This is a genomic window from Bacillus sp. SH5-2 (assembly GCF_008368905.1).
Taxonomy (GTDB): domain Bacteria; phylum Bacillota; class Bacilli; order Bacillales; family Bacillaceae_G; genus Bacillus_A; species Bacillus_A luti.
Genome location: NZ_QOSD01000020.1, coordinates 343,219 through 400,889 on the forward strand (window position 1 = coordinate 343,219; position 57,671 = coordinate 400,889).

The 57,671-nt window shown below is 34.9% G+C and carries 62 protein-coding genes, 1 pseudogene and 1 riboswitch (2 of these 64 only partly in view); of the genes and pseudogenes, 41 read left to right on the plus strand and 22 right to left on the minus strand.

What is annotated here, in order from left to right:
• Positions 1–150, minus strand: partial view of an ABC transporter ATP-binding protein gene (locus DN410_RS17005; protein ID WP_149177359.1) — the 5' end (the start) only. 951 nt of this gene lie to the left of the window's left edge; 150 of the gene's 1,101 nt are visible here — the first part of the coding sequence; it begins with the start codon at positions 148–150; the stop codon falls past the left edge of the window.
• A gap of 263 nt (positions 151–413) precedes the next feature.
• Between DN410_RS17005 and DN410_RS17010 the strand changes: the two genes are divergently transcribed.
• Positions 414–2,090, plus strand: coding sequence for a glycoside hydrolase family 13 protein (locus DN410_RS17010; RefSeq protein WP_149177360.1), 1,677 nt, complete (start codon positions 414–416; stop codon positions 2,088–2,090).
• 41 nt (positions 2,091–2,131) lie between these two features.
• On the opposite strand, the gene DN410_RS17015 is transcribed toward DN410_RS17010, so the two are convergent.
• Positions 2,132–3,892, minus strand: coding sequence for an alpha-glycosidase (locus DN410_RS17015; protein ID WP_149177361.1), 1,761 nt, complete (start codon positions 3,890–3,892; stop codon positions 2,132–2,134).
• A 323-nt stretch (positions 3,893–4,215) separates the two neighbouring features.
• Here DN410_RS17015 and DN410_RS17020 point away from each other — a divergent pair, with 323 nt between their 5' ends.
• From DN410_RS17020 to malR, 4 genes are all read left to right on the plus strand, one after another.
• Positions 4,216–5,475, plus strand: coding sequence for an extracellular solute-binding protein (locus tag DN410_RS17020; protein ID WP_000709918.1), 1,260 nt, complete (start codon positions 4,216–4,218; stop codon positions 5,473–5,475).
• A 65-nt stretch (positions 5,476–5,540) separates the two neighbouring features.
• Positions 5,541–6,842 carry a maltosaccharide ABC transporter permease MalC gene (malC, locus tag DN410_RS17025; protein ID WP_071713149.1) on the plus strand — a complete coding sequence of 434 codons (1,302 nt, stop codon included), beginning with the start codon at positions 5,541–5,543 and terminating at the stop codon, positions 6,840–6,842.
• Positions 6,843–7,685, plus strand: coding sequence for a maltosaccharide ABC transporter permease MalD (gene malD, locus DN410_RS17030; protein WP_149177362.1), 843 nt, complete (start codon positions 6,843–6,845; stop codon positions 7,683–7,685).
• A gap of 281 nt (positions 7,686–7,966) precedes the next feature.
• Positions 7,967–8,989: a maltose operon transcriptional repressor MalR gene (malR, locus tag DN410_RS17035; RefSeq protein WP_149177363.1), complete on the plus strand. Its 1,023-nt coding sequence runs from the start codon at positions 7,967–7,969 to the stop codon at positions 8,987–8,989.
• 13 nt (positions 8,990–9,002) lie between these two features.
• Here malR and DN410_RS17040 read toward each other — a convergent pair whose 3' ends face one another.
• Together DN410_RS17040 and DN410_RS17045 are read right to left on the minus strand one after the other, a co-directional pair.
• Positions 9,003–10,166 carry an aminotransferase A gene (locus DN410_RS17040; RefSeq protein ID WP_149177364.1) on the minus strand — a complete coding sequence of 388 codons (1,164 nt, stop codon included), beginning with the start codon at positions 10,164–10,166 and terminating at the stop codon, positions 9,003–9,005.
• A gap of 121 nt (positions 10,167–10,287) precedes the next feature.
• Complete coding sequence (locus DN410_RS17045; RefSeq protein ID WP_000929277.1) at positions 10,288–10,488, minus strand: hypothetical protein; 201 nt, start codon at positions 10,486–10,488, stop codon at positions 10,288–10,290.
• A 310-nt stretch (positions 10,489–10,798) separates the two neighbouring features.
• Here DN410_RS17045 and kinB point away from each other — a divergent pair, with 310 nt between their 5' ends.
• Entirely contained in the window at positions 10,799–12,073 is a 1,275-nt protein-coding gene (kinB, locus tag DN410_RS17050) for a sporulation sensor histidine kinase KinB (protein ID WP_149177365.1), read from the plus strand.
• Positions 12,074–12,116: 43 nt separating this feature from the next.
• On the opposite strand, the gene DN410_RS17055 is transcribed toward kinB, so the two are convergent.
• Positions 12,117–12,866 (minus strand): DUF3967 domain-containing protein, encoded by a 750-nt coding sequence (locus DN410_RS17055; protein WP_149177366.1) that lies wholly within the window; start codon positions 12,864–12,866, stop codon positions 12,117–12,119.
• Positions 12,867–13,102: 236 nt separating this feature from the next.
• Here DN410_RS17055 and nucA point away from each other — a divergent pair, with 236 nt between their 5' ends.
• Positions 13,103–13,537, plus strand: coding sequence for a DNA-entry nuclease (gene nucA / locus DN410_RS17060; RefSeq protein ID WP_071713153.1), 435 nt, complete (start codon positions 13,103–13,105; stop codon positions 13,535–13,537).
• Between the two features lie 36 nt (positions 13,538–13,573).
• Entirely contained in the window at positions 13,574–13,963 is a 390-nt protein-coding gene (locus tag DN410_RS17065; RefSeq protein WP_149177367.1) for a competence protein ComJ, read from the plus strand.
• A gap of 38 nt (positions 13,964–14,001) precedes the next feature.
• Here the strand turns inward: DN410_RS17065 and metE are convergent, their stop codons facing one another.
• The 3 genes from metE to DN410_RS17080 form a co-directional block, all read right to left on the minus strand.
• Positions 14,002–16,290: a 5-methyltetrahydropteroyltriglutamate--homocysteine S-methyltransferase gene (metE, locus tag DN410_RS17070; protein ID WP_149177368.1), complete on the minus strand. Its 2,289-nt coding sequence runs from the start codon at positions 16,288–16,290 to the stop codon at positions 14,002–14,004.
• A 132-nt stretch (positions 16,291–16,422) separates the two neighbouring features.
• Positions 16,423–16,610: riboswitch (cobalamin riboswitch) on the minus strand.
• A gap of 203 nt (positions 16,611–16,813) precedes the next feature.
• Entirely contained in the window at positions 16,814–17,371 is a 558-nt protein-coding gene (locus DN410_RS17075; RefSeq protein ID WP_149177369.1) for a PadR family transcriptional regulator, read from the minus strand.
• 153 nt (positions 17,372–17,524) lie between these two features.
• The gene (locus DN410_RS17080; RefSeq protein WP_149177370.1) at positions 17,525–19,072 is read right to left on the minus strand and encodes an MDR family MFS transporter; all 1,548 of its coding nucleotides are present in this window, start codon (positions 19,070–19,072) and stop codon (positions 17,525–17,527) included.
• 433 nt (positions 19,073–19,505) lie between these two features.
• On the opposite strand from DN410_RS17080, the gene DN410_RS17085 reads away from it, so the two are divergent.
• Positions 19,506–20,006: a hypothetical protein gene (locus DN410_RS17085; protein WP_149177371.1), complete on the plus strand. Its 501-nt coding sequence runs from the start codon at positions 19,506–19,508 to the stop codon at positions 20,004–20,006.
• A gap of 31 nt (positions 20,007–20,037) precedes the next feature.
• Here DN410_RS17085 and DN410_RS17090 read toward each other — a convergent pair.
• A pseudogene (locus tag DN410_RS17090) lies at positions 20,038–20,270 on the minus strand (SPP1 phage holin family protein).
• Positions 20,271–20,434: 164 nt separating this feature from the next.
• Between DN410_RS17090 and DN410_RS17095 the strand changes: the two are divergent.
• Entirely contained in the window at positions 20,435–21,088 is a 654-nt protein-coding gene (locus tag DN410_RS17095) for a diguanylate cyclase domain-containing protein (RefSeq protein ID WP_149177372.1), read from the plus strand.
• A gap of 653 nt (positions 21,089–21,741) precedes the next feature.
• Positions 21,742–22,455: a YkyA family protein gene (locus DN410_RS17100; RefSeq protein ID WP_149177373.1), complete on the plus strand. Its 714-nt coding sequence runs from the start codon at positions 21,742–21,744 to the stop codon at positions 22,453–22,455.
• Here DN410_RS17100 and DN410_RS17105 read toward each other — a convergent pair.
• Positions 22,408–22,866 (minus strand): YkyB family protein, encoded by a 459-nt coding sequence (locus DN410_RS17105; protein ID WP_000804868.1) that lies wholly within the window; start codon positions 22,864–22,866, stop codon positions 22,408–22,410. The two genes, DN410_RS17100 and DN410_RS17105, sit on opposite strands and share 48 nt — an antisense overlap.
• A 176-nt stretch (positions 22,867–23,042) precedes the next feature.
• Between DN410_RS17105 and DN410_RS17110 the strand changes: the two genes are divergently transcribed.
• Together DN410_RS17110 and DN410_RS17115 are read left to right on the plus strand one after the other, a co-directional pair.
• On the plus strand, positions 23,043–24,581 hold the full coding sequence (locus tag DN410_RS17110) for a Ppx/GppA family phosphatase (protein ID WP_149177374.1): 1,539 nt from the start codon (positions 23,043–23,045) through the stop codon (positions 24,579–24,581).
• Positions 24,582–24,686: 105 nt separating this feature from the next.
• The gene (locus DN410_RS17115) at positions 24,687–26,795 is read left to right on the plus strand and encodes a polyphosphate kinase (protein ID WP_149177375.1); all 2,109 of its coding nucleotides are present in this window, start codon (positions 24,687–24,689) and stop codon (positions 26,793–26,795) included.
• 166 nt (positions 26,796–26,961) lie between these two features.
• On the opposite strand, the gene DN410_RS17120 is transcribed toward DN410_RS17115, so the two are convergent.
• Entirely contained in the window at positions 26,962–27,186 is a 225-nt protein-coding gene (locus DN410_RS17120; protein WP_149177376.1) for a hypothetical protein, read from the minus strand.
• 97 nt (positions 27,187–27,283) lie between these two features.
• Complete coding sequence (locus DN410_RS17125; protein ID WP_149177377.1) at positions 27,284–28,141, minus strand: metallophosphoesterase; 858 nt, start codon at positions 28,139–28,141, stop codon at positions 27,284–27,286.
• A gap of 245 nt (positions 28,142–28,386) precedes the next feature.
• Between DN410_RS17125 and fadH the strand changes: the two genes are divergently transcribed.
• The 4 genes from fadH (at position 28,387) to DN410_RS17140 (ending at position 31,296) form a co-directional block, all read left to right on the plus strand.
• Positions 28,387–29,151 carry a 2,4-dienoyl-CoA reductase gene (gene fadH, locus DN410_RS17130; RefSeq protein ID WP_149177378.1) on the plus strand — a complete coding sequence of 255 codons (765 nt, stop codon included), beginning with the start codon at positions 28,387–28,389 and terminating at the stop codon, positions 29,149–29,151.
• 255 nt (positions 29,152–29,406) lie between these two features.
• Positions 29,407–30,624: an EAL domain-containing protein gene (locus DN410_RS17135; protein ID WP_149177379.1), complete on the plus strand. Its 1,218-nt coding sequence runs from the start codon at positions 29,407–29,409 to the stop codon at positions 30,622–30,624.
• A complete protein-coding gene (locus DN410_RS28005; protein WP_000544074.1) occupies positions 30,624–30,752 on the plus strand; it encodes a hypothetical protein in 129 nt (42 codons plus the stop codon). The genes DN410_RS17135 and DN410_RS28005 overlap by 1 nt, the downstream gene beginning before the upstream one ends.
• A 55-nt stretch (positions 30,753–30,807) precedes the next feature.
• Positions 30,808–31,296, plus strand: coding sequence for a DUF3993 domain-containing protein (locus tag DN410_RS17140; RefSeq protein WP_149177380.1), 489 nt, complete (start codon positions 30,808–30,810; stop codon positions 31,294–31,296).
• 26 nt (positions 31,297–31,322) lie between these two features.
• On the opposite strand, the gene DN410_RS17145 is transcribed toward DN410_RS17140, so the two are convergent.
• Positions 31,323–31,559 (minus strand): glutaredoxin family protein, encoded by a 237-nt coding sequence (locus tag DN410_RS17145; RefSeq protein WP_000717876.1) that lies wholly within the window; start codon positions 31,557–31,559, stop codon positions 31,323–31,325.
• A gap of 233 nt (positions 31,560–31,792) precedes the next feature.
• Between DN410_RS17145 and DN410_RS17150 the strand changes: the two genes are divergently transcribed.
• From DN410_RS17150 to DN410_RS17190, 10 genes are all read left to right on the plus strand, one after another.
• Positions 31,793–32,029, plus strand: coding sequence for a YkuJ family protein (locus DN410_RS17150; protein ID WP_000055151.1), 237 nt, complete (start codon positions 31,793–31,795; stop codon positions 32,027–32,029).
• Positions 32,030–32,244: 215 nt separating this feature from the next.
• Positions 32,245–32,394: a hypothetical protein gene (locus tag DN410_RS28010; RefSeq protein ID WP_000440535.1), complete on the plus strand. Its 150-nt coding sequence runs from the start codon at positions 32,245–32,247 to the stop codon at positions 32,392–32,394.
• A 74-nt stretch (positions 32,395–32,468) separates the two neighbouring features.
• Positions 32,469–32,987, plus strand: a complete 519-nt coding sequence (locus DN410_RS17155; RefSeq protein ID WP_000348523.1) for a ribonuclease H-like YkuK family protein — start codon at positions 32,469–32,471, stop codon at positions 32,985–32,987.
• A gap of 118 nt (positions 32,988–33,105) precedes the next feature.
• The gene (abbA, locus tag DN410_RS17160) at positions 33,106–33,297 is read left to right on the plus strand and encodes an antirepressor AbbA (protein ID WP_149177381.1); all 192 of its coding nucleotides are present in this window, start codon (positions 33,106–33,108) and stop codon (positions 33,295–33,297) included.
• Between the two features lie 170 nt (positions 33,298–33,467).
• On the plus strand, positions 33,468–33,911 hold the full coding sequence (gene cbpB / locus DN410_RS17165; protein WP_000623569.1) for a cyclic-di-AMP-binding protein CbpB: 444 nt from the start codon (positions 33,468–33,470) through the stop codon (positions 33,909–33,911).
• A 177-nt stretch (positions 33,912–34,088) separates the two neighbouring features.
• Complete coding sequence (locus tag DN410_RS17170; RefSeq protein ID WP_149177382.1) at positions 34,089–34,973, plus strand: LysR family transcriptional regulator; 885 nt, start codon at positions 34,089–34,091, stop codon at positions 34,971–34,973.
• 71 nt (positions 34,974–35,044) lie between these two features.
• A complete protein-coding gene (gene dapD, locus DN410_RS17175; RefSeq protein ID WP_000783241.1) occupies positions 35,045–35,767 on the plus strand; it encodes a 2,3,4,5-tetrahydropyridine-2,6-dicarboxylate N-acetyltransferase in 723 nt (240 codons plus the stop codon).
• Between the two features lie 61 nt (positions 35,768–35,828).
• The gene (locus tag DN410_RS17180; RefSeq protein ID WP_149177383.1) at positions 35,829–36,959 is read left to right on the plus strand and encodes an N-acetyldiaminopimelate deacetylase; all 1,131 of its coding nucleotides are present in this window, start codon (positions 35,829–35,831) and stop codon (positions 36,957–36,959) included.
• A gap of 278 nt (positions 36,960–37,237) precedes the next feature.
• Positions 37,238–38,104 carry a cytochrome C oxidase assembly protein gene (locus DN410_RS17185; RefSeq protein WP_149177384.1) on the plus strand — a complete coding sequence of 289 codons (867 nt, stop codon included), beginning with the start codon at positions 37,238–37,240 and terminating at the stop codon, positions 38,102–38,104.
• An 83-nt stretch (positions 38,105–38,187) separates the two neighbouring features.
• A complete protein-coding gene (locus tag DN410_RS17190; RefSeq protein ID WP_001290442.1) occupies positions 38,188–38,853 on the plus strand; it encodes a potassium channel family protein in 666 nt (221 codons plus the stop codon).
• A 38-nt stretch (positions 38,854–38,891) separates the two neighbouring features.
• Here the strand turns inward: DN410_RS17190 and rnjA are convergent, their stop codons facing one another.
• Complete coding sequence (rnjA, locus tag DN410_RS17195; protein WP_000670370.1) at positions 38,892–40,559, minus strand: ribonuclease J1; 1,668 nt, start codon at positions 40,557–40,559, stop codon at positions 38,892–38,894.
• Positions 40,560–40,563: 4 nt separating this feature from the next.
• Positions 40,564–40,776: a DNA-dependent RNA polymerase subunit epsilon gene (locus DN410_RS17200; protein ID WP_000576441.1), complete on the minus strand. Its 213-nt coding sequence runs from the start codon at positions 40,774–40,776 to the stop codon at positions 40,564–40,566.
• Positions 40,777–41,321: 545 nt separating this feature from the next.
• On the opposite strand from DN410_RS17200, the gene DN410_RS17210 reads away from it, so the two are divergent.
• A complete protein-coding gene (locus tag DN410_RS17210; protein WP_149177385.1) occupies positions 41,322–42,095 on the plus strand; it encodes a Cof-type HAD-IIB family hydrolase in 774 nt (257 codons plus the stop codon).
• A 206-nt stretch (positions 42,096–42,301) separates the two neighbouring features.
• Here the strand turns inward: DN410_RS17210 and def are convergent, their stop codons facing one another.
• Both def and DN410_RS17220 read right to left on the minus strand, forming a co-directional pair.
• Positions 42,302–42,856, minus strand: a complete 555-nt coding sequence (def, locus tag DN410_RS17215; protein WP_149177386.1) for a peptide deformylase — start codon at positions 42,854–42,856, stop codon at positions 42,302–42,304.
• Between the two features lie 167 nt (positions 42,857–43,023).
• Entirely contained in the window at positions 43,024–43,170 is a 147-nt protein-coding gene (locus tag DN410_RS17220) for a YjcZ family sporulation protein (RefSeq protein ID WP_000274562.1), read from the minus strand.
• Between the two features lie 513 nt (positions 43,171–43,683).
• Here DN410_RS17220 and pdhA point away from each other — a divergent pair.
• From pdhA to DN410_RS17245, 5 genes are all read left to right on the plus strand, one after another.
• Positions 43,684–44,799, plus strand: coding sequence for a pyruvate dehydrogenase E1 component subunit alpha (gene pdhA / locus DN410_RS17225; protein WP_000536893.1), 1,116 nt, complete (start codon positions 43,684–43,686; stop codon positions 44,797–44,799).
• A 3-nt stretch (positions 44,800–44,802) separates the two neighbouring features.
• Positions 44,803–45,780, plus strand: a complete 978-nt coding sequence (gene pdhB, locus DN410_RS17230; RefSeq protein WP_000068165.1) for a pyruvate dehydrogenase complex E1 component subunit beta — start codon at positions 44,803–44,805, stop codon at positions 45,778–45,780.
• Between the two features lie 92 nt (positions 45,781–45,872).
• Entirely contained in the window at positions 45,873–47,162 is a 1,290-nt protein-coding gene (gene pdhC, locus DN410_RS17235; RefSeq protein ID WP_149177387.1) for a pyruvate dehydrogenase complex dihydrolipoyllysine-residue acetyltransferase, read from the plus strand.
• A gap of 5 nt (positions 47,163–47,167) precedes the next feature.
• Positions 47,168–48,580, plus strand: coding sequence for a dihydrolipoyl dehydrogenase (gene lpdA / locus DN410_RS17240; RefSeq protein WP_149177388.1), 1,413 nt, complete (start codon positions 47,168–47,170; stop codon positions 48,578–48,580).
• Positions 48,581–48,991: 411 nt separating this feature from the next.
• Positions 48,992–49,219, plus strand: coding sequence for a hypothetical protein (locus DN410_RS17245; RefSeq protein ID WP_149177389.1), 228 nt, complete (start codon positions 48,992–48,994; stop codon positions 49,217–49,219).
• Between the two features lies 1 nt (position 49,220).
• Here the strand turns inward: DN410_RS17245 and DN410_RS17250 are convergent, their stop codons facing one another.
• Entirely contained in the window at positions 49,221–49,613 is a 393-nt protein-coding gene (locus DN410_RS17250) for a DUF1885 family protein (RefSeq protein ID WP_149177390.1), read from the minus strand.
• Positions 49,614–49,745: 132 nt separating this feature from the next.
• Between DN410_RS17250 and DN410_RS17255 the strand changes: the two genes are divergently transcribed.
• The 4 genes from DN410_RS17255 to DN410_RS17270 all read left to right on the plus strand — a co-directional run bounded on the left by DN410_RS17255 (position 49,746) and on the right by DN410_RS17270 (position 50,728).
• Positions 49,746–50,042: a DUF3055 domain-containing protein gene (locus DN410_RS17255; protein WP_149177391.1), complete on the plus strand. Its 297-nt coding sequence runs from the start codon at positions 49,746–49,748 to the stop codon at positions 50,040–50,042.
• Positions 50,043–50,237: 195 nt separating this feature from the next.
• Positions 50,238–50,366, plus strand: a complete 129-nt coding sequence (locus tag DN410_RS17260; protein WP_000536778.1) for a GapA-binding peptide SR1P — start codon at positions 50,238–50,240, stop codon at positions 50,364–50,366.
• Positions 50,367–50,425: 59 nt separating this feature from the next.
• Positions 50,426–50,554: a GapA-binding peptide SR1P gene (locus DN410_RS17265; protein WP_000536789.1), complete on the plus strand. Its 129-nt coding sequence runs from the start codon at positions 50,426–50,428 to the stop codon at positions 50,552–50,554.
• Between the two features lie 45 nt (positions 50,555–50,599).
• Positions 50,600–50,728 carry a GapA-binding peptide SR1P gene (locus DN410_RS17270; RefSeq protein WP_000536786.1) on the plus strand — a complete coding sequence of 43 codons (129 nt, stop codon included), beginning with the start codon at positions 50,600–50,602 and terminating at the stop codon, positions 50,726–50,728.
• Positions 50,729–50,765: 37 nt separating this feature from the next.
• Here the strand turns inward: DN410_RS17270 and DN410_RS17275 are convergent, their stop codons facing one another.
• Both DN410_RS17275 and speA read right to left on the minus strand, forming a co-directional pair.
• Positions 50,766–51,596 (minus strand): protein-glutamine gamma-glutamyltransferase, encoded by an 831-nt coding sequence (locus DN410_RS17275; protein ID WP_149177392.1) that lies wholly within the window; start codon positions 51,594–51,596, stop codon positions 50,766–50,768.
• A gap of 502 nt (positions 51,597–52,098) precedes the next feature.
• Positions 52,099–53,571, minus strand: a complete 1,473-nt coding sequence (gene speA / locus DN410_RS17280) for an arginine decarboxylase (RefSeq protein WP_149177393.1) — start codon at positions 53,569–53,571, stop codon at positions 52,099–52,101.
• A gap of 368 nt (positions 53,572–53,939) precedes the next feature.
• Between speA and DN410_RS17285 the strand changes: the two genes are divergently transcribed.
• Positions 53,940–54,209, plus strand: coding sequence for a UPF0223 family protein (locus DN410_RS17285; protein WP_000456542.1), 270 nt, complete (start codon positions 53,940–53,942; stop codon positions 54,207–54,209).
• Positions 54,210–54,290: 81 nt separating this feature from the next.
• Here the strand turns inward: DN410_RS17285 and DN410_RS17290 are convergent, their stop codons facing one another.
• Positions 54,291–54,917 (minus strand): YktB family protein, encoded by a 627-nt coding sequence (locus tag DN410_RS17290; protein WP_000175086.1) that lies wholly within the window; start codon positions 54,915–54,917, stop codon positions 54,291–54,293.
• A gap of 205 nt (positions 54,918–55,122) precedes the next feature.
• Here DN410_RS17290 and DN410_RS17295 point away from each other — a divergent pair, with 205 nt between their 5' ends.
• Both DN410_RS17295 and DN410_RS17300 read left to right on the plus strand, forming a co-directional pair.
• Positions 55,123–55,311, plus strand: a complete 189-nt coding sequence (locus DN410_RS17295; RefSeq protein ID WP_001250165.1) for a hypothetical protein — start codon at positions 55,123–55,125, stop codon at positions 55,309–55,311.
• An 88-nt stretch (positions 55,312–55,399) separates the two neighbouring features.
• A complete protein-coding gene (locus tag DN410_RS17300) occupies positions 55,400–56,191 on the plus strand; it encodes an inositol monophosphatase family protein (RefSeq protein WP_149177394.1) in 792 nt (263 codons plus the stop codon).
• Positions 56,192–56,236: 45 nt separating this feature from the next.
• Here the strand turns inward: DN410_RS17300 and DN410_RS17305 are convergent, their stop codons facing one another.
• On the minus strand, positions 56,237–56,416 hold the full coding sequence (locus DN410_RS17305) for a DUF5325 family protein (RefSeq protein ID WP_000400127.1): 180 nt from the start codon (positions 56,414–56,416) through the stop codon (positions 56,237–56,239).
• 140 nt (positions 56,417–56,556) lie between these two features.
• Between DN410_RS17305 and typA the strand changes: the two genes are divergently transcribed.
• On the plus strand, positions 56,557–57,671 hold the 5' portion of the coding sequence (gene typA / locus DN410_RS17310) for a translational GTPase TypA (protein WP_149177395.1). The gene runs 730 nt beyond the window's last position; only the first 1,115 of its 1,845 coding nucleotides appear in the window; it begins with the start codon at positions 56,557–56,559; its stop codon lies beyond the right edge, outside the window.

The window sequence follows — 57,671 nt, forward strand, 5'->3', positions numbered from 1 at the left end:
TACCATTCGTAAAGTAGTAGATTTTCCGCATCCAGAAGGACCAACAAATACGATAAACTCTTTATCTTGAATGTGTAAATTAAAATCTGTTACAGCTGTTACATTATTATCATATATTTTATAAATGTTTTCTAATTTCAGTTCTGCCATGGTATTTCCCCCTAGAAATAATTATGCAAACGTTTTCTTTGAATTCATTATAAACTAATAGATTCAAAAAATAAATAAAAAAATAAAACGTTTTCATTTATTCGATTAATATTAGTGATTTTCTCATTCTTTCTTAGAAAAAGAAGAATAAAAATTGTAAGCGCTATTTTAAATTAGGATAGAATCTGTTATCATTCATTAATGAAAACGTTTGCGCCTTGAGAGAAATAAAAATTATAGTATAGATGAAATGGGGTAGCATAATGGAAAAGCAATGGTGGAAAGAAAGTGTAGTATATCAAATTTATCCTCGCAGCTTTATGGATAGTAACGGTGATGGTATAGGTGATCTTCGTGGTATTATTTCAAAGCTAGATTATTTAAAAGAATTAGGAATTAATGTAATTTGGCTATCGCCGGTTTATGAATCTCCAAATGATGATAATGGTTATGATATAAGTGATTACTGTAAAATAATGAATGAGTTCGGAACAATGGAAGATTGGGACGAGCTATTACATGAAATGCATGAACGTAATATGAAACTTATGATGGACTTAGTTGTTAATCATACTTCTGATGAACATAATTGGTTTATTGAATCACGTAAATCAAAAGATAATAAATATAGAGATTACTATATATGGCGTCCTGGAAAAGATGGGAAAGAGCCGAATAACTGGGGAGCAGCTTTTAGTGGATCTGCATGGCAGTATGATGAACTAACAGATGAATATTATTTACATCTGTTTTCTAAAAAACAGCCAGATTTAAATTGGGATAATGAAGAAGTAAGACAAGATGTTTATGAAATGATGAAGTTTTGGTTAGAAAAAGGAATTGATGGATTCCGTATGGATGTTATTAATTTCATTTCTAAAGAAGAAGGTTTACCAACTGTTGAAACGGATGAAGAAGGGTATGTTTCAGGGCATAAGCATTTTATGAACGGCCCAAATATTCATAAATATTTGCATGAAATGCATGAAGAAGTATTGTCTCATTATGATATTATGACAGTTGGTGAGATGCCAGGTGTAACAATGGAAGAAGCTAAATTGTATACAGGGGAAGACCGTAAAGAATTACAAATGGTATTCCAATTTGAACATATGGATTTAGATTCAGGAGAAGGCGGGAAATGGGATGTAAAACCATGTTCACTTCTTACTTTAAAAGAGAATTTAACAAAGTGGCAAAAAGCATTAGAGCATACAGGATGGAATAGCCTTTATTGGAATAACCATGATCAACCTCGCGTTGTATCCCGTTTTGGTAATGATGGAATATACCGTACTGAATCGGCAAAAATGTTAGCGACGGTGCTTCATATGATGAAGGGAACACCATATATTTATCAAGGAGAAGAAATCGGAATGACTAACGTTCGATTTGAATCAATTGATGAATATCGAGATATTGAAACGTTAAATATGTACAATGAAAAAGTGATAGACCGTGGTGAAGATAAAGAAAAAGTAATGGAATCTATTTATATAAAAGGCCGAGATAACGCTAGAACTCCAATGCAGTGGGATGGTAAGAAACATGCTGGATTTACAACAGGTGAACCATGGCTTGCGGTAAACCCTAATTACAAAGAGATTAATGTGGAGCATGCAATACAAGATGAAAACTCGATTTTTTATTACTATAAAAAATTAATTGAGCTACGTAAAAATAATGAGATTATTGTGTATGGATCATATGATTTAATATTAGAAAATAATCCATCTATTTTTGCGTATGTAAGAACATATGGAGCCGAAAAACTTCTTGTTATTGCAAACTTTACTGCGGATGAAAGTGTATTTAAATTGCCTGAGGATATTAGTTATAGTGAAGTAGAGTTATTAATACACAATTATGACGCGAGAAGCGAATCGATAGATAATATTATATTACGTCCGTATGAAGCGATGGTATTTAAATTAAAATAAGAAAAATCCTTATGCCACACCTTGGCATAAGGATTTTTTTATTACCACTTTAATATTGAGAATCCATATGGAGGAAGTGTGACTTGTAATACACTTGCTTCCGCTGAAAATTCTTCTTTTGTATATATATTGACTATTTTCTTCCCTGTAATATGAATAGGGAGTGAAGTTGTAACTTCATCATTAGTAGGATTTAAAACGAAGAAGATAGTCTCATCTTCATATGTTTTCGTATAGGAAATATAATTATGTTCATTATTTGCTTCGATGAATTGGAAAGTACCATGTCCACCAAATGCTTTATATTGCTTTCGTAATGAAATTAATGTTTGTATATGTGTAAATAATAGATGATCTTGTTCTTTCGTATCCCAAATCATACATTTGCGGCAATCTGGATCCATACCGCCGTCCATACCAATTTCGTCTCCATAATAAATACAAGGGGAGCCGATGAAAGAAAGGTGGAATACATAAAGTAACTTTAACTTATTTTTATCTCCGTTACATGTTGTCAATATTCTTGGTGTATCATGGCTGTCTAATAAATGAAATGCTGCTTCATTTACATTCATAGAGTAGGAATGTAGAGATTCTGTAATTTGTTTCATAAATTCATTTGCCTTAATGGAATCGTTAGCAAAGTAAGACAGTAGAGCGTTTGTAACAGGATAGCTCATTACAGCGTCAAATTGATCTCCTTGTAACCATGGAAGTGCATCGTGCCAAATTTCTCCTAAAATATATACGTCAGGATTTAATGACTTTATCTCACTTCGGAATTCTCTCCAAAAGCTGTGGTCGACTTCATTTGCTACATCAAGGCGCCAACCATCTATATTGAATTCTCTTACCCAATAACGCCCTACTTCAAGTAAGTATTCTTTTACATCTGGGTGTGCTGTGTTTAATTTAGGCATATAGGGTGTAAAAGCGAAAGTATCATAATTTGGAAGTGGCTCAGTTCTAATTGGGAACTCATGAATATGGAACCACTCTTTATATGCTGACTGCTCACCATTTTCTAGTACGTCTTGAAATTTATCGAAAAAGTATCCACTATGATTAAATACGGCATCAAGCATTACTTTTATACCGTGTGCATGACATGCCTGAACGAGTTCTTTGAACGTTTCTTTTGTGCCAAATTGCGGATCGATTTCCATGTAGTCAATTGTGTCATATTTATGGTTTGAATGTGCTTTGAAAATAGGTGTGAAATATATTCCTGAAATGCCAAGCTTAACAAGGTAATCAAGGTTTTGAATAATACCAGCAAAATCTCCTCCAAAAAAATTAGTTGGAGTTGGCTCAGCACTTCCCCAAGGAAGGGTATTTTCTGGATTCAGCGTACTATCTCCATTAGCGAACCGTTCTGGGAAAATTTGATACCAAACAGTATCTTTAATCCAGGAAGGTGCTTTGAATACATCATCTGCATGAATAAATGGAAAACAGAAAAAGTTACCAACGTCATCATTTGGAATACTGGAAAAAAATCCTCGCTCTGTATAAATAAGAGTTTCTATATCATTTTTTAATTCGAATCCATAACGTAAGCGCTTAAATTTTGGTTCGATTGAAATGGACCAATAATCAAACAATGCAGTAGAACCAGTTTTTTTCATCGGTGTACTTGAAGAAATCCACTTCCCGTCTTTCCATTCATAAGGATCACCGTAAATAAGAGTGGCGCTTTGAATATCGTCTCTTTTAGTACGTATTCGGATGTGAATCGTTTTTTCATCGTAAGCGTATGCATAATTATCTTTTGGCCTATGATAAATGGCTTCTTTAAGCATATAGAAAATCCCCCTTTACTATCTCCATGTATATTGTTCCCTTAAGTATCATAATAAAGCATATGTTGCAAACGATTGCTTTTTGCATAGCTTTAATATTGCTTATAAGAGTAGTATTCATTTCATATAAAGTCAATGTATAAAGCGTATAGTAATAATATTTTAAAATTAATATTTGCAAAATGAATAAAAGAATGTATAATGATAGACAAATAGCGCAAACGTTTTCATAGATTGAGATATTGTTTGCGCTTCTATTAAACTATTTAATGCAAACGTTTTCAATTATTAAGGTACATATACAATTTAGGGAGGTTTTTGGGATGAAGAAAGCATTATCATTATTAACGGTTTCAGCATTATCAATTGGTATGTTATCTGCATGTGGACCGAAAGATTCAGGGAAAAAAGAAGAAAGTAAAGCAAAGAAAGATTACGATCTTCTCGTTTGGGAAGATGATAAAAAAGGTGTTGGTTTAGAACCAGCAGTGAAAAGTTTTGAGGAAAAATATAAAGTAAAAGTAAAAGTTGTTGAAATGCAAATGACAGATCAAGTGAAGAAGTTACGCCTTGATGGACCAGCGGGGACGGGACCAGATGTTGTAACATTGCCACATGATCAAATCGGAAACGCAGTAACAGAAGGTTTACTTTCTGAAGTGAAAGCTGATGATGCTGTAAAGAGTAAATTTACTGATTCATCAATAGAAGCACAGACATATAATGGGAAATTATATGGTTTACCAAAAGCAATTGAGACACCAGTCTTTATTTATAATAAAAAATTAATGCCAAAAGCACCAGAAACGATGGACGAGCTGTTTAACTTCTCAAAAGAATTTACGAAGGATGGCAAGTACGGATTTTTAGCATTAGGAGATAACTTCTACTTTGCGAACGCATTCATGGCAGGTATGGGTGGTTATGTGTTTGGTGAAAAAGATGGAAAGCCAAATGCAAGTGATGTTGGATTAAATAATAGTGGAGCAGTACAAGGTGCTGAATATCTTCAAAAATGGTACAAAGAAAAGTTATTCCCGAAAGGTATTATCGGTGAATCTGGTGGACCTGCTGCTGATGGACTATTTAACGAAGGAAAAGCAGCATCTATTATGAACGGCCCATGGGCGTTCCAAGCGATGGAAAAGAACGGAATTGATTACGGTGTTGCTCCAATGCCGAAATTACCAAATGGTCAACCAATGAAAACGTTTGTTGGGGTTAAAGGATGGCATGTAACAAGCTTCTCTAAACAAAATGATTTAGCTACAAAGTTCACTGAATGGGTAACGAATGAAGAAAACGCAAAAATTCGATTTGAGAAAACAAAAGAAATTCCTCCAGTAAAAGCAGTAATGGAAGATCCAATTATTAAAGATAATGAAGCTGCAAAAGCAGTTGCAACGCAATCTGAAAATGGAATTCCAATGCCAAACATTCCAGAAATGCAAGAAGTGTGGAAACCAGCTGGAGATGCGCTTCAATTAGTTGTTACAGATAAAGAGGCACCAAAAGCAGCACTTGATAATGCAGTGAAGCAAATTAAAGGTAATATTGAGGCAAATCATAGTAAGAAAAAATAAGGTGAAATTCGTGCCTCTAACTATGAGAGGCACGAATTCTCTCCCAGAAAAAAGGGGGAAGGGACATGCAAACATCTATGGAACCAGCAAACGGCTTAAATGGTTCAAAGCATAGGAAAATGGCAACCATGCTATCAATCATTCCAGGCATGGGCCAAATGTATAATAAACAATTTGTAAAAGGTCTTATTTTTCTAGTATTAACAGGTTCATTTATTGTAGCCTTTGCTGATTTATTAAATATGGGATTATGGGGAATTGTAACGCTTGGTACAGAAGTTCCACGTGACCATTCTGTCTTTCTATTAGTAGAAGGAATCTTGGCACTCATCGTCATCGTGTTTGGACTCGGAATATATGCATTTAATCTATATGATGCATATCAAAACGGCAAGAAACGTGATATAGGCACACCGTTAAACTCTGTAAAAGAGCAATACCGTAATTTACTAGATCAAGGTTTTCCATATTTAATGGTTTCACCAGGTTTTCTATTACTTATCTTTGTAGTTGTATTTCCAATCATCTTCGTAATTTTAATTGGATTTACGAACTATGATTTATATCATTCTCCTCCAGCTAAATTAGTAGATTGGGTAGGGTTTAAAAACTTTATTGATATCTTTACATTACCGATGTGGAGAGAGACGTTTTTAAGTGTATTTTCTTGGACGGTCATTTGGACATTCGTTGCAACGACATTACAAGTTGCGCTTGGTATTTTCTTAGCGATTATCGTAAACCAACCTGGTATTAAAGGAAAGGCGATTATTCGAACAATTTTCATTTTACCGTGGGCGGTTCCGGCATTCGTATCTATTCTTGTTTTCTCTGGTATGTTTAATGAAACATTTGGAGCAATTAACAATCAAGTATTAGCTTTATTCGGAATTGAAAAGATTGCTTGGATGACAGATCCATTTTGGGCGAAGATTGCTTTAATTATGATTCAAACGTGGCTTGGGTTCCCGTTCGTCTTTGCAATGACGACAGGTATACTGCAATCGATTCCAGGAGAATTATATGAAGCAGCTACAGTAGATGGAGCTACAGCTTGGCAACAGTTCCGTAAAATTACATTGCCACTTGTTCTATATGCAACAGCACCAATATTAATTACGCAATATACGTTTAACTTTAATAACTTTAGTATCATCTATCTATTTAACGGCGGAGGTCCTGCTGTAGCTGGACAAGACGCAGGTGGAACAGATATTTTAATTTCATGGATTTATAAGTTAACGATGACTTCGGCGCAGTACGGTAAAGCAGCAGCTCTTACAATGATATTATCGTTAATCGTTATTACAGTTGCGTTATGGCAATTTAAGAGAACAAAATCATTCCAAGAAGAGGATATGATGTAAATGAATATTAAAAGACAAAAGATGTTACGTCTCTCATTAAGTTATCTCATTATTTTCATAATGTGTGCCATCATTTTCTATCCGTTATTATGGATTATTGGCTCATCATTTAATCCGGGTGATAGTTTATCAGGATCAAGTATTATTCCGCAAAATGCAACATTAGATCATTATCGTAAGTTATTAGATCTAGAGAATAGTAATTATTTACTATGGTATAAAAACACATTAAAAGTAAGTGTTTTAACGATGATTTTCTCAGTGTTAGCAATTAGTTTTACTGCTTATGCATTTTCGAGATACCGTTTTGTTGGAAGAAAAAATGGTTTATTAACATTTTTAATTCTGCAAATGATTCCAAACTTTGCAGCGTTAATCGCTCTATACGTATTAGCGCAGTTAACAGGATTAATTGATACACACCTTGCATTAATTTTAATTTATGTAGGTGGGGCAATCCCGATGAATACATGGCTTATGAAAGGATATTTTGATACGATTCCGAAAGAATTGGATGAGTCAGCTCGTATGGATGGGGCAGGACATTTCCGTATTTTTTGGCAAATCATTATGCCACTTGCAAAGCCAATCGTAGCAGTTGTAGCGTTATTCACTTTCATCGGTCCATTTACAGATTTCATTTTGGCGAGTATTATTTTGCGCACACCTGAAAATTATACGTTAGCAGTTGGATTATATGAAATGGTAGCGAAGAAATTTGGTAATGAATTTACCACATTTGCAGCCGGTTCTGTATTAATCGCAATACCAATTTCGATTTTATTCCTATCACTACAAAAATACTTTATTTCTGGTTTAACAGCTGGAGGTACGAAAGGATGAAAAATGGGACACTTTGTCCCATTTTTCTTTTCATCTCTCTATAAAAAGCTTTATAGGGAGATGAAAAGGGATTTGACATCACATGTGAAAAGAAGTGAAATAAATAGTATATTATAGTATAGGAAAAAAGAGCTATATCCCTTACAATACATGAAGAGGGAGAATATGATAGGTTTTGCAAGATAGAATCAATGAAAGTTTATGACTTCTCCTATTACTTGCAATGAGTGCAAGATAAGAATATATGAAAAATGGCAGAGAAGTGAGAGGAGGGGATTTTTATGACAGTTACAATTAAAGATGTAGCGAAGAAGGCGAATGTAGCACCATCTACCGTTTCTCGTGTAATTGCTGATAATCCAAGTATAAGTGAAAAAACAAAGCGCCGTGTTCGGAAAGTAATGAGTGAGCTAGGGTATCATCCAAATTTAAACGCAAGAAACCTTGCGAACCAAACGACGAAAACGCTTGGTCTTGTTATGCCAAGTTCGGCAAGTAAAGCTTTTCAAAATCCATTTTTCCCGGAAGTTATAAGGGGAATTAGTTCATTTGCACATATGGAAGGGTATGCGCTTTATATGTCGACAGGTGAAACGGAAGAAGAAATTTTTAATGGTGTTGTAAAGATGGTACAAGGGCGCCAAATTGGTGGTATTATTCTTTTATATTCAAGAGAGAATGATCGGATTATTCAATATTTACACAAACAAAACTTCCCATTTGTTTTAATTGGAAAACCATATGATCGCAAAGATGAAATTACATATGTAGATAATGATAATTATACTGCTGCCAGAGAAGTGGCAGAATATTTAATTTCATTAGGGCATAAGCAAATCGCGTTCATTGGTGGGGGATCAGATTTACTTGTAACGAGAGATCGTTTAGCTGGTATGAGTGATGCTTTAAAACTAGCAGACATTGTATTACCGAAAGAATATATTTTACATTTTGATTTCTCGAGGGAAAGTGGTCAACAAGCGGTCGAGGAATTAATGGGATTGAAGCAACCGCCGACGGCAATTATGGCGACGGACGATTTAATTGGATTAGGTGTGTTAAGTGCTCTTTCTAAAAAAGGATTCGTTGTACCGAAAGACGTTTCTATTGTAAGCTTTAATAATGCTTTATTATCAGAAATTGCGAGTCCTCCACTTTCGACAGTTGATGTGAATATATATCAGCTAGGATATGAAGCAGCAAAAGCTTTAGTTGATAAAGTAGAGAATGCTGAAACAACTGCAAAATGTATCATTATTCCGCATAAATTACTAAAGCGTCAAACTTGCGATCATTATGCATAAAAAAGCTAAGAGTTTAACTCTTAGCTTTTTGTTTTAGAAAGGCCTCTAATCGATCGCAGCCTTCTTTTAAAGTTTCGATACTATATGCATAGGACAAGCGAATGTAGCCTTCACCATATTCAGAAAATGCTGTTCCAGGAACGACAGCTAGCCCAGCTTCTTTTACAAGGTCAAGCGCAAAATCGAATGATGAAGATGTTAGATGACCAACATAGGGGAATAAGTAAAATGCACCTGTTGGCTTTTCAACCTTTAATCCCATTTGAATGAGTCTATTATATACGTAATCACGGCGTTTTTTGTATTGATGGCGCATCATCTTTGGTGCATCTTTAGCAGCTGTTAATGCTTCGATTGCAGCATATTGAGCGATTGAAGTAGCGCACGTTACATTGTATTGATGAACTTTTAAAATGTGCCCCGCTAAATAATTTGGCGCGAATAGAAGGCCGATGCGCCAGCCGGTCATAGAATGGGATTTTGATAAACCGTTAATAACAATGGTTTTTTCGCGCATTTCTGGGAAATGAGCAATAGATGTATGCTTTTGTCCATATACAAGTTCGCTATAAATTTCATCAGAAAGGACGAAAATATTTTTATCTTTTAAAACATCTACAATATCTTTTAGTTCTTCTTTTGATAATGTTACACCAGTTGGGTTAGAAGGGTATGGCAAAACAACACATCTTGTTTTGTCTGTAATAGCATTTTCTAGCGCTTCGGCTGTTAAACGGAATCCGGTTTCACGAACATCTATAAAAATAGGCGTTGCACCGCATAATCGAATAATGGGCTCGTATCCTGGATAAATAGGTGCAGGTAAAATTACTTCCGTCCCTGGTTCCAAAATTGTACGGAATGCAACATCAATTGCTTCACTAGCACCGATTGTAACGATGGTTTCGTTTTCAGGTGAATAATGTAAATCGTAGTTATCTTTTAAGAAGCTACAAGCTGCCTTGCGTAATTCTAGTAACCCAGCGTTATGTGTATAGCTTGTATAATTTTCTGTAATGGCCCGTTTTGCCGCTTCTTTTACGAGAGAAGGTGTAGGAAAATCAGGTTGCCCAATTGTTAAAGAGATAAGATTATCATAGTTTTGAATCAGATTAGAGAATTGACGGATTCCAGAAATTTGGATGTCCTTCACTCTAGGATTAATGAATTGTTCCATTGTATCTCCCTTTCTTCCGTTTGAAAATTAAGTTCATTTTATCATATTTTTTATGATTACGCTTTGTATATGTTATGTAGAAAGAGAGAGAAAAGAGAAAAAAGCCGCTATAAGCGACTTTTTAATATCCGTATTCCCAATCTATTTCATCTTCATTCCAAAGTACAGAGGATACTTTGCCAAGGTGAACAACTGATTCGTTCACAGCACATGTGCAATTTTCATCTCCTGCTTTATGCTGTAACTCTTCATATACTGATTTTTCAACATTTTCTAGAACAACCAAATTTTCTTCTTTTAAAACAAGCGTAGTACCCGCCATATTTATCTTCCTCCTACTAAAGTAATGATCACTTATTTGTAAACATAGATAGTATGGATTATATGCTGTATTTTGCTATAGTTGTCCGTATCGTGAAGTATTTTTATATTTTCTTTGTAATCCGTATTCATTGTATACTGCCCGAAAGAAATTTGGTACAGGGTTTACAATCATTTCGAAAATCTGTAACAATTATTATGTGTTGTTAACAAAGAATTAACAAATATGTTAAGAAAAATCAAAATTTTAAAACAAATAAACTTATAAAATGATATAATCATATCAAAATACATATAGGGGATGAGAGGCTATGGAGCTTATCCGTGATTTAATGATTCAAATTGCCATCATTATATTACCGCTATTTTTATATGAAGCCATTCGTTTAAATCGTTATCAAGAAATGCCTCCGAAGCCGAACCGCTACTTTATTATGTTTTTATCTAGCGTGACACTTGTTCTTTCCATGACATACTCTATTTGTTTTGGCAACGTTTGCGGGTATAACTTTCATCCAATCCCAATTGTTAGTGGCTTTTTATATGGTGGGATTGTTGGTTTAATTCCAGCCATTATTTTTGTTGCATATGAATGGGTACTAAAGGGAATGAATATCCTCCCAGTCGTAGAAGTCATGTTTCTATTGATAGTGCCACTATTCTTATCCAAGAAATGGTCTCTTTTTTCAAGAGACAAGAAGCTAATTTTAGCATTTATGATTTCATCATTTTACGTACTTGTATCTTTAGTATTTGGTATGGTGAATGTACTGTTAGAAAAAGGTTTTACACCATATGTTTCTCAACTATATAACGGGTTTATATTTGCTTCGCTTATTATGGTTATGACTATGGTATTTCAAGTGTATTTAACGGAATATTTAAATGAAAACGCATTATTACGTACAGAGATGCAAAAATCGGAAAAGCTTAATATTGTCAGTGAGTTAGCAGCAAGTGTTGCACATGAAGTTCGAAATCCGCTCACTGTTGTTCGTGGATTTATCCAATTGTTAGAAAGCACAGAAGATGTGAAGAATAAGGATTATATGCGTCTCGTATTAGCTGAATTGGATCGGGCGGAGCAAATTATTTCAGATTATTTGAATTTAGCAAGACCACAAATTGAAAAAAAAGAACACATTTGTTTATCCGCACAATTAATAGAAATGACCACCCTTATGTCATCATTTGCAGCGATGCAAGGTGTATATTTACAAGTTGAGATTTCTGAGAGCCTTTATACGATCGGTGATAAGACAAAATTGAAACAAGCTATTATGAATGTTGTTAAAAATGGTATTGAAGCAATTCAAGGAAATAAAGGATATTTAAAGGTAACTGCTATTCAAAAAGATGAAACAATTGTAATAAGAGTTAAAGATAGTGGTGTTGGAATGACAAAAGAACAGTTAGCAAGACTTGGACAACCATATTATTCTTTAAAAGAAAAAGGGACAGGATTAGGACTTATGGTAACATTTAGTATTTTACAAGCGCATAATGGTACACTGGAATATAAAAGCGAAAGTGGAAAGGGAACTGAAGCGATTATTATATTGCCAGCTGTAAGAAATAAGGAATAAAAGTTACCGATGGAAGGTAACTTTTTATTTTATATAGGAAATTTTATTCATTTGTTTTTTCTTGTTTTGTTCGGCTAAATAAACTTTTAAATGATTGAAAGAAACTTTGTTCTTTTGATGCGGCGACTAATCTTTTTGTTTCTTGAATTTCACGGATAACTTGCATAAGTTGTGCATCGCGGTTGCTGTCTTTATTATAAATTTGATTTACTAGTTTGTTCATTTTTTCTTCTTGTTTGGATTCCCGTTTATACATATGATTCATTAATAAGTCCATCTTTTCTTTTTGGAGTTCATCTGTTTGAGCGGCATGATCAACTAATTCTTGTAACATTTTTTCTTGAGAACCTTCTTTTACATAAACTTGTTGCATCAATTCATCTAGCTTTTCATCTTTCAAACGATTTTGTGTAATAAGGGTAGAATTTTGATGAATAATTGCTTCATTTAACTGAGCGAGCATTTCTAGTTTTAACATGAATTCTTCAAAATTACGTCCATCTTCTTTTTCTGTTGATTGTACTTCTTGTTTCTCTTGAATAATAGGCACAGGTGGAGCTTCTTTTTCTTTTAAAATAATAGGTATTGTTTCTGAAATATCTTCCTGTAATGTAGCGGCTCTTTCATGTATAGATTTTAATAGCTTTAAATCATCCAGTTTATAAATACGGGCATCGGCTGTTTTTGAAATAATATACCCATGTTCCTCTAAGATTTGACTATATTTTCGGACTATATGTTTTGGGATGCCTGTTTTATTCGTGACATCTTTCGTTTTATACATAGCTTCCATGATATTTCCTCCCCAAAAAGTATCGTATATATCATTTCAATCTTTTATGAAGACTTCCTTTGAAAAAGAATGTCGGAAGGTTATTAGTTTTCTACAGCATTAGAGAAATGGTGAGGAAAAATGAGTGTTTTTGGCGAAATAGCAAGGTTGCGCTAAAATAATGTCTGAAAACATATACAGGAGAAGTTTGTTATAATAACTGAGGAAAAGAAACTGGTAGAATCACGGAGGTATACATGAAGCAATTAAAAGGTATTATCATTTCAATTATTGCAATTCTTTCTATTGTAGTAGCGGTTTATGAAGTACTTGTTCCAGAGGAAACAAGTATCAAAAAAACAAATGCGTATGATCAAGTTCTAGAATTTCCGAAAGAGCGATATCCAGAGACAGGGAAACATATTACGAATGCTATAAAAGAAGGACATTCAGAAGTTTGTACAATCGATCGCGGTGGTGCTGCGGATAGAAGAAAATTATCGTTAGCGCCATATCCATCAAAAAAAGGGTATGACCGCGATGAATGGCCGATGGCGATGTGTAAAGAGGGCGGCAAAGGAGCGCATATTGAATATATAAGTCCAGCAGATAACCGCGGAGCAGGTTCTTGGGTAGGGAATAAGTTAGATAAATATCCAGATGGTACGCGTGTGAAATTTGATGTGAAGTAGTAGTTGCATATTTCATAATGAAGCAGGAGGGGAACGATGGAGTTAACAATTTCGTACTCGCAATTAATGTTGATGAACTACGATGGTGATCAGCCTTACGTTGACTGGACGGATGAAGATTTTGAAAGAGGTTATGCGAAGGCGGATGGAACTGTTATTTTTGAAGCAATCTCTGACTATACTTGTGAAGTAAAAGTGACTTGCGGGAAACATATTGAGAAAGAAGAAGTGATTAGAACGATTACGGTTCCTTTTACAGTTGAAAATGAATATGTCGTTGTCACGAGTATTCTTTCAAATAAATTTCAAATCCCCATTCCAAATGGGGAGTATACAGTCGTATTACAGGCAATTCCACTTGAAGAGCCAACGGATGATGAATTATATAAAATACAATACGAGTTCTTTTTTGAAAGTAAAGAATAAAAAATGGGTTATCCTGAGAAAAGGATAACCCATTTTTGTTATGCGTTTGTTTTCAACAAGGAACGAGCATCTTTTGCAGCCTGCACCATGTGTTCTAAAGCTGGAATAACTTCTTCTGTTCTTCTCGTTTTTAAACCGCAGTCAGGATTAATCCAGAAATATTTAGGATCGCATACTTGTAAAGATTGTTCTACGATTTTAAACATTTCTTCTTTGCTTGGTACACGTGGGCTATGAATATCATATACACCTAGACCGATACCTTTTTCATATGTTGTATGTTTTAGTGTATCAATAAATTCTCCGTGACTTCTTGATGTTTCAATAGAAATTACATCTGCATCTAAAGCACGAATCGCATCAACAATATCTTCGAAGTTACTGTAACACATATGCGTATGAATTTGTGTTTCGTTTGCTACAGAAGAAGTTGCTAAAAGGAAGGACTGTACTGCCCATGTAATATAAGCATCCCAATCTTTTTCTTTTAATGGCATTCCTTCACGAAGTGCTGGCTCATCGACTTGGATCACTCTAATTCCAGAAGATTCAAGTAATTCGATTTCATGGCGAAGAGCTAATGCAATTTGATATGAAACTTCTTTTCTTGGGATGTCATTTCGAACGAAGGACCAATTTAAAATCGTAACAGGTCCTGTTAACATTCCTTTTACAACTTTATCTGTTAAACTTTGTGCATAAACAGTTTCTTTAATAGTCATTCCGTTAATAAAGGCTACATCACCATAAATGACAGGTGGTTTCACGCAACGAGAACCATATGATTGAACCCAACCATTTTTAGTGAAGGAGAAACCAGCGAGGCGCTCACCGAAATATTCGACCATGTCAGTTCTTTCAAATTCACCATGAACAAGAACATCAAGACCGATTTCTTCTTGGTAGCGAATCCATTTCTTTGTTTCTTTTTCAATAAATTGTTCGTATTGTTCATTTGAAAGAATGCCGTTACGCCATTCTTTTCTTGTTTGACGAACCTCAGTTGTTTGCGGGAAGCTACCGATAGTTGTTGTTGGTAACAATGGTAACTGCAGGGCAACTTGTTGTAATTCGTATCGTTTTTCAAATGGAAGAGGACGTGAAAAATCTTCTTCTTTTAGTGCTGTTCTTGCTGCTTTGACATCTTCTCGGTTACGTGCAGCAGATGAACGAATTGTATGGTGTACATTGCGATATGCTTCTAGCTCTTTACTAATGCTTTCTGTACCTTGAGTCAGAGCAGAATGAATAAGAACTAGCTCTTCTAATTTTTGGTTTGCAAATGCTAATGCATCAAATAACTCAGTCGATAAGTGGGTTTCTTCGGTTTTATCGATTGGTGAATGCAATAAGCTACAAGAAGGCTGAACGATTAAATTCTTTGTTTGGATTTGTTTCTGTAACGCTGTAAATAACGTAAGAACTTCATCCAGATCAGCTCTCCAAATGTTACGACCATCTATACAACCGACAGCTAAAGTTTTATCAGCTGGGAATCCATACTTTGAAATAGCGTGTAGATTACCTTCTTTACCGTGAACGAAATCTAATCCAATACCAGATACAGGGAATGTGATGATTTCTTCATAGTTTTCTACCACACTATCAAAATATGTTTGTAAAAGAAGATTTACGTTTGGAACTTCTTTACGAATAGCTTCATAAACTTCTTTTGCCTGTTGAATCTCTTCTTTTGTTAAAGAAGCGAAAATCGGTTCATCAACTTGAATGATTTGTGCACCTGCTGCATGTAGTTCTGAAAGAAGTTGTACGTACGGTGCAACTAATTGCTTTAAAATAGTAGCAAATTGATCTTGTTTATAACCTTTTGCTAATTTTAAGAAAGTATATGGACCTAAAATAACAGGCTTTCCATCTACACCTAATTCTTGTTTTGCCTCTTCATATAAGCGAAGTGGACGATTGTCTTTTAATGAGATTTGTAATCCCTCTTCATATTCTGGAACTATATAATGATAGTTTGTGTTAAACCATTTTGTCATTTCAGAGGCGACATGATCTTTAGAGCCACGTGCCATTGCAAAATATACATCAAGATAAGATGTAAACTCAGAAAAACGTGATGGGATAAATCCTAACATATAAGCAGTATCCAGAACGTGATCATAATATGTAAAATCGCCGATTGGAATTAATTCAATTCCTTTTTCTTGCTGTGCTTTTACGTGCTGAAGGCGAATTTCTTTCATTGTTGTTAAAAATTGTTCTTCATTGATTTTATTGGACCAAAAAGCTTCTAATGTTTTTTTCCATTCACGCTGTAGTCCAATACGTGGATAACCTAAGTTACTTGTTTGAATAGCCATTTTATTAAATTCCTCCCTAATTGAAAGTAAGCATTTCCGTTTACTAGGAAATACTTATAACAAAAAGTATAAAGGCATAGAAAAATAAGCCTTCCTTTTTGTTTTAACACCTCATCATCATCCGTGAATCTATCAGTGTTGTTAAAATAGGCAGGTCTCCTGACTTATGCTTCATATAATTTCTTTCACCTTCCCGTTTTCACAGTGGCATCAAAAAGAAATCTCAGCATTTACAGTGGCGGGACCGTGTTGGAGTTTCACCAAGCTTCCCTTTTAAACACGAAACGAAATGTTCGTGTACCTATTTTCCTTTTGAAAGGAATTTAACAAGCGATATGATATTGAAACAAATTCTAACACAATTTTCGGAATTTTGTCTACCATTTTAAAATAAGAAAATTTCAAAGTTTTTATTTCTTATTATTAAAAATATTCTGAAATAAAAAATAGTAAATGGAGGTATAAAAATTGAAATGAAATTTGGATTAAGCCTATCAAGAAGAATTATATCTTCTTGATAGGCTTAACTTCTATCTATATCAATTTCTGAAAGTCGTCCTGCAATTGCATCTGTAAGGAGGGTATTTAACCATTGCAATTCGACTGTAATATGTTCAATAACGCTTTGCAAAATATATCGCTGTGCACGCGGGATGTGTCCTTTGCTACTATCATATATAGTTTGCATGTTATGTAAATATTGAATGGTGTCATTTTTCTTTTTTTCTAAGATAGGAACTAACTCTTGATCATCACCAAAATGAGCGAAAGAGAGTGCTGAATAGATCGGTTTATATATTTGGTTTTTTGCTTCGAATTGTTTTAATAGTAACGTATGAAATAACTGTTTACCTGTTTCTGTTATATGAAAGATTGTTTTATCTGGTCTATTCGTATCTCGAACAATAGTTGTAATACGAATTGCATCTTGCTTTTCTAATTGCTCGAAGGCGTAGTAGAGTGATCCTTTTGCATATTTAATATAACAATCCATTTGTCTTTCTTTCATTATGTGCTGCACTTCATATGGATGTTTATCCCCTTCGAGCAGCAAGCCGAGAATGACTAATTTCATACTCATGCTGTCTCAACTCCTATATAGAAACTTTATTACTTTTTGTAAAGGCTAATAACCAGTGGACGTGAAAAAACGACTGATTAAAGTTTTATTTGTATACATATTATAAACGGCATATCCTTTTACATAAAGGATATGCCGTTACTTTTTTCTAGATTAACTTACTTGCTTTTGCTTTTGTTTTTGTTTCGTTTTTGGCCCTGTAAAGAGGCGTTCATTTCCCATTAGTAAAATACAAATAATACTTAATACAGCCGGGATAAGCGCCCAGAAGAATGTACTTGCAATGGATGTAGCGAGCGCTTCTTTAATGCCAGTTAATATTTCAGCGGGTATTTTATCGGTAGCACCTGGCGATAATAAGAAACTTGTGTCGCCGCCCTTTGGGGCTAATTTTGCTAGTTCAGGAGGGAACACAGTGTTTAGTTTATCCGTAAAAATATGATTTTGAATTGTACCGAAAATCGTTACACCAAGAGTCATACCGAGTGAACGGAAGAATGAATTTGTTGATGTAGCAGAACCACGGTCTCTCATTTCTAATTTGTGGATAGAAGACATACTTAAAACTGAAAACGAGAAACCAACACCAATTCCGGCGAGAACCATAAATAGCGTTACGAGTACACGTGGTGTGTCCATTGTTAAAGTACTTAGTAAATAAATACCAAGAACGAAGAAAACTCCAGATGCCATCATAATGTTACGATAACTTGTTCGAGAAGCTAACTGTCCGCCAGTTTGACTTCCAATTACAGAGCCAACCATCATAGGTGTTAAAATTAATCCAGCATTTGAGGCTGAACCACCGAGAACACCTTGAACGAAGATAGGAATATAGACGGTACAGATGATAAAAGCGGCACCGTAGAAAAAGGCAACGCCTTGGCTAGCTGCGAATAAAGGCTTTTTAAATAGATGGAAAGAAATGATAGGCTCAGTCGCTTTTCGTTCTACGAAGAAGAAAATAATAAGCATAACAACAACAGTAGTAAATAAACCGATAATTACAGTGGAATCCCATGCATATTCTTTACCACCAAGTTCTAATGCAAACATTAAGCAAACGATACTAATGACAAGTGTAATAGCACCGGCCCAGTCAATTTTTTGTTTTCTAAATTCTAGAGATTCGCTGTAGTATTTCGTAATGAAGAAGAAGGAGATAAGCCCTAATGGAATATTAATATAGAAGACCCAATGCCAACTTATATAGTCCGTAATATAAGCACCTAATAAAGGTCCAAATACACTAGATGTTCCAAAAACGGCACCGAATAATCCTGTCATTTTCCCGCGTTTTTCAGGTGGGAATATGTCGTACATAATTGTAAAGGCGATAGGCATAAGAGCACCACCACCAATACCTTGAATAGCTCTATAAATACTTAGTTGCTCAATACTTGAAGCTGTCCCGCAAAGTGCAGAACCAAATAAGAATAGAATAAGTCCACCAATATAAAAGCGTTTCCGTCCGTACATGTCAGAAAGTTTTCCGAAAATCGGCATCCCTGCCATTGTTGCTACCATGTATGCCGATGTAACCCAAACGAACTTATCAAATCCACCTAGGTCCCCGACAATCGTTGCCATTGCTGTCGCAACGATTGTATTATCCATTGCTGCCATTAAAATACCAAGTAGTAAACCAGCAACAACAAATTTTGTATGGTTAGATTCTTTTTTTGATAGTTGTGTTTCCAAATATAACCCTCCTTTAATAATAAGTAAACTACATTAAGTTTTGAATGTAGCACATAAAAATCTAAAGTATAGTTTCTCCTGAATCTTCTTACATAAGTACATTGCCATGCATAAAGAATATTATAGTCAAATTTGACTAAAAGGCAAACTTTTTCTTCCGTCAAAATATTTTTTGTATGGACAGAAAAAGAGAGAGCAATACTTAGTATTGTTGTAAAGTCAATGAAGGAAATTGTAAAAAAATATTTTAGTAAGAAGCCCCACTGTTAATAGAGGAAAAATGGTTTTTTCTTTATATTGTCGAATAGGATAAAAGGAAGAGAAATATTAAATATCCTTTGTAATAAGGTTTAGTAATTTTCGCAGTTCATTGTGCAGGGAGGCGGAATAAGGTTGTATGGATGATACATCTGAAATGAGGTGAATATATATTATGAAAATATGGAAACGAATTTCGGATCAAGGAAGGTATTCGATACCGCTACAACCAGTATTGTGGATTGATGGTTCCAAGAAGGAAAACGAATGTCCTAATGTAGCAGTTACATTACAAATCCGTAGTATGTATAAAGAAAAATTTTCATATGAACTGACCTATGATGTAAACGACATACTTATTATTCGAATTGAAGTTAAAAATAAAGGAATGGAAATGATTTCACGAGTTATAGTAAGTCATATGATTCGAGATTATTTTGCATATATTCCAAATTCATTAAAGGCTGATAAGGGGATGAGCGAGTTTCTGTTCCAGCTTGTAAGGTGGAGAATCGATAATTTATTACCGAATGAGAAGGTAGAATTAATTTGTAAAATAAAAGCAAATAAAGATAAAGCACTCAAAAACGCATTATTTCAGGCTACATATACATTTCAATATAACGGAGTATCATATGGTCCACTGCAAACAAATGAAGTTGTGGTGCGGCAATGATAAAAAGGAACCTGTATGAAAGGTTCCTTTTTTAGTGAAGGTTGTGCTTTTTGAGTATTTTTTTTGTTCGATTCCTTTTTTTCCTACATAATTATTTTTATAACCAAAATATAGAATGAAAAGAAAGGAAACAACATTTACAATAGCGTCAATTTGATCGTTGGTAATAAAGTTTATTCCAAAAGAGGTAAATAGTAATTTTAATGATAATAGAAACCCTGCTAGTAAACGCATAGCATCTGATAGATTTTCTTTTTGTAGCATATAGGTCACTCCTTTCTAAAAACGATATATAGTATATATATGAAATAGGATAGAAATGGTAGACAAGCTTAAGCGGAAATGTACATCTAATATGTACATTTTTTATTTTGTAGAAAAACATTATTGTTATAGAAACATATATTGGTATAGAAGGGAGGAGAAGTATGAAACATAAAGGGAAAATTAGTGGATTATTACTTGGGAACACAGTGGCAGTTACAGAATGGATTGCGCTTCAGGATGTAATTACAAAACTGGATTCGCGATCATTTTATACCGTCTTTATTATTTATATATTGCAAATGCTACTCAGCTATTATTTTGGACATTGGTATGATAAAAGAGCGAGTGGACGTATGGCTACGGAAGTAGGAGGAATGGCAAGTAATGATTTTGTAGTTGATTTTTTTGAGAAAGTAGCTGCTTTATCAGAGCGGGATTCTCATAATATTACTGTGTACATTCTTTCTGTGAAAGAATGGCAAGGACTAAAAGAAACAGTGCAAGAAAAAAAATTGGAGGTGTTAGTACAAAAATTGGAGAGTACGATTGTAAAGACAATTCGTAAAGGGGATGTCGTTACAAAGTGGGATGAAAATAAGTATGTTATTGTGGCGATTGATAACGGACATGAAAAGTCGACAATAACAAACCGATTAATGAAAAATATTGAAAGTGAAATAGAAAATGGCTTGTTAAGTATGACTCTACTATTTGGAGCTGCTAGTTATCCAGTAGAAGGGAAAACTTTTGAAGAATTGTTAAGAAAGGCGCAAAATCAACTGTATCATTATAGAAATGTACAAGGAAATGAGTGAAACTTTGATTTAAAGAAGTATGATATAAAGAAGTTTTGATTGTAACATTTTTTTGACTTTTATTACAAAAAGAACTTCCCTTGTAATAAAAGTCTTTAAAAATATATGAAATAGGCATATAATTATAATGGATGTGTCAATGCATTTTGCACAATGTGTTTCATTTTAAAAGTGTAGAGGAAAGCATGCTCTACACTTTTCCTTTTTAGGAAATAAAAAGAATATTTGTGAGTTGTTGCGGTATAGCATTTGTACTGTGTAAAATGAACAGAAGGATTATTTGATAGAAAACGGGAAAGGGAATGATAGAATGATAGACGTGAGAGACCAACGATCATCTTTTATCAGGTGAATTATTACTGTTGTTCTTCAAATTATTATAGGTTTGGTGAATTCCGTTGTACTTACATGTAATACATAGTGTAATTAGTTTTTAAAAGTACAAAGTAAATTGTTACTTAAAGATGGATATGAAGCTGCTAGATATTTCAAAGAGAATGACGTAAAACGTAATTTCAAGTAATACATGTGTACAAACATGATAAACAATACCAATGATCTTCGTAAAAAAGATGCGAGTGTGAAGTGTGTAACAAAGTACATACATTTCATAGTTCTTTTACACGATGATCGTTTATTAGTAGGAGGAAAAGATGTTGAAATATAGTAAATTAGCAATTGTAACTGCATTATCAATGACTTTACTAGCCGGTTGTTTCGGACCGAAACCAGAAGAGGAATTATATGTTGCATTTGAAAATGCTGCAAAGCAAGAAAAAACAATGTTTGAAGATGCTAAAAAACTTGAGACTTTAGAAAAAGAAGGACAAGAGCTATATAATCAGATTGTTCAAGAAGGAAAAGATAATAATCAGGCCGTTAAGGAAAAGCTGAATCAAGCAGTGAAAAATACAGCTGAACGAGAAAAGGTGCTTACAAAAGAAAAAGAGGTTTTAAATAAAGCACAAGAAGAAGTGAAATCTGCTGATAAGTATGTGAAGAAGATTGAAGATAAGAAATTGAAAGATCAAGCGGATAAAGTGAAAAACACGTATGAGAAACGACATGATTCATTTAACAAGATGTATGACAGCTATAATAAATCTTTAAAACAAGAAAAAGAATTATATACAATGTTACAAGATAAGGGTGCAAAATTAAAAGATATTAGTGAGAAAGTAAAGACTGTAAATCAATCTTATAAAGATATTGAATTAGAAAAAGATAAGTTTAATGAATTCACAAAATCTTACAATACAGAAAAAGTAGCTTTTTATAAAGAAGCAAATATTAAAATTAAAGAAGAGAGCAAAACTGTTTTATTTTTTTGTATAAGTACGGCTATACCATGGAACAGGTTCACTTAATTTTTTTTCTTGTTTCAGTGCTTCAGGACCAATATAATCTTGAAGTGTTTTTTTTGCTACTGTTAAAGATAAGGTTGTTTTCGGATTTCGATAGGAGGATTCAAGATGACCAAGATGTGGTAGGATTCGAAAATCTTCTTTCGTAGGAGGGATATGGAAAAAATAATCGCCTAAACGTATAAGAACATCAGATTGTTGTTGGCTAAAACGTGGATTTCTAGAAAAATGTAGTCCTTCTTTAATCGCTTTTTTTTCAGTAATTAAACGTTCTAAAGCCGTCTTTTTTAACCAGTATAAATATTTAGGATTAGTTGCAGCTTTAGCATGACGATTCACAACGAAAATAGATTGAGCTAGTCGATTAATAGAATGTTGGTTTTGTAATTGAGATTGTGGTTGTGAAGGTTTCATATTGAATCTCCTTTCAATTTTTCATTATTATACCATAAATAAATAGGTTTTTATTATATGCAAAAAGTGATTGTATATATTTTCAATATTAAAGCAATATTGTTACAAAAAACAACTATTTTGTATAATAGTAATAGAATGTGTTTTAGAAATTTGATAATGAAAGAGTGAGAAGTTTGAAAGAAATATTAAAACAACAATATGCCATTATAGATATTGGATCCAATACAATGCGTTTAGTTATTTATGAAAAGCAAAACGGAGGTTTTTATAAAGAGATTGAAAATACGAAAGTGGTTGCGCGGTTAAGGAATTACTTAGTCGACGGTGTGCTCATTGAAGAAGGAATAGAAGTCTTGTTACAAACATTATTTCAATTTCAAGAAAGTACGCGATTCCATCAGTTGCATCATGTACTTTGTGTTGCAACTGCAACAATTAGACAGGCTGAGAATCAATATGAAATTAAAAAACTTGTTGAGGGGCAAACAGACTTCACTCTTAGAGTGTTATCAGAATATGAAGAAGCACGTTACGGCTATTTAGCAGTTATGAATTCAACTTCATTCACTGAAGGAATTACAGTAGATATTGGTGGGGGAAGTACTGAAGTTACATATTTCCGAAACAGAGAGATTTTAGAGTATCATAGCTTTCCTTTTGGGGCACTGTCTTTAAAGCAACACTTTATTAAAGGGGATATTCCAACTGAAGATGAGCTAGAGAAGATTCAAAAGTATTTAGAATATCAATTTCAGACATTACCGTGGTTAATCAATAAAAAATTGCCTCTTATTGCAATTGGCGGTAGTGCAAGAAATATGGTGAAAATTCATCAAAATTTAAGTTGTTATCCTATAGCAGGATTACATTTATACAAAATGAAGGAAGAAGATATTAAAAATGTAAAAGATGAATTGGAGAAACTGTCGTTCGTAGAACTGCAAAAGTTAGAAGGTTTAGCAAAAGATAGAGCGGATACAATTGTACCAGCGGTCAAGGTATTTCATACACTTGTTAATGTTATAGAGGCACCAGCATTTGTATTAAGTAGAAAGGGATTAAGAGAAGGTGTTTTCTATGAAGAATTAACGAAATATTTAGGGGTTTCATACTATCCAAATGTAGTTGAAGAAAGTTTACATTTACTATCACATGAGTATGAGATGGACATGGAGTTTGTTATTCAACTTATTAAACATGGAAGAATGATTTGTCAACAGATTGAAGAAGTGGGTCTTATTTCGATGTCAGAAAAAGACTGGGAAGTATTTCATCAAGCAGCGAAAGTATTTAATATAGGAAAATATATAGACGATGAAGCGAGCCGTTTACATACGTTTTATTTATTAGCGAATAAAACGATTGACGGCATGATGCATAAAGATCGAGTGAGATTAGCGCTTATTGCATCTTATAAATCAAAAGTGTTATTTAAACAACATTTATCTCCATTTGAAGGTTGGTTCGATAAAAGTGAACAAAAAAAGGTTCGTCTATTAGGAGCTGTTTTACAGTTTTCGGCTGCTTTAAATGTAAGACAAAGATTGCTTGTTGATACGATATTTATAACGGAAAGCAAAGAAGGACTAACATTTAGAATTTTATGTGAGGAATCGACATTAGCAGAAAAAGTGCAAGCTGAAAAACAAAAAAAGCAGCTAGAACGAGTATTGAAAACGAACATTAATTTATTATTTGAAGTAAAACGTTAAGTTGTACGGATGTCTTTACAAAAAAATTACACTTTGTAATATTGTAATTTGATAAAATAAAAGTAACTAAATTATAGTAAAAAAGTTTCAGGGGAAGTGAAGAGAATGGAATTGCCAAAGGGGAATATAGTAAATTTAAATGATACAGCTTATTACAACAATCGTGAGTTAAGTTGGCTAGCATTTAATGAACGTGTATTACAAGAAGCGCAAGATGAAAATAATCCGCTTTTGGAAAGGTTAAAATTTATTAGTATTTTCAGTTCGAATTTAGATGAATTTTTTATGGTACGCGTAGCCGGATTGAAAGATCAAGTGAGTGCTGGTTTTAACCAACCAGAAAATAAAGCAGGATTAACACCGAAAAAGCAGTTAAATAAAATTGCAATAAAAGCGCATGAACTAATGACTATTCAATATAACACGTTTAAAAATTATGTATTACCAGCACTTGAATTAGAGGGAATCGAGCGTTTAACATTCCATGATTTGACGAAAGAGCAGAGAGAATTTATAGAAGAGTACTTTGATGAGCAAATTTTCCCAGTGTTAACTCCTGTAGCTATCGATGCATATCGTCCATTTCCAATGTTACTAAACAAAAGCTTGAACTTAGCGACTATTTTATATGATGAGAAGCAAGTGGAGGAAGAAAACCGTACGAAACTAGGAATTGTACAAGTACCTTCATTACTTGAACGCTTCATATTTTTACCGAGTGAAGGTCAAAAACATAAATTTATTTTATTAGAAGATGTCATTAGTGGTTTTACACATAAATTATTCACTGGATATAAAGTGTCACCTGTTACTCGCTTCCGTATTACACGAAATGCAGATTTAACAATTCATGAAGAGGGTGCACGCGATTTATTAAAAGTCATTGAAAAAGAATTGAAAAAGCGTAAATGGGGAGCTGCCGTTCGTTTAGAGGTTGGCAAAGAACACATTGATGAAAGAGTATTGGCGTTATTGTATGAGGTGTTGGAAGTAAGAGATGAAGATGTATACATGATGGATGGACCGTTAGATTTAACATGTTTATTCTCTTTATATAAAAAATTAGCACCTTTATATGAACATCTCGTTTATCCGGCTCTTATTCCGCAACCACCTCAAGATTTACGTGATGAAGAGGATGTATTTGAAAAAGCAATCGAGCATGATATTTTATTGCACCATCCTTTTGAGTCGTTTCAGCCAGTTGTTGATTTTGTTCGTGATGCGGCAGAAGATGCCAATGTACTCGCGATCAAACAAACACTATATCGTGTAAGTGGTGATTCTCCAATTATTCAGGCGCTAAAGGTAGCGGCTGAAAAAGGAAAACAAGTGACGGTGTTGGTCGAATTAAAGGCGAGGTTTGATGAAGAAAATAATGTTCATTGGGCGAAAGAATTGGAACAGGCAGGATGTCATGTTATTTACGGTGTAAGTCACCTGAAAACACATAGTAAAATTACGCTAGTTGTAAGAAGAAAAAACGGAAAAATCGAAAGGTTCGTACATCTTGGGACCGGAAATTATAATGATGCAACAGCGAAGCTATATACTGATTTTGGCTATATTACATCACGAAAAGATTTTGGGATCGATGCAACAAATTTCTTTAATTATTTGAGCGGTTATACAACGAAACCGCATTTTCATCATTTATCGGTTGCACCATTTGATATAAGAGAGCAATTTATGGATTTAATAGATGAAGAAATTCGTTATCATAGGCAATATGGAAATGGCTATATTATTGCTAAGATGAATTCATTAACAGATAAACCATTAATAAAAAAAATGTATGAAGCCTCACAAGCGGGGGTAAAGGTAGAGCTTATCGTTCGAGGAACATGTTGCCTACGGCCTGGCATTCCAAATGTAAGTGAAAATATTCGTGTAGTTAGTGTTGTGGGCAGATATTTAGAACATAGTCGTATTTACTATTTCCATCATAATGGAGAGGAGAAAATATATTTATCTTCAGCTGATTGGATGACACGTAATATGGAGAAAAGAGTAGAAATATCCTTCCCAATTTTAGATATTGAAATGAAAGCAAGAATTAAGGCGATTTTACAGCTTACTTTAGCTGATAATGTGAAAACGCGTGAACAAAATAAAGACGGTGATTACTATTATATTATTAATGGTAGTACAGAAGAAATTGATAGCCAAGTGAAGTTGTTTAAGATGGCATATCAAAATACAGATGCTGAATAGTGAGAACAAATTAAAAAACCTCTTTTAAAAGAGGTTTTTTAATTTGTTCTCTACTTATTATGCGTTTTCAAAATAGAAGAATGAGTAGAGAGAATAGTTTTTATTGTAAGCATGTAAATGGATTGGTTAAGAGAGAAAATACCATTGGTAGAATTGTTGCAGTACATTAATAATAGTATGGTGATTGACAAGGTCCACCGTAACAAGGATAAGGTGCTGGTGGTGGATAAGGCGGATAATACGGTCTAGGGCCGAAAGCCAATGCGCCGCCGAGCAATCCACCAGCAATTCCAGCTAGAAAGGGGACGCCGAAAAACGGAAAGAAGCGTGAGTCGCCTACTGGACCAATAGGTGCTGAACGGACTGGGATTGGTTGATAATATGGATACATGAACAAACCTCCTTTATTGGACTCACTTTTATCATATGGTAAACGAAACATGGATGAGCGCGTACAAGAAAGGATATGTAAGAAAATAGGCGAATTGTTACGAATGTTGTAGTGTAAAGATTGTAATCTCAGGTTTTGACATAAACCGGAATGGAACACGTGTTCTTCCTAAGCCGCGATTGACATAGAGAGTTAAATCTTGAATTGCATAGAAACCTTCAATATAGTGTTCTGCAAGCGTCGGGGTAATAATAGCACCTAAAAAAGGAATTTGTACTTGTCCGCCATGACTATGACCAGACAGTTGTAAGTTGATTGGATATGTTGCGATTTGCGGCGCAATATCTGGTTCATGAACAAGAACAATATTATAAATATTTTGCCGAGCATGCTGCAGAGTTTCCGCTATTTTGGGTTTCCCCAGTAGTATATCATCAAGCCCAAAAATAGAAATTTCATTACTATCAAGTAAACGAATTCGTTTTTCTTTATTTTGCAATAGTTCAAATCCAGATTCACGCATGATGTGATCGTAGTATTCCGTTCCATATCCACCGTGATCGTGGTTTCCATAAATAGCAAATTTACCGAAGGGGGCTTTTATGTTTTTTAAAATGGCTGCAACGAAAGGAGTATCAGTATATGTTTGGTAATTATCAATGAGATCACCAGTAAAAAGGACAATATCTGGATTTTCAGCATTAATTTTAGAAACGATTTGAGATAAATGTTGGAGAGAGAAATAGTATCCGAGATGTAAATCGCTAAATTGAAGAATTTTCATGCCATGAAAACCTTTTGGTATGAGTTGTGATGTAAGTGTGTGCTGTGTGAAAGAGAGCCAGTGGGGCTCTATATATTTAGCATAATAGTATCCGATGCTAGTGCTTATAAATGAATATAGACAAGTGCGTATTCCGGTTTTTAAAAAATTTCTTCTTGTAATTGGCTTCATAAAAATATGAGTACACCTATTTGACTTATATTCCGTGTTTTCGTTTCGTATACAGGCTACTCAAATCTCCTTTCAGTTTTTTAAAAATATATTTTATCTAATAAAAAAGTAGTATAGATTACGGAAAAAAATGAATGAAAAGAAACTTCTTTACGTTAAAATATCAGAAAACTTTAAAAATATAAAGATTTCTATCAAATAAAGTGATAAAATGAACGTGTATTCATTTTTGGGAGGGGATGTATGTGAAAGAAAAGGTAGTCATTATAACAGGTGGATCGAGTGGAATGGGAAAAGGAATGGCAACTCGTTTTGCAAAAGAAGGGGCACGAGTTGTTATTACAGGGCGTACAAAGGAAAAATTAGAGGAAACAAAGTTAGAAATTGAACAGTTTCCGGGGCAAGTATTACCTGTGCAAATGGATGTGAGAAATATTGATGACATTCAGAAAATGATTGAACATATTGATGAGAAGTTTGGTCGAATTGACATTTTAATAAATAATGCAGCTGGAAATTTTATTTGTCCAGCAGAAGATTTATCTGTGAATGGCTGGAATGCAGTCATTAATATTGTGTTAAATGGAACATTTTATTGTAGTCAATCTGTCGGGAAGTATTGGATTGAGAAAGGCATAAAAGGTAATATCATTAACATGGTAGCAACATATGCATGGGATGCAGGTCCAGGAGTTATTCATTCAGCTGCAGCGAAGGCTGGCGTATTGGCAATGACGAAAACACTTGCGGTCGAGTGGGGACGTAAATACGGAATACGAGTTAATGCTATCGCACCAGGACCAATTGAGCGTACGGGCGGTGCCGATAAATTATGGATTTCAGAAGAAATGGCTAAGCGAACACTACAAAGTGTTCCACTTGGAAGACTAGGTACGCCAGAAGAAATTGCAGGTCTAGCTTATTATTTATGTTCAGATGACGCTGCGTACATAAATGGTACTTGTATGACAATGGATGGAGGACAACACTTGCATCAATATCCATTTTAAAAGGGATGACCAAATGAATGTTTGATTCATTTTTTTGTAGTAAAATGTGACAAAAATGTGAAATGTAAAAGAAAGGTGTTTACAAGAGGTCATATATACGGTATATTTAAGACCTCTTTTTTCTTCATAGTAGAATTGCTAATTCCCCTTAGCATTTTACCCCTCTAATCCCTTCAGGAAAACTGAAGGGATTTTTTATTATTTTTCCGTAAATATCGTGTTATAATTTTTGAAAAGTAAAGGGAGGGAAGCACGTTGATAGATGCATTAGATGTAATGAGTAACTTGGATAAAGTCCTTCCTTATTATCAAGCTATTTTTAGTGCTGATGAGCATACAGTAATTGGATATGAAGTAGTAGGACGTATTCAAACAGAAGAGGGTATACAAAGTTTAGCTTCTTTCTTTCATGATGATTCTATTCCAAGCGAGTTTCAGCTGGAAGCGGATAATATCATAGTAGAGAAAGCTTTGAATCGTTATTTGGAAAGCGATCAACAATTATTATTATTTATACATCGGAATGCTAACGTATTAATGAATGATGAGGATGAAAGTTTACTTCAACTTTTATTGATGTATGAAAAGCAAGGTTTAAATTTGAAACGCATTGTTTTAGAGATTACAGAACATGAATGTAAAGAAGATATAGAGCAATTTAATCATTTGCTTATGTATTATCGTACATACGGTATTCAAATTTCGATAAATAAGGTCGGAACGGGTACAAGTAATTTAGAACGTATTAGCGTGTTAGCACCGGATATTTTAAAAGTAGATTTAACAAACTTAAGGCAAACTGCACTTTTACAATCTTATCAAGATATTTTATATTCTTTATCATTACTCGCTAGAAGAATTGGTGCGACATTGTTATATGAAGAAATAGATGCTTTTTATCAATTACAATATGCTTGGAAAAACGGAGGTAGATATTACCAAGGTGATTATTTGAAAGAATGTTTACCTGATTTTATTGAAACGAATGTTTTAAAAGAGCGACTTGGTAATGAATGCCATCAGTTTATTCAACATGAGAAGAAGAAGCTGCAAAAAATTTATAATTTAACAGAGATGTTACGTGATCGAATTGGTGATGTTCTATCTAAACAAAAAAAGAATGAAGATATAAATGATTGGTTATTACAATTTAGTCAAAGTGTGTCACAGTGTAGTTTCCGTATATTTATTTGTAATGAAGATGGTTTCCAACAATCAGGTAATGTGATGAAAAAAGATGGAGAATGGATTGTGATGCCGGAGTATTATATGAAGAACTGGAGTTGGCGCCCATATTTTCTAGAGAATATTATGAAAATGCGTTTTGAGAATAAGGCAAGGCTCTCGGATTTATATGCCGATATTGAAACAGGTGAAATGGTACGAACATTCTCTTTCCCAATTGATGATGAAAACTTTTTATTTATAGATTTATCGTATGAATATTTATATGAAGAAGATGTTTTGTTTTAATGCACGAAGAAATTCGTGCATTTTTTTGTTTGTTTTTATCAGAAATTGGTAATAGTGAAAATGGTGATGAAAATGCTGTCTATCGTTGTAAAGATTTTACGAACGAAACCATCCCTTTCTTTGCATAATCATTGTTACAATGAATACTACAAAGACAAGTTCTTTTAAAAGGAAGGTGAAAAAATGAGGAAATATGGAATATGGTTTGTTCTATTTGTATGTGTTGCTTTTCTAGTTGGTTATAGTGTGACAACCGTATTAGGAAAAGAGGAGTTGAAAGTTGATCGGAAAGAAGTGTTTACGACGATACAAAAAGGTTATGAGACCCAATTTTCAATTCGTGGGAAACATTTGCCTGTGAACAAGATGATAGAGACATTATCACCGTATTTTACAGATAATTTCCTTCAAGTATTTACAGATGAAAATAGTAGAAGTGAAAAGCAAAGTGGTGAATATTTACTTCCAGCAAAAGAAGCACCGTTTTCTTTTAATTCAGAAACGAAAATGTCATATGATGAAGAACACAAAAATTTATACGTATATGAGCGGACGAAAAGTGGTCAATATCAAATCGTAACATTGCAAAGGGATCAAGGGAAATGGAAACTAGCAGGATATCATGAAAGTCAGGAACTTTTAACTGAAATAAAAAGGCTACAACAATTATAAGAATAGGAATAGGTAGATACCTATTCCTATTCTATATTGAGTAGCTGTTGTAATTTCTCGATTTGAAACCCTGCAACAACTTCCCCGTCAATTACAACTGTTGGAGTTGAGTAGGAGTCATAGTCGTATAAAAGGCGGTCGCGAGCAGCAGCGTCTTTTTTTACGTTGAATTCTTCATATGCAACGTTATTATGCTTTAAAAATTCTTTCACAATGACACATGGCGGACAATCAGGTTGTGTGTAAACCTCAATTTTTTTCATTGTAATTCCTCCTTTTTTCTGTTTTTTATTATATTCTTCCAGTATAAAAATCGCAATAAAGAAGGGAAAATATGTTCTTTCTGTTTTTTCCTTCGAATTTCGACAAATTTTTAGTTGAGTTTCTGGCCAATAACCTTTATCCTAGAGTGTGGAACATTTTTTCTGTTATGACGGATAGAATGAGTATAGCTGTAAAACCTATTGGTAGGAAGATCAGAGAAAGGAGAGATTTCATGTCTCTACTCCAAGGAATTTTAACTCGACTTGTTAGTCTACAAGAACAAGCTGAAAGCGGTGAAGTAGCACAACGCTATTTTGAAGTGAACGGTGAGCGCAAATGTAGCGTGAAATTTTTCGATAAAAGTGAAATGTATGAGTTAGAAGTGTATCAACAAGGTGAAAAACCTCAAGTGTATCAATTCGATAATATCGACATGGTTGCAATTGAGATTTACGATATCATTTCTTGATACATATAAAAAAGGTACTGCCATAAGGCAGTACCTTTTTTAGTTCTATACTTTCCGGCATATATGTATAGGAATTTTTCATTTATCCTACAATGGTAATAAAGTAAAATTTTAATTGGTGGGGGTGTTTATCATCCACTGATTATTAAGCTACACAAATCGGGAGTCTTACCACCCACAAATATCTTGATAAAAATAATTAGGAGGTGTGTTATGTGGAACGTTTACCAGTTGTGATTTGTCCTAATTGCCACAATTCTGCTGAGATTATTCATGTATTAACAGCTCAATCTAATCAAAATGTAATTTATACGTGCCAAGTATGTCATTGTGTAATTCGGAATATTGAAACGAATAAAGGGTAGGGAGTTATAATTTGTGTTTTTGTCCCATACAATGAGAATACGAAAAGTCTGTCTAATTGAAAGGACGTGACTATGTGGACGGTGAACATACATTTTATAATGTTTCAGAGAGACATTTGAATTTTGATATGGTCTTTAACCGTATTTGTAGCTTCATTGAAAGGGATCCGCGAAATTTATATCGATTATCCATTGGGACAGACTCACAAGCACATCAAAAGGATACAAGATTTATTACGGCAATTCATATTCATCGTGTTGGAAAAGGAGCCTGGGGTTGCTTACACCATAAATCAGTAAAAGATAAACCAGCAACTTTACGTGAGAAAATATATTTAGAAACGCAGTTTAGTCAAGAGATTGCATGTCTATTTACTCCTAATCACATACAAACAATATGGGATTTATTACATCCGCATGCACAAGATGGGGCAGGGTTTATAATGGAAATTCATCTAGACATCGGGAATGATGGTTTAACAAAAGAATTTATTTTAGATATGACGGCGAAAATTCAAGCGATGGGATTGACTGCAAAAATTAAGCCGGATGCTTATGCGGCGTTTAGTTATGCAAATCGATATACGAAATAATTTCTATATATTTTCGATTTTTATATGTCTTTTAATAAAAACTGAATATTACATCTATTAAATAGGCTAGAAATTTTATATAATGAAGGTAATGATGCGAGTATAAGGAGAGGGGCATATGCAAAAGGAGTTTATTTTAACGAAAGAAGAAGAAAATTTGTTATTAGATATTTTATTTCAGCAAAATTATGCGAGTGAAATTTTAGCTGTGGAACTTACAGATATTGAGAATGGTTTAAAAAAGACAGATGTGATGCAATATAAAAAAATCACAAGGTTATTTTACAGATTAAAAAATAAAGGGTATTAAGCGCTACCGGAATGGTAGTCTTTTTTTTGTGTTGTATGCTAAAATAGCTGTGTAATTTTGTTTTTTACTGAAAGAATGTAAGGACAAAATAATAATATGAAAACGCTGTCATAAAATGTGAATAGAGCCGGTGATTATAAGCAGGAAAAAGGGAAAATGGGGGATGTAATATGATTAGTATTCCAAAAGACGAGTTTCAACAAATTTTTGTAAAAGATTTAATGATTTCATCAGAAAAAGTAGCACACGTCCAAATAGGGAATGGTTTAGAGCATGCTTTACTCGTACTTGTGAAATCTGGATATTCGGCAATACCTGTTTTGGACCCGACGTACAAATTGCACGGGTTAATTAGTACTGCTATGATTTTAGACGGTATGTTAGGGCTAGAACGCATTGAGTTTGAAAGACTTGACGAAATGAAAGTAGAGCAGGTAATGAAGGAAGATATCCCAGTTCTTAAGTTAGAAGATTCATTTGCAAAAGCTTTAGAAATGACAATTGATCATCCTTTTATTTGCGCTGTCAATGAAGATGGCTATTTTGAAGGGATTTTAACACGCCGGGCTATTTTGAAATTGTTGAATAAAAAAGTGAGACAACATAATCGTTAACATGAGAAAAGTGACTTCATAGAAACAGAGAAGTCACTTTTTTTCGTGCATATCAGTTGTGTATGTATTATATTTAAAAGGATAAAAAACATAAGAGAAGTTAGGACGGAAAAGTCGGTTTTTCGGTATAAAAGTATTTTATTAAATTAAGATGAAAAGCTTATTGAAATAAGGTGTATGGAAGCTAAGGAAAGAGGGAGAAAGTTGCAAATTGATGATTTTCAAATGATGGTTGTATTGGCTCAGGAATCAAATATGAGAAAAGCGGCGGAACGTTTATTTGTTTCCCAACCTGCGCTTAGTCAACGATTACAATCTATGGAGAAACAATGGGGAATGAAGTTTTTTATTCGCTCACAAAAAGGATTGACAATTACACCTGAAGGGGAAAAAGTCGCAAATTATGCAAAGGAAATGTTGCAAAGGGAAGAGGATATTAAAAGCGAGCTTGCTGTTTTTAGAACAGAAACTCACGGAACGTTAAAAATAGCTGTTGCATCAGTTATTGGTCAATATTGGCTCCCTCCTGTTTTGAAAAAGTTTGTGCACAAATATCCTTCTGTGAAGATATCGCTGTTTACTGGCTGGAGTAGTGAAGTGCAAAAGCAATTTTATGAAGGTGACGTTCATGTTGCTATCTTAAGGGGATCACAGGAGTATAAAGGACAAAAGACACAATTATTTGAAGATGAATTATATTTAGTCGACAAAGAAATAAAAGATATTTCGATGTTAAAAGAAACAAGTAGACCATTTATTCAATTTAAAAGTGATTCAACTTATTATGGGCAAATACAAAATTGGTGGTATGGACTATTTTCTAATCCACCTAAGCGAACAATTGTAGTTGACCAAATTGAGACGTGCAAGCAACTTGTTTTAAATGGTATAGGTTATGCTCTATTACCTTCTACTGTTTTAAAAGAAGTACAGGAAAATATGTATAAAACACCTGTTCAATTAACGAGAGAAACATGGTTATTAACGAGTGAATCGGCAAGACAGTTGAAGCAAGTACAAGCATTTTTAGAAATTATAGAAGAAATTCAAATGGAAAAATAGGATTATTATCTTGCTACTCGCCCTATCGTTTGGTAGAGTAACAGTATAAATGGATTTAGGAGGCAACAAGAATGAAAATGATGGACGCTAACGAAATTATTTCGTTTATTCAAAAAAGTGAAAAGAAAACTCCTGTAAAGGTATACATAAAAGGGGATTTAAAAGAAGTAACATTCCCTGAAACAGTACAAGCATTTGTAAATAAAAAATCCGGTGTATTATTTGGAGAATGGTCTGAAATTAAGACAATTCTTGATGAAAATAACAAGCACATTGTAGACTATGTTGTTGAAAATGACCGTCGCAATTCTGCAATTCCAATGCTTGATTTAAAAGGTATTAAAGCTCGTATTGAGCCAGGCGCGATCATTCGTGATCACGTTGAAATCGGCGACAACGCTGTTATTATGATGAATGCAACAATTAACATCGGTGCTGTAATTGGTGAAGGTTCTATGATCGACATGAACGCAGTTCTTGGTGGACGTGCAACTGTCGGTAAAAACTGTCACGTAGGTGCAGGTGCTGTACTTGCAGGTGTAATTGAGCCACCTTCTGCAAAACCAGTTATCGTTGAAGATGATGTTGTAATTGGTGCAAACGTGGTTGTATTAGAAGGAGTTACAGTAGGTAAGGGGGCAGTTGTAGCAGCAGGAGCTGTTGTAACAGAAGATGTGCCTCCATATACAGTTGTTGCAGGTACTCCGGCACGTGTAATTAAAGAAATTGATGAGAAGACAAAAGCAAAAACTGAAATTAAACAAGAACTTCGTCAATTAAACCCAGAGAAATAAAAACAAAAAAGCGTAAGAGCATAAACAGGCTCTTACGCTTTTTATAGATAGAGGTGCAAAAATGACAATGAGCAAATTCGTCCAAATTCGTAGAGATTTACATAAAATACCGGAAATTGGATTTAAAGAGTGGAAAACACAACAGTATATTTTAGATTATATAGGAACGCTTTCGGATGAATATGTGGAAGTGAAAGTATGGAAAACGGGTGTCATTGTTAAAGTAAATGGGAAAAATCCAGAAAAAATTATAGGCTATCGTGCAGATATAGACGGTTTACCAATTACTGAGGAAACTGGATATGAGTTTGCTTCTGTTCATGATGGAATGATGCATGCATGTGGGCATGATTTGCATACAGCAATCGGTTTAGGACTTCTAACAGCAGCTGTAACGGAAAGAATAGACGATGACCTTGTATTCCTATTCCAACCTGCAGAAGAAGGTCCAGGGGGGGCTCTCCCTATGTTAGAAAGTGAAGAGTTAAGGGAATGGAAACCGAATATTATTCTCGGCCTTCATATTGCACCTGAATACCCTGTAGGAACAATTGCTACAAAAGAGGGGCTATTATTTGCAAATACATCGGAGTTATATGTTGATTTAAAGGGGAAAGGTGGACATGCAGCTTACCCTCATACTGCAAATGACATGATTGTCGCAGCTAGTCACCTTGTTACACAGCTTCAGTCCGTTATTAGTCGTAATGTGAACCCTCTTGATAGTGCAGTAATTACAATCGGAAAAATAACAGGCGGTACAGTTCAAAATATCATAGCAGAAAAGTCTCGGTTAGAAGGAACGATCCGAACATTATCAGTGGAATCAATGAGTCGTGTTAAAAGTAGGATTGAGGCAATTGTTGCAGGTATAGAAGCTTCCTTCCAATGTGAAGCGGTTATTGACTACGGAGCCATGTATCATCAAGTGTATAACCACGAAGAGTTAACAAGGGAGTTTATGCAATTTGTACGTGAACAAACGGATATGAATGTTATTACATGTACTGAGGCAATGACAGGTGAAGATTTTGGTTATATGCTTCAAGAGATTCCTGGATTTATGTTTTGGCTTGGGGTAAATTCAGAATATGGTTTACATCACGCGAAATTAAAACCAGATGAAGAAGCGATTGAAAAGGCGATTGTGTGTATAGACCGATATGTAAAGTGGAAAGGGAATAGAAATTAACTCCCACTTTTTTAGGGGACAAAGGCACTTTTGTTATAAGGTGTAAGCGCGGCTTATATAGAGTGATTTTAAACATTAGCATACAAAATGGAGGAATGAAAATTCTTCCTTGAAAAGTTTAATTGGTTGTCTTAATAATGAGCAGGGGTGAACCGCTGTTCATTATTAATTATTGCTAATAGGAAAGAGAATTGTTTAACTAACTTATATATGTTTACTTTTACTATGAAAAGTGTGTAAAATCAATGTGAAACATAGAAAAAAGGGTGGGGAATTACGTGCAAATTAGCAGTGCAATGTTATGTTTTGTCTTATATGCATATGTTATTATTGCGGCGGTTTATTTTGGGATAAGTTTTTATGCCTACCGTTTAGTAGATAATAATGAATACGACGAAACATATAGATGGGTGAAGAGATATTTATCACCTGTACTAGAAATTATGAATGGGTTTGTGCTCTTTTTATTTATTGGATTAATTGCTTTCTCAACGAGTTTAGTAGGGAATAAAACTACGCTATTTGTATTAGGTATTATTATTTTTATGTTGTTAGGAATTCGGATTGGTAATACGGTGTTTTGGAATGAAAGAAAAATAGATGGTTGGACGGGAATGTTAATCCCGTGTATGCTAGCTGCAATCGTGACGAATATAGAACATGAGTATTATCAATTACACTTTTGGCTTATTATCGTTTTAACAATTCTTTCTGTTTTGTATATAAGTACAGTAGTATTAACATACATTGCACATGAAAAAGGAGATGCTAAAGGGACTCGTTTCTTTAGAGGACGGGCATTATTTTGGAGTGTGCCAACGATGGCTGTTATAGGAATTATCGCGATATTAGTAAATGGATATCAATTTTCTGATTGGCAAATGTTTTTAGAGAATTGGTGGATTTTTATCGTTTCATTTATTGCTTTTTTAGGTGCAACGCATTATTTATTCCATCAACATCATTACAAATGGGCGCTGTTATTTGCATTCATACAGCTTCTATTCGCTTTTTTCGGCCAAGAAACATTATTATTCGTTTTTGAAACATTTAGTTCATTTGGAAATATATTTGTATTTGGCATGTTGATTGTTGGTATCGCCTTTTATTTACAACAATATTTTTATATGCAAAAACAAAAATAGGAGCTATCTACAGGTTTTTGTGGCGCATATAAAGTATGCTACAATGAAAATACATAGTACTTGAAGTTATTGGAGGAATTCCTGTGAGTGAGAAAGAAAAAGAATTTGCTGTCATTGGACTTGGGCGTTTTGGTGGAAGTATTTGTCGGGAACTAGCTCAATTAGGCATGGAAGTAATGGCGATTGATTCAGATGAGGATAAAATTAATGAGTTTGCAAATATAGCTTCGCATGCTGTAATTGCAGATTCAACAGATGAGATGGTATTAAAAAGCCTTGGTATTCGTAATTTTGATCATGTAGTCGTTGCTATTGGAGATAATTTGAATTCCAGTATTTTAACAACATTGATTTTGAAAGAGTTAGGTGTAAAAAATATTACTGTAAAAGCTCAAAATGATTACCATGAAAAAGTGTTAAGTAAAATAGGTGCCGATCACATTGTGCATCCAGAGCGTGATATGGGAAAAAGGATTGCTAATAATATTGCATCAAGTAATGTATTAGACTATCTTGAACTTTCCGATGAGCATAGTATTGTAGAAATTATTGCAAATAAAAAAATTGACGGTCATTCTTTAATTGAATTAGATATTCGTGCGAAGTTTGGATTGAATATTGTAGCAATTAAACGTGGTAAAGAAGTTATTGTATCTCCTCGAGCTACAGAAAATATTCAAGCGGGAGATATATTAATTGTAATTGGTCATGACGATGAAGTAGATCGTTTTAAACATTTTTTAAGATAAATGAAAAGGACAATACCATGGAGGTATTGTCCTTTTTCTTATATTTCCATAATGATTGGTAAAATCATTGGGCGACGTTTCGTTTTCTCATATAGGAATGGTGCCAATGTGTCTGTAATTTCATTTTTAATTTCAGACCATTGTGTTGTTTTACGTTCCATTACTTTTTCTAAATGAGTTGTAATTAATGTTTGAGCGTCGTTGATTAAATCACTGCTTTCGCGCATATAAACGAAACCGCGTGAAATGATATCAGGTCCGGCTGCAACTTTAAATTCTTTCATATCAATGCTTACCACTACAATAACAAGTCCTTCTTCGGAAAGGATACGACGATCGCGTAATACGATATTACCGATATCTCCAATACCATTTCCATCGATATAAACAGAGCCAGATGGTATTTTACCAGCTACGCTTGCTTCATCTGAACGTAAGGCAAGAACATCTCCATTATCCATGATGAAACAGTTCTCTTCTGGAATACCGCAATCATTCGCTAATTTCATATGCATACGTTGCATACGATATTCACCATGAATTGGCATGAAATATTTCGGTTTAATTAGACGTAGCATTAGTTTTTGCTCTTCTTGTCCGCCGTGTCCACTTGTATGAATGTTTGACAGCTTGCCATGAATTACGTCAGCGCCAGCGCGATACAGCATGTTAATTGTACGGCTTACACTAATTGTATTGCCAGGGATTGGTGAAGAAGAGAAAACCACTGTATCGCCAGGAATGATTTGAATTTGACGATGAGTACCATTAGCGATACGTGAAAGTGCTGCCATTGGCTCACCCTGACTACCTGTACATAAAATAACAACTTTATTAGCTGGTAGTCGGTTTAATTGAGCTGTATCTATAAATGTATCTTTCGGACAGCGAATATAACCGAGATTTTGTCCGATTTCAATCGCTGCTTCCATACTGCGACCAAATACAGCCACTTTCCGATTGTTTTCAACAGCTGCTTCAACAACTTGTTGCAAGCGATGGATATTTGATGCAAAGGTTGCGAAGATGATACGACCTTCTACTTTGCGGAAAATATCTTGAATACTATCACCAACGCGGCGCTCAGACATAGTAAAGTTTGGAACTTCACTATTTGTACTGTCAGATAAGAGACAAAGTACACCGTCTTTTCCAATTTCAGCCATCTTTGTTAAGTCCGCAGGTTCACCGACTGGTGTGAAATCAAATTTGAAATCACCAGTATGAACAACTTGTCCTTGAGGTGTTTTCACAACAACTCCGTATGAATCTGGGATACTGTGAGTTGTACGGAAGAAGGAAACAGATGTCTTTTTAAATTTAATAACATCATCTTCTTGAATTTCATAAAGTTTTGCTTTACGAAGTAATCCGTGCTCTTCTAATTTGTTTTTAATTAGTGCAATTGCTAATTTTCCGCCATAAATCGGAATGTTCACTTGACGCAATAAGTAAGGAATTCCACCGATATGATCTTCGTGACCATGTGTAATGAACAATCCTTTAATTTTATCTTCGTTTCGCACAAAATAAGTGTAATCTGGTATTACATAATCGATTCCGAGGAGTTCGTCTTCTGGAAACTTAATTCCAGCGTCAATAATAATAATTTCATCTTGAAATTGAACAGCATATGTATTTTTACCGATTTCACCAAGTCCACCTAAAGCAAAAACGGCAGCTTGATCATTCTTTAGAAATTTCATATGACTATACGATTTCCGCTAATGTTAAATCAGCGTTTTCTTTTTCATATTCAAGATGAGCACCGGTAACAGACTGAACGAACTCGATATTATATGCGAACTTATTTAATTTTTTACGAACATCCTTTTCAGACGTAGCCTCTAAATATAAAACTTTTGTATTTTCACGTACTGGAACCTCAGTCATTTTTTCTTGATAAAATACTTTAAAAATCATTTGGAAAACCTCTCCTTGTCTATGTTTTGCATTATCTGTTACTTATTATAAAGCAAACAGTCACGATTTTCATGTTTTTTCGAATGAGAATGAAGAAAAAGCCCGAAATGGGCACAATTTAAGCGATTGTCTTTTTGCGGACTAGATCATTTAAATAACGCTTGAGCTTTTTCTTCAGCTTCTTCAGCATGATTACTCCTTCCTTCCCTTATTTTAAACATGCATATTACTAGTAAAAACTCCGTCTCTGATATAAGAAAGAGGACAAAAGTTAATTGTGAATCTTGTCCTTTCTCATACAGTGAAAAGTATTCTATAGTAATGATTAGTAGCCGCTAGTTATAGGTATAGTATGAGAAAGAATAGAAAAGAAAATTCATACGAACAAGTATCACATTTTTACTAATATATATATGCAGGTTTCATTAATAAGGTTAGAAAGTGAACGCTTTCTTCACAGATGTTTAATATGTTATACTTTTTTTTGGAATTTGAAAAGTGATAATCAAAATAGGAGTATAGAGTGCTAGAAAGGATTTTGACAAATGAATGATAAAATTGTCTTTTTTGATATTGATGGAACATTATTAGATCATGATAAAAAAATACCGCAGTCTACGCGAGATGCTGTAAGACAGTTACAAGAAAAAGGTGTGCATGTAGCAATTGCAACAGGGCGTGCGCCATTTATGTTTGAAGATATTCGTAAGGAACTGAATATACATAATTATGTTAGTTTTAATGGTCAGTATGTTGTATTTGAAGATGAAGTAATATTTAATAATCCGTTACATTCAGCTGCGTTGCATAAGTTCACTCAGTTTGCAAAACAAGAAGGGTATCCACTCGTATATCTTGATCATCAAGATATGAGAGCGTCAGTGGAATATCATGATTATGTGAAAGAAGGGTTCGGAAGCTTAAATTTTGAGCATCCAGCATATGAACCTGATTTTTATGAGAAACGTAATATTTATCAAACACTTCTTTTCTGCGAAGTAAATGAAGAGGAAAAGTTTATTAATGAGTACCCAGATTTTCATTTTATTCGTTGGCATGCGTATTCAATGGATATTATTCCAAATGGTGGTTCTAAGGCAAAAGGGATTGAGAAATTCATTGAGAAATTAGGGTTTAACCGTGAACAAGTGTATGCATTTGGAGATGGTTTAAATGATTTGGAAATGATTGAAGCAGTTGGGACAGGCATTGTGATGGGAAATGGTCACGAAGATTTGAAAAAACTTGCAAATTATGTGACAAAGGATGTTAGTGAAGACGGTATATATCATGGATTAAAATGGGCTGAATTGCTATAAGTGAATATGGAACCCATTTCATACAATAAAAAGGCGGAAGTTTAACTTCCGCCTTTTTATCTGCTATTTGCGGCCAGAAAGACTCCCACCTAAAAATTCGGCACATGCGAGAAAGTAGGTGGGAGATTAACTGCCCATAAAAGCCCGATTGGTGTGGGCTAATAATCAAATGGACATCTCCATCTGATTAAAGTTTCATCTTATTATCATCGCTCCAAAGGTTTAGAATCATCGGGAGCGGAAAATGGATTCTCTTTATTGATATGGTCATAGAACATAACCCCATTTAAATGATCGATTTCATGCTGGAATACGATTGCTGGCAACCCTTTTAAACGTAATTTAACTTCTTCTCCGTTAATAGATGTTGCTTTCACTGTAATTCTTGTGTAACGAGGGACATAGCCTGGTACGTCGCGGTCTACAGAAAGACAGCCTTCCCCATTTGGTAAATATGTACGTTCAACAGAATGACTAATGATTTTTGGGTTAAATAATGCATGGCTATATAACGTACCGTCCGTATCTGTTACATGAACTGCAATCATTTTCTTTGAAATACCGATTTGCGGAGCCGCTAATCCGATTCCAGGGCGTAAACTATATTTTTCAGCCATTTCAGGATCTTGGCTATTTATTACAAATTCAATCATTTCTTTAAGGGTATTTGTATCTTCTTCGCTCGCTGGTATTACTACCTCTTCTGCAACGTTTCGCAAAATAGGATCTCCTTCGCGAATTACATCTTTCATTGTAAGCATATGTAATCTCTCCTTTCTCCTCTAGTCTACCAAAGGAGATGGAAAAAGTCATCGGCAAGTAAGGGGAAGCGCTTTGGAAAGTATTTTACTATAGATTGGTTATGTAGGAATAAAAAGAAACAGACGGCAGAGCCGTCTGTTTCTTTCCATAGTTGTTCCATTTTACATTAGCGAATGCAAGCAGCACCAACGATAATTAAAAGAATAAACAACACAACGATTAAGGCGAAGCCGCGTCCAGACCCGCCACAAGAACCGCCATAACCGTAGGAAGGATATGAACAAGTTGGATAGCAATATGAGTATCCGTACATGAGATGACCTCCTTTATCATTTCCCGCTAATATTGCGGTTACTATAATGTATGGAGGGAAGAGTAGAAATGTATGGGTAATTACCTATAAAAGGAAGAAGAGTTTGTATATTTTTGCTAAGAAGAGAGAAAAACTAAAGAGAATTAAATCGTTTACATATTATTCTAAGAGAAAAAACAAGTTAAAAAGGGAATAATATAACAGTAGGTTAATGCTTACTAATACAGATGCGAAAAATAAAAACATGTTTGTGGAAAAGAAACCTGCAGATTATTTATAAAAAAACGTATTCAAAGTAATTGACATCGTAATTAGAATAGTTGTAAACTAAAAAACGTGATCAAGATTGTATTAATATGTTTCTGAAAAAACATTAGTACAGATTGTTAGGTACACAAAATTATTCTCAACCGACAGATAAATTTGTTGGTTTACATTGTTGCGTTTTCGTTTTAGCTAACAGCTAGTGAAAGCGTTTCAGAATATGGTTCAAGAGAGGAAGAGGTGAACGGAATGGGTACTAAAACAAAAAAGACCCTATTTAATGTTGATGAGCAAATGAAAGCTATCGCAGCTCAATTTGAAACATTACAAATTTTAAATGAAAAAGGCGAAGTTGTGAATGAAGCAGCTATGCCTGAATTATCTGATGATCAATTAAAAGAATTAATGCGCCGTATGGTGTATACTCGCGTACTAGATCAACGTTCTATTTCTTTAAACCGTCAAGGACGTTTAGGTTTCTACGCACCAACAGCTGGACAAGAGGCTTCTCAGTTAGCAAGTCATTTCGCACTTGAAGCAGAAGATTTCATCTTACCAGGATATCGTGATGTGCCACAATTAGTATGGCACGGTTTACCATTATACCAAGCATTCTTATTCTCTCGTGGACATTTCATGGGTAACCAAATGCCTGAGAATGTAAATGCACTTGCTCCACAAATCATTATCGGTGCGCAAATCATCCAAACTGCTGGTGTTGCGTTAGGTATGAAACTACGTGGTAAAAAATCTGTTGCAATTACTTACACTGGTGACGGTGGTGCTTCACAAGGTGACTTCTACGAAGGTATGAACTTTGCGGGTGCATTCAAAGCTCCAGCAATCTTCGTTGTACAAAACAACCGTTATGCAATCTCTACTCCAGTAGAAAAGCAATCTGCAGCTAAAACTGTAGCTCAAAAAGCAGTAGCAGCAGGTATTTACGGAATTCAAGTAGACGGTATGGATCCATTAGCTGTATACGCAGCAACTGCTTTCGCTCGTGAGCGCGCAGTAAATGGCGAAGGTCCTACTTTAATTGAGACTTTAACATTCCGTTACGGTCCACATACAATGGCTGGTGATGACCCAACTCGTTACCGTACAAAAGATATCGAAAACGAATGGGAACAAAAAGATCCAATCGTACGTTTCCGTGCTTTCTTAGAAAACAAAGGCCTATGGTCTCAAGAAGTTGAAGAGAAAGTAATCGAAGAAGCGAAAGAAGATATCAAACAAGCAATCGCTAAGGCTGACCAAGCTCCAAAACAAAAAGTTACTGATTTAATGGAAATCATGTACGAAAAAATGCCTTACAACTTAGCTGAACAATATGAAATTTACAAAGAAAAGGAGTCGAAGTAAGCCATGGCTCAAATGACAATGATTCAAGCAATCACTGATGCTTTACGTGTTGAAATGAAAAATGATCCTAACGTACTTGTGTTTGGTGAAGACGTTGGTGTAAACGGCGGTGTATTCCGTGCTACTGAAGGTTTACAAGCTGAATTCGGTGAAGACCGTGTAATGGATACTCCACTTGCAGAGTCTGGTATTGGTGGACTTGCAGTTGGACTTGCATTAGAAGGATTCCGTCCAGTTCCAGAAATCCAATTCTTCGGTTTCGTTTATGAAGTAATGGATTCAATTTCTGGTCAATTAGCTCGTATGCGTTACCGTTCTGGTGGACGTTGGACTGCTCCAGTAACAGTTCGTTCTCCATTCGGTGGCGGTGTTCATACTCCTGAACTACATGCTGATAGCTTAGAAGGATTAGTGGCTCAACAACCTGGTCTAAAAGTTGTTATTCCATCTACTCCATACGATGCAAAAGGTCTTTTAATCTCTGCGATTCGTGACAACGATCCAGTTATCTACTTAGAGCATATGAAATTGTACCGTTCATTCCGTCAAGATGTACCAGAAGGTGACTACACAATTGATTTAGGCAAAGCTGATATCAAACGTGAAGGTACAGACGTATCTGTTATCGCTTACGGTGCTATGGTTCACGCTGCATTAAAAGCTGCTGAAGAACTTGAAAAAGAAGGTATCTCTTTAGAGGTTGTTGACTTACGTACAGTTCAACCATTAGATATTGAAACAATTATCGCTTCTGTTGAAAAAACAGGTCGCGTAGTTGTAGTTCAAGAAGCACAAAAACAAGCTGGTATTGCAGCTAACGTTGTAGCGGAAATTAACGACCGTGCAATCTTAAACTTAGAAGCTCCAGTTGTACGTGTTGCAGCTGCTGATACAGTATTCCCATTCTCTCAAGCTGAGAGCGTATGGTTACCAAACCATAAAGATATTGTTGAAGCTGTTAACAAAGTAATGAACTTCTAATTTTTACTTATTCATGTGCAAAAGAAATCAGCGCATGCTGATTTCTTTTGCCATATTCCATAATAATGAAATGAATCAGGGGGCTGAATTCCGTGGCATTTGAATTTAAACTACCAGATATCGGTGAAGGTATCCACGAAGGTGAAATCGTAAAATGGTTTATTAAGCCAGGCGACGAAGTAAACGAAGACGACGTACTTCTTGAAGTACAAAATGATAAAGCAGTAGTAGAAATCCCTTCTCCTGTTAAAGGTAAAGTACTTGAAGTACTTGTAGAAGAAGGAACAGTTGCAATTGTAGGAGATACATTAATTAAATTTGATGCTCCTGGATACGAAAACCTTAAATTTAAAGGTGACGATCATGATGCAGCTCCAAAAGCTGAAGAAGCAGCAGTAGAAGCTCCAGCAGCGGAAGCTACTCCAGCAGCAACTGCAGAAGTAGTAAATGAGCGTGTAATCGCTATGCCATCTGTTCGTAAATATGCTCGTGAAAAAGGTGTAGACATTCATAAAGTAGCTGGTTCTGGTAAGAACGGCCGCGTTGTGAAAGCTGACATCGATGCATTTGCAAATGGTGGACAAGCAGTAGCAGCAACTGAAGCTCCGGCAGCAGTAGAAGCTACTCCAGCAGCAGCGAAAGAAGAAGCACCAAAAGCACAACCAATCCCAGCTGGTGAATATCCAGAAACTCGTGAGAAAATGAGTGGTATCCGTAAAGCGATTGCGAAAGCAATGGTTAACTCTAAGCATACAGCTCCTCACGTAACATTAATGGATGAAGTAGATGTAACAGAACTTGTTGCTCACCGTAAGAAGTTCAAAGCTGTTGCAGCTGACAAAGGTATTAAATTAACTTACCTTCCATACGTTGTTAAAGCTTTAACATCTGCATTACGTGAATTCCCAATGTTGAATACTGCTTTAGACGATGCTTCTCAAGAAATCGTTCATAAACATTACTTCAACATCGGTATCGCAGCTGATACAGACAAAGGTCTATTAGTACCAGTTGTTAAAGATACAGATCGCAAGTCTATCTTCACTATTTCTAACGAGATCAATGATCTTGCTGGTAAAGCACGTGAAGGTCGTCTAGCTCCTGCTGAAATGAAAGGTGCTTCTTGCACAATTACAAACATTGGTTCTGCAGGTGGACAATGGTTCACTCCAGTTATCAACCACCCAGAAGTAGCAATCCTTGGTATCGGCCGTATCGCTGAAAAACCAGTTGTGAAAAACGGTGAGATCGTTGCAGCTCCAGTATTAGCATTATCTCTAAGCTTTGACCATCGTTTAATTGACGGCGCAACTGCTCAAAAAGCATTAAACCAAATTAAACGTCTATTGAATGACCCACAATTATTAGTAATGGAGGCGTAATAACAATGGTAGTAGGAGATTTCCCAATTGAATTAGATACAGTCGTTGTTGGTGCAGGTCCTGGTGGATACGTTGCGGCAATTCGTGCAGCACAATTAGGTCAAAAGGTAGCAATCATCGAAAAAGCTAACCTTGGTGGCGTATGCTTAAACGTTGGATGTATTCCTTCAAAAGCGTTAATCAATGCAGGTCATCGTTATGAGAATGCAATGCATTCTGATGACATGGGTATCACTGCAGAGAACGTAAAAGTTGACTTTACAAAAGTTCAAGAATGGAAAAACGGCGTAGTTAAAAAATTAACTGGCGGTGTTGAAGGCCTTCTTAAAGGTAACAAAGTTGAAATCATTCGCGGTGAAGCTTACTTCGTAGATGCTAACACTTTACGCGTAATGACTGAAGATGCAGCTCAAACTTACACGTTTAAAAATGCTGTTCTTGCAACTGGTTCTACACCAATCGAAATTCCAGGATTCAAATACTCTAAACGTGTTATCAACTCTACAGGCGCTTTAAGCTTACCTGAAATTCCTAAAAAACTTGTTGTAATCGGCGGCGGTTACATCGGTATGGAATTAGGTACTGCATATGCTAACTTCGGTACAGAAGTTACTGTAGTAGAAGCTGGCGACGAAATCTTAGCTGGTTTTGAAAAAGCTATGAGCTCTGTTGTTAAACGTGCTCTACAGAAAAAAGGTAACGTAAATATCCATACAAAAGCTATGGCTAAAGGCGTTGAAGAAACAGAAACTGGCGTAAAAGTTAGCTTCGAAGTTAACGGTGAAATCCAAACTGTAGAAGCAGATTACGTATTAGTAACTGTAGGTCGTCGTCCAAACACTCAAGAAATCGGTCTTGAGCAAGTTGGAGTTAAAATGACTGACCGCGGCATCATCGAAATCGATGAGCAATGTCGTACAAACGTACCAAACATCTATGCAATCGGTGATATCGTTCCTGGACCACCATTAGCTCACAAAGCTTCTTACGAAGGTAAAGTAGCTGTTGAAGCAATTAGTGGCCATGCATCAGCAATCGATTATATCGGAATTCCTGCAGTATGCTTCACTGATCCAGAATTAGCATCTGTTGGTTACACTAAGAAACAAGCAGAAGAAGCTGGAATGACTGTAGCTGTATCTAAGTTCCCATTCGCTGCAAACGGTCGTGCGTTATCATTAAACAGCACTGATGGTTTCCTACAACTTGTAACACGTAAAGAAGATGGTCTTCTTGTAGGTGCTCAAGTTGCAGGTGCAGGTGCTTCTGATATTATCTCTGAGATTGGTTTAGCTATCGAAGCTGGAATGACAGCAGAAGATATCGCTCAAACAATCCATGCTCACCCAACATTAGGTGAAATCACAATGGAAGCAGCTGAAGTTGCTCTTGGAATGCCAATTCACATTGTAAAATAAATAATGAAAAAAAGCGTCTCTTAAATTATAGAGACGCTTTTTTTATTTGCCATTTTAAATGGATATATTTCTTTACTTGCACTGGTGTTATTATTACAACGAAATAGAACAATAGCGGCATGTAGTTCTTTAAGACCCTTTATAAGGTTATTAATTTCTGCAAGACGTAGATTAATAAAAGTGTTTGCTTGAATTCTTGTGAGAATAAAGGATAAGTTGCATTTACATAAGAATCTTTAATAATGACAACATGCAGTTTGTTTTGCATATAAATAGTTATGAGCTTAAAAAATACTAGAAGAATAGAGAATAAAAGTTTTAAATAATTGATACATATAGAAGCGTATTTTGAAATATAGAGAGGATCAGGTTGAATTATATAATAGAAGGGATATATGAGGAGGTAACGCTATGAAAACTACGCTAGTTTCATTTTTGCATCTAGTTTTATGGAGTGGATTTTCAGCAGTGTTATTATTGTCAAGTCGTGATAAACTTCATTATAAAATTTTTCTTTTTTTTATATTTGTTTACTTAGCGTATGTGATAGCGTATTTCATACTAAGTGCAAGGAGAAAAGCGATATTTCTTACTTGCACAAATAGTATGGTTTTTTTAATCATTTATTTTTGTTTTTAAATTAACGTTTATAGAAATACATTGTTCTTCCATTAAATAATTGTAACTCTCCTTCTAATTTCTTCGCTAGAAAACGACTAAATTCATTTGCTTTACCTTTATCGCCAAATGTTGCTGTAGTAGGTAAAGAAATTTGAATGAAAGACTGCCCTTTTTCTATTCCAATTCCTACATAAATCGAATCATATCGATCGTGACTTGATTGGAGTTTTAACGTTGTCGTTGATGTATCCAATATTTCATAAGGAAAAGCTGTATTTGTATAAGCATAATTAATTTGATCGCCAGTTCTGGAAGTGACGGTTTTATAGTTGTCAAAAAGGTGTTTTACATCCTCTATTGAAACAGATTGCTGATTGGAATTAGGTACAAGCGTAATAAAGGCATGTTGCATATAAGTTCCCCCTAATTTAGTAGAATACTATCATTCTACATCCTACTGAATTTTTTGACAATTAAAAGGAGTATTACTTTTTTTGTTTAATATAGTATGAGTAGGAAAGGTGATCTAGAAAGGTGGAAACCGATGTTTGAAAAATTGTATGATGAGCATGAAAGTGTGAAGGTACGATTTTTGGGGTTTATGACACATGATACGCGTTATGATTTTGGTGTTATTTATACAAATATGTTTTTTGGGAAGCCACTCATTGTTTGTATGCAGACGGGAAGGTCTACTTTGCTTGGACAAGATGATGTGGAGAATGTTCAATATGTGCAGGAAATTTTCAAGTTAGGGTCGGAAGAGGAAGCGATGGAGTTAGCTCAATTTTTCAAATTTCTTGTTCCGTCTACTTCTTTACATGCGGAGTATGAAGAATAATTAACGAGAAACAGTCGTACGTATGGTTATGGCTGTTTTTTTGCGTGAATATCGCATACTAATTAAATTTAAAAATATTTAATGTGTTATACTAAAAACCTATTGACGCAAAAAGTATAACATATTAAAATAAAGACAGAAAGTTAAGCGGTTACAAAAAGTTTTTGGGATTATAAACTTAGGGGGAAATGGAAAATGGGAACAATCGTATGTCAAGATTGTGAAGGTACAATTGCACACTTTGAGGATGAGAAAGTAACGGTACTTTACGGGAAATGTGGATCTTGCGGATGTGATCACACAGAGCATACAAAAGCCCAATAATTGATAGGAAATGGACAGCTAAAAGTTTTTAGGACCATAAACTTAGGGGGAAATGAAAAATGGGAACAATCGTATGTCAAGTATGCGAAGGAACAATCGCGCATTTTGAAGATGAGAAAACGACAGTACTTTATGGGAAATGTGGTACAAATTGTGACTGTGCTAGTAGAGATAATGCGAAAGCTTAATGATAAATAAGTAGATTACTATTAAAACTCAGGGGGAAATGAAAAATGGGAACAATCGTATGCCAAGTATGTGAAGGAACAATCGCACATTTTGAAGATGAAAAATCAACAGTATTATATGGGAAATGTGGATCTCATTGCGAGTGTAACCATAAAGAACATAAAAAAGCTTAATAATAAGAAAGAGCGCCTACATATGTAGGCGCTCTTTTTAATAAATTGTAGTTGTATGGCCAACTGTTGCAACGATGGCATCATCTCTAATTGGAATAAATCCTATGGCTGTTTGTGGTGTGTTTGGAGAAGCGTAGTGACTCATTAGACGGCTATCAATACGAGTAATCGTATCAGTCAAAAAAGCTGAAATAAAAGCGTAAGGGACTCGTCGTTCGTTTAATGAGTAGATAATTTCTTCTTTTGTTTTTACACCTACGCCATGTCCGTAAAAAAAGAAATTTCCTAGATAGATTGTGTTTTCTCCTTGCCACTCGATTGTAGATGGATTCACTTGTGGATTTTTAAAATAAACGAGATCGCCTGGGACAAGATCACCCCCTGTTTTTGTTATGAGCTTTAAATCTTGATCGTAGTCCCACGTATAAAGTAAAAGGTCAGCAAATAGGTGGTTGAAAGTTTCTTCCTCATATAATGATAGTAAAGCTTTGTAAAAAATAATTATCATAGCGGTTGCACATTCAGTTCCATATAGTTTACCGTTTTTGAAAATATCTTGTATAGCAATAGAAGGTGGAATGTTTGGGAGAATCTGGAATCCTCCTAGTGATGTTCTTTTCCAAAACTGGGGGTTGCAAAAGGATTGTTGAAACGTACGAAACTGAAATCCACTTTGAAACAATTCTAATGCAGAGGTAATAATATTAACGCGCAAATTTAGATCAAAGCTGAGTTCATCAGCTGTTCGGAAGGAATAAACTTCTTGATTTCCCGCCATTATGGATAAAATTTGTTGCTTCTCAGCTGCAAATGGCTCATATTCATTTGTGATATAAGGGTGTACAATAGAACGGCCTATTACAATCATAATGGTATCTCCACCTATATGTTACAGATTTCGCGATACAGGAAAGCTCCATATAGGACTTTAGTCCGCCTTTTGGTATAGGATGAAAGTATCGCTTGTTCATAGAAAAACATTTATATATTCGGTACATATTAACTATAGACAAGTACAACTCTTTAAAACGTCAATATGTTCTTTGAAAAAAGATATCGTAGGGAGCTCGATAGTCGGATTCACGCTATTGGTAAAATGATATGATATGTCGCCAAGAACAAGACGCTAAAACACCTGAACATGAATCTGTACGGTATGGTGATAGAACAGTAGCTCACGAACCTATAAGGCCTGTCGTGAAAGTAGTGATAGCACACCGCAATCTTGCGCGTCAGCGATACTAGAAATGGATATCGCCTTTGGTAGTAAGAATCCCACTAACGTTAGTCAGCCTGCCCCAGGAAGGGTGGGAGTGTCAAATTCTTTAATATCGTATGAAAAAAAGAAAAAAAGGTGAAAGAAAAGCCTATCAAATGATAGGCTTGTACTCTTTAATGACACGTAATGTTTGTAATGTCATATCTTCAGGACCTTGTACAGGTAAACCTGCTTCTAAATTTTTACGAATATACTCTAAGTTATCTTGTGTAATAATTTCTCCCGGAGTAAAGATTGGAATCCCTGGTGGATAAACCATAACAAAATCAGCAATAATACGACCCGCTGCATTTTCAAATGGAATGACTTCTGTTTCTGAATAAAAAGCATCTCGAGGAGAAAGTGCTAGCACCGGTATTTCCGGAATTTCTACTTGTACTTGAACACCTTTATCTGCCCTATTACTAAATGTTGCTGCTAAATCTTGTAATGCTGTAATAAGTGTATTTGTATCACTTTCTGTATCTCCAAAAGTGATAAGGCATAGTATGTTGTATAAATCTGAGAGTTCTACTTCAATGTTATAGTGCTCTCTAAGCCATACTTCAGCCTGATGGCCGGTAATACCTAAATCTTTTACAGATACAATTATCTTTGTAGGATCATAGTTAAAAGTAGCGTCTGTACCTAACATTTCTTTTCCAGGACAGTAAAGATGCTCAATAGCATTTATAGCATCACGAACATGTTCAGCTAATTGTATTGTTTGTTCTATGAGCGCTTTTCCTTCTGTAGCAAGACGTTTTCTAGCAACATCAAGTGATGCTAATAAAATGTAAGAAGTTGATGTAGTCGTAAGCATGCTAATAATAGATTGAACATGTTTTACGTTCACAAGGCCTTCCTTCACATTAAGAATAGAACTTTGAGTTAAAGAACCTCCTAATTTGTGGACACTTGTTGCTGCCATGTCTGCACCGGCTTGCATCGCTGACATTGGCAATTCATCATGAAAATGAATATGAACACCATGAGCTTCATCGACTAGTACAGGGATATCGTATGAATGTGCTAATTGTACAATCTGTTCTAAGTCTGCAGCAAAGCCGAAGTATGTTGGATTAATAACAAGTAAGCCTTTTGCATCTGAGTGCTCTTCAAGCGCCTTTTTGACAGATTGAATTGTGATTCCGTGTGAAATTCCAAGTTTTGGATCGATCTCAGGATGCATGAAAATCGGTTTTGCACCTGAGAAAATAATCGCTGACATTACTGATTTATGCACGTTCCGTGGTACTAGGATTTTGTCACCAGGACCGCAAACGCTCATCACCATTGTCATAATTGCGCCACTTGTACCTTGAATAGAAAAGAAAGTATGATCTGCACCAAATGCATCGGCGGCTAAATCCTGTGCTTCTTTAATCATACCTTTTGGATGATGTAAATCATCGAGCGGCGCAATGTTAATTAAATCAATTGCTAATGCATTATGCCCAATAAATTCGCGAAATGTAGGATCCATGCCTTGCCCTTTTTTATGACCAGGAATATGGAATTGAATTGGATTTCGCTTACTGTGCTCAACTAAAGCGGTAAACAATGGTGTTTCGTATTGGGACAATCTATACACCCCTTCTTCTTCATAATATTTATTATAATTTGTTTTATATAATCCTTCTCTAAAAAAGTTAAATCCTTTTTCAGAATGAGGCTTGTTTTTCTGCCATTCCAAAAAGCATTATTGAGATGGTAGGTTCACTTTATTTTCTATAAAACAAAAGCATTATATCACCAATAATTATAGATGTATAGAAAAAAATATTTTTAAGGTGAGTATGTTTAAAAGTTAGGTTCAATGAATGAATAGAGGAAGACAATTCCATTGAAATGAATAAATAGTGTATAATGCAAAGTGTCTATAGGGAAGAAGAAAAAAATCTCTTCAAGATAGCACATTGAAATAAGAAGAAATGATAAATGAGGTGCAAAATGGAATATCAATATCCGTTAGATTATGATTGGTCAAATGAGGAAATGGTTGCAATTGTGAAGTTCTATGAAGCAATTGAGAAAGCATATGAAAAAGGAATTATGAGAGAGGAATTAATGGGATTGTATCGTCGTTTTAAAGAGATTGTTCCATCGAAAGCAGAAGAAAAGAAAATCGATAAAGAGTTTCAAGAAGTAAGTGGATATTCTATATATCGTGCCATTCAAAGGGCTAAAGAAGTCGAAGAACAAAAGCTTGTGAAAATGTAAAAAATATTTTGAAAAATAAAAACTGAAGTGATATAATGTGATAACAACTAAAAACGGACAATATAAATTGTCCGTTTTCTACTATCGATTACAAAGTGCATATAAAGGAAGGAGTGATTGCATCGTAGATTCAATCTTAGCAAGGAATTGTTCGTTGGTCATTGCTGAAAACTCCTCTGGTGATATATGAATACCAACTAATAATTCTGCTTTTTTCACAGTAGCTAAACGTTCAATCATCTTTTGTAAGTCTTCTGTTTCGAGTGTTTTATGCAATTTTACACTCGGTTTAGTATGGTCAATGGACCATACGAAATTATTTGGAATATTTGTTTTTAAATCATTTAAATGTTCTAAGAAGGCGTGAGCCGTCTCCACTTTTTGTGGACACTCATAGATTAAACCAAAGTATATGAAGGCATGAGTACCCCATAATCCAATTTGGAAATGTGGTAACATTTTATATCCGCGTTTATTTGTTGAAAAAGCAACCCAAGTATCATTTGGTGGATTGACTTTACGACGTGCGTGTTTTGCTACATGATAGAAAAAGTTTTCATCAGTTTGTTTGGATAAATACTCTGCAAACTGTTCCCCTAAAGCTTCTAGCTTAGGATGAATATTCGTTTTAATTGCACTCATTCGTTCTTCGAGACCATCAACTGTAAAGACCTCAAAATCAGTTGACTTGAATGTTTGTAGTGTCATGATTGTTCCTCCAACTCCTATTTTGCTTTTATTTTAGCATAGCTTGTACTATTCATAAAAAAAACAGCACAAAAAAATTTAAATAAAAAATATAATTTTGTTGCATAGATGATTTATCCAACATAGTATAGTATAAAACAAAAAATCAGAAAATTGAATTAATTCTAGTCCGAGGGCAAACGAATATTGGGAGGAGGCAAATAATATGAGACAGGTGATTAATGCGTTAAAGAGAACAGATGCTGAAAAGAGAATTCCGGTGCTACGTTTGGAGCTAGATTATGAATTAGCAACTTTATATGATGCGATGATGGAAGACGATAATCAGAAAAAAGAAGAGTGTGTACAAAAGTTAGAAGTGTTAAGACTTGAAATGATTCGTTTAGAAGCGTAATAATAGTATATGTATAAAAAATTAGTTGGTGCGAACCTTATAAAGGGTTCGTTTTTTCTGTGAACAGTAAAGATCGGAGTGTTTAAACATGCACGAGGTATGGAAAGACATTGATACACACGCGAAACAATGGATACGAGACGCAGGAGAGCGTTTAATGTTATCGATGAAAAAAGCACTTATTATAGAAACAAAATCAAATGCAGCGGATTTAGTAACGAATATGGATCGAGAAACGGAGCAGTATTTAATTGGGAAAATTAAAGAAACATACCCGGAACATTATATTTTAGGTGAAGAAGGTTACGGAGATGAGGTTATTTCATCTGATGGGGTTGTTTGGTTAATTGATCCAATTGATGGCACGATGAACTTTGTTCATCAAAAAAGAAATTTCGCAATCTCAATTGGGATCTATGAGAACGGTATCGGAAAAATTGGCCTAATCTATGATCCAGTTCATGATGAGTTATATCATGCTGTACAGGGGGAAGGGGCTTTTTGTAATGATGTATCTATTCCCATGTTGGAAGAAGGTAAAGTAGAACAAGGAATCATCGCTCTAAATGCAATTTGGCTTACCGACAACCCATTGCTTAATGTGGAAAAAATGATGACGCTTGTTAAGAAAGCGAGAGGCACGAGGTCATATGGTTGTGCAGCATTAGAAATGGTATACGTTGCAACGGGAAGAATAGACGCATATATAACGCCGAGATTATCACCATGGGATTTTGGCGGGGGACAAATAATAGTAGAGGAAGTTGGAGGAAAGGTGACAACATTCTCCGGAAATCCACTTTCAATCGTAGAGAAGAGCAGTGTGTTAGTTGGAAAACCAAGGGTATATGAAGAAATATTACCATTCGTATCGCAATAACAAAAAAAGTAAGAGGCTATGAAAGAAGCTTCTTACTTTTTAACGTTATTGCGATTTACGCATTTTTCTTTTTGTTACAAAACCGTATCCAACTGTAACAAATGTGCCGATAATGCAAATAATAATACCGATGGGACTATTTTCAGCAATCATAATACCGATACCGATTAAGAAAATAACACCGATAATTGCGGTTAATAAAAAGCGATATTGAATGTGTTCCATTTCTTCACCCTCCAATCTCATTTTACTTTCACAAAAGTAAGAATACAACTATATTTTCATTCTTGATTTTATTTTGATTGCCATTGTATCCCCTTCGCTCTTATAATAGAGAAGGATTAAAAAGACATTAGGAGTTGGACATGTTGAAAAAACGACAAGATTTACGAAACATAGCAATTATTGCCCACGTTGACCATGGTAAAACAACACTTGTTGACCAGTTATTACGTCAAGCGGGGACGTTCCGTGCGAATGAACATATTGAAGAACGCGCAATGGACTCAAACGATCTAGAAAGAGAACGTGGTATTACAATTTTAGCGAAAAATACTGCGATTCACTATGAAGATAAAAGAATTAACATTTTAGATACACCTGGTCATGCTGACTTCGGTGGAGAAGTAGAGCGTATCATGAAAATGGTTGATGGTGTTTTACTTGTTGTTGATGCATATGAAGGTTGTATGCCGCAAACACGATTTGTATTAAAGAAAGCTCTTGAGCAAAACTTAACTCCAATCGTTGTTGTAAACAAAATTGACCGTGACTTCGCTCGCCCTGATGAAGTAGTTGATGAAGTAGTCGACTTATTCATCGAACTTGGTGCAAACGAAGATCAATTAGAGTTCCCAGTAGTATTTGCATCAGCAATGAACGGAACAGCAAGCTTAGATTCAAATCCAGCAAATCAAGAAGAGAATATGAAATCATTGTTTGATACAATTATTGAACATATTCCAGCACCAGTTGATAATAGCGAAGAGCCACTTCAATTCCAAGTAGCACTTCTTGATTACAATGACTATGTTGGTCGTATCGGGGTTGGACGTGTATTCCGCGGTACAATGAAAGTTGGACAACAAGTTGCGTTAATGAAGGTTGACGGAAGCGTAAAACAATTCCGTGTAACGAAATTATTTGGTTACATTGGATTAAAACGTCAGGAAATTGAAGAAGCAAAAGCTGGAGATTTAGTAGCTGTTTCAGGTATGGAAGACATTAACGTAGGTGAAACGGTATGTCCGGTTGAGCATGAAGAGGCTTTACCATTATTACGTATTGATGAGCCAACATTACAAATGACATTCCTTGTAAATAACAGCCCATTTGCAGGTCGTGAAGGTAAATTCATTACATCTCGTAAAATTGAAGAGCGTCTTCGTTCACAATTAGAAACAGATGTAAGTTTACGTGTAGACAATACAGATTCTCCTGATGCATGGATTGTATCTGGACGCGGAGAATTACATTTATC

Excerpts from the sequence above, each read along its gene's own strand:
- metE (WP_149177368.1), bottom strand. The coding sequence starts at position 16,290 with ATGGCTATTCAAACAAGTAACTTAGGTTATCCACGTATTGGACTACAG.
- DN410_RS17220 (WP_000274562.1), bottom strand. The coding sequence starts at position 43,170 with ATGTACGGATACTCATATTGCTATCCAACTTGTTCATATCCTTCCTAC.
- DN410_RS17015 (WP_149177361.1), bottom strand. The coding sequence starts at position 3,892 with ATGCTTAAAGAAGCCATTTATCATAGGCCAAAAGATAATTATGCATAC.
- DN410_RS17075 (WP_149177369.1), bottom strand. The coding sequence starts at position 17,371 with ATGAGTATGAAATTAGTCATTCTCGGCTTGCTGCTCGAAGGGGATAAA.
- pdhB (WP_000068165.1), top strand. The coding sequence starts at position 44,803 with ATGGCTCAAATGACAATGATTCAAGCAATCACTGATGCTTTACGTGTT.
- malC (WP_071713149.1), top strand. The coding sequence starts at position 5,541 with ATGCAAACATCTATGGAACCAGCAAACGGCTTAAATGGTTCAAAGCAT.
- DN410_RS17105 (WP_000804868.1), bottom strand. The coding sequence starts at position 22,866 with ATGAAACCTTCACAACCACAATCTCAATTACAAAACCAACATTCTATT.
- DN410_RS17095 (WP_149177372.1), top strand. The coding sequence starts at position 20,435 with ATGAAACATAAAGGGAAAATTAGTGGATTATTACTTGGGAACACAGTG.
- rnjA (WP_000670370.1), bottom strand. The coding sequence starts at position 40,559 with ATGAAATTTCTAAAGAATGATCAAGCTGCCGTTTTTGCTTTAGGTGGA.
- DN410_RS17140 (WP_149177380.1), top strand. The coding sequence starts at position 30,808 with ATGAGGAAATATGGAATATGGTTTGTTCTATTTGTATGTGTTGCTTTT.
- DN410_RS28005 (WP_000544074.1), top strand. The coding sequence starts at position 30,624 with ATGCACGAAGAAATTCGTGCATTTTTTTGTTTGTTTTTATCAGAAATT.
- DN410_RS17020 (WP_000709918.1), top strand. The coding sequence starts at position 4,216 with ATGAAGAAAGCATTATCATTATTAACGGTTTCAGCATTATCAATTGGT.
- DN410_RS17290 (WP_000175086.1), bottom strand. The coding sequence starts at position 54,917 with ATGACACTACAAACATTCAAGTCAACTGATTTTGAGGTCTTTACAGTT.
- DN410_RS17250 (WP_149177390.1), bottom strand. The coding sequence starts at position 49,613 with ATGCAACATGCCTTTATTACGCTTGTACCTAATTCCAATCAGCAATCT.
- DN410_RS17115 (WP_149177375.1), top strand. The coding sequence starts at position 24,687 with ATGGAATTGCCAAAGGGGAATATAGTAAATTTAAATGATACAGCTTAT.
- DN410_RS17295 (WP_001250165.1), top strand. The coding sequence starts at position 55,123 with ATGAGACAGGTGATTAATGCGTTAAAGAGAACAGATGCTGAAAAGAGA.
- DN410_RS17260 (WP_000536778.1), top strand. The coding sequence starts at position 50,238 with ATGGGAACAATCGTATGTCAAGATTGTGAAGGTACAATTGCACACTTT.
- DN410_RS17305 (WP_000400127.1), bottom strand. The coding sequence starts at position 56,416 with ATGGAACACATTCAATATCGCTTTTTATTAACCGCAATTATCGGTGTT.
- DN410_RS17120 (WP_149177376.1), bottom strand. The coding sequence starts at position 27,186 with ATGTATCCATATTATCAACCAATCCCAGTCCGTTCAGCACCTATTGGT.
- DN410_RS17040 (WP_149177364.1), bottom strand. The coding sequence starts at position 10,166 with ATGGAACAATTCATTAATCCTAGAGTGAAGGACATCCAAATTTCTGGA.
- DN410_RS17245 (WP_149177389.1), top strand. The coding sequence starts at position 48,992 with ATGAAAACTACGCTAGTTTCATTTTTGCATCTAGTTTTATGGAGTGGA.
- DN410_RS17145 (WP_000717876.1), bottom strand. The coding sequence starts at position 31,559 with ATGAAAAAAATTGAGGTTTACACACAACCTGATTGTCCGCCATGTGTC.
- kinB (WP_149177365.1), top strand. The coding sequence starts at position 10,799 with ATGGAGCTTATCCGTGATTTAATGATTCAAATTGCCATCATTATATTA.
- DN410_RS17275 (WP_149177392.1), bottom strand. The coding sequence starts at position 51,596 with ATGATTGTAATAGGCCGTTCTATTGTACACCCTTATATCACAAATGAA.
- malR (WP_149177363.1), top strand. The coding sequence starts at position 7,967 with ATGACAGTTACAATTAAAGATGTAGCGAAGAAGGCGAATGTAGCACCA.
- DN410_RS17100 (WP_149177373.1), top strand. The coding sequence starts at position 21,742 with ATGTTGAAATATAGTAAATTAGCAATTGTAACTGCATTATCAATGACT.
- DN410_RS17210 (WP_149177385.1), top strand. The coding sequence starts at position 41,322 with ATGAATGATAAAATTGTCTTTTTTGATATTGATGGAACATTATTAGAT.
- DN410_RS17265 (WP_000536789.1), top strand. The coding sequence starts at position 50,426 with ATGGGAACAATCGTATGTCAAGTATGCGAAGGAACAATCGCGCATTTT.
- DN410_RS17170 (WP_149177382.1), top strand. The coding sequence starts at position 34,089 with ATGGAAGCTAAGGAAAGAGGGAGAAAGTTGCAAATTGATGATTTTCAA.
- DN410_RS17200 (WP_000576441.1), bottom strand. The coding sequence starts at position 40,776 with ATGATTTTTAAAGTATTTTATCAAGAAAAAATGACTGAGGTTCCAGTA.
- cbpB (WP_000623569.1), top strand. The coding sequence starts at position 33,468 with ATGATTAGTATTCCAAAAGACGAGTTTCAACAAATTTTTGTAAAAGAT.
- pdhA (WP_000536893.1), top strand. The coding sequence starts at position 43,684 with ATGGGTACTAAAACAAAAAAGACCCTATTTAATGTTGATGAGCAAATG.
- DN410_RS17180 (WP_149177383.1), top strand. The coding sequence starts at position 35,829 with ATGACAATGAGCAAATTCGTCCAAATTCGTAGAGATTTACATAAAATA.
- DN410_RS17270 (WP_000536786.1), top strand. The coding sequence starts at position 50,600 with ATGGGAACAATCGTATGCCAAGTATGTGAAGGAACAATCGCACATTTT.
- nucA (WP_071713153.1), top strand. The coding sequence starts at position 13,103 with ATGAAGCAATTAAAAGGTATTATCATTTCAATTATTGCAATTCTTTCT.
- malD (WP_149177362.1), top strand. The coding sequence starts at position 6,843 with ATGAATATTAAAAGACAAAAGATGTTACGTCTCTCATTAAGTTATCTC.
- DN410_RS17010 (WP_149177360.1), top strand. The coding sequence starts at position 414 with ATGGAAAAGCAATGGTGGAAAGAAAGTGTAGTATATCAAATTTATCCT.
- DN410_RS17150 (WP_000055151.1), top strand. The coding sequence starts at position 31,793 with ATGTCTCTACTCCAAGGAATTTTAACTCGACTTGTTAGTCTACAAGAA.
- DN410_RS17085 (WP_149177371.1), top strand. The coding sequence starts at position 19,506 with ATGAAAATATGGAAACGAATTTCGGATCAAGGAAGGTATTCGATACCG.
- dapD (WP_000783241.1), top strand. The coding sequence starts at position 35,045 with ATGAAAATGATGGACGCTAACGAAATTATTTCGTTTATTCAAAAAAGT.
- DN410_RS17300 (WP_149177394.1), top strand. The coding sequence starts at position 55,400 with ATGCACGAGGTATGGAAAGACATTGATACACACGCGAAACAATGGATA.
- lpdA (WP_149177388.1), top strand. The coding sequence starts at position 47,168 with ATGGTAGTAGGAGATTTCCCAATTGAATTAGATACAGTCGTTGTTGGT.
- DN410_RS17065 (WP_149177367.1), top strand. The coding sequence starts at position 13,574 with ATGGAGTTAACAATTTCGTACTCGCAATTAATGTTGATGAACTACGAT.
- DN410_RS17055 (WP_149177366.1), bottom strand. The coding sequence starts at position 12,866 with ATGGAAGCTATGTATAAAACGAAAGATGTCACGAATAAAACAGGCATC.
- DN410_RS17255 (WP_149177391.1), top strand. The coding sequence starts at position 49,746 with ATGTTTGAAAAATTGTATGATGAGCATGAAAGTGTGAAGGTACGATTT.
- def (WP_149177386.1), bottom strand. The coding sequence starts at position 42,856 with ATGCTTACAATGAAAGATGTAATTCGCGAAGGAGATCCTATTTTGCGA.
- abbA (WP_149177381.1), top strand. The coding sequence starts at position 33,106 with ATGCAAAAGGAGTTTATTTTAACGAAAGAAGAAGAAAATTTGTTATTA.
- DN410_RS17285 (WP_000456542.1), top strand. The coding sequence starts at position 53,940 with ATGGAATATCAATATCCGTTAGATTATGATTGGTCAAATGAGGAAATG.
- DN410_RS17045 (WP_000929277.1), bottom strand. The coding sequence starts at position 10,488 with ATGGCGGGTACTACGCTTGTTTTAAAAGAAGAAAATTTGGTTGTTCTA.
- DN410_RS17125 (WP_149177377.1), bottom strand. The coding sequence starts at position 28,141 with ATGAAGCCAATTACAAGAAGAAATTTTTTAAAAACCGGAATACGCACT.